Source organism: Methylobacterium nonmethylotrophicum, assembly GCF_004745635.1.
Lineage (GTDB): Bacteria > Pseudomonadota > Alphaproteobacteria > Rhizobiales > Beijerinckiaceae > Methylobacterium > Methylobacterium nonmethylotrophicum.
The window spans coordinates 55,810-112,459 of sequence record NZ_SRLB01000010.1 but is presented as its reverse complement, the minus strand read 5'-3'; the positions used below and the strand labels follow the sequence as shown (position 1 = coordinate 112,459).

General features: G+C 71.6%; 52 protein-coding genes (1 of these 52 cut by a window edge). 34 read left to right on the top strand and 18 right to left on the bottom strand.

The genetic code is table 11. The features are described 5' to 3' along the window. The 5 genes in view from EU555_RS15055 to EU555_RS15035 are tightly spaced (at most 5 nt apart) and all read left to right on the top strand, a layout consistent with a single transcriptional unit that may run on beyond the window. Positions 1–766, top strand: the 3' portion of a protein-coding gene (locus EU555_RS15055) for an acyl-CoA reductase (RefSeq protein ID WP_135415464.1). The gene continues 689 nt to the left of window position 1, outside the view; only the last 766 of its 1,455 coding nucleotides appear in the window; its start codon lies beyond the left edge, outside the window; it ends in the stop codon at positions 764–766. Further along, positions 756–1,553, top strand: a complete 798-nt coding sequence (locus tag EU555_RS15050) for an ABC transporter ATP-binding protein (protein WP_135415463.1) — start codon at positions 756–758, stop codon at positions 1,551–1,553. Before EU555_RS15055 ends, EU555_RS15050 begins: the two co-directional genes overlap by 11 nt. After that, on the top strand, positions 1,550–2,299 hold the full coding sequence (locus tag EU555_RS15045; RefSeq protein WP_135415462.1) for an ABC transporter permease: 750 nt from the start codon (positions 1,550–1,552) through the stop codon (positions 2,297–2,299). Before EU555_RS15050 ends, EU555_RS15045 begins: the two co-directional genes overlap by 4 nt. 5 nt (positions 2,300–2,304) lie before the next feature. Continuing rightward, positions 2,305–3,333: an ABC transporter substrate-binding protein gene (locus tag EU555_RS15040; protein ID WP_135415461.1), complete on the top strand. Its 1,029-nt coding sequence runs from the start codon at positions 2,305–2,307 to the stop codon at positions 3,331–3,333. After that, positions 3,330–4,097 (top strand): SDR family oxidoreductase, encoded by a 768-nt coding sequence (locus tag EU555_RS15035; protein ID WP_135415460.1) that lies wholly within the window; start codon positions 3,330–3,332, stop codon positions 4,095–4,097. The genes EU555_RS15040 and EU555_RS15035 overlap by 4 nt, the downstream gene beginning before the upstream one ends. A 307-nt stretch (positions 4,098–4,404) precedes the next feature. Here EU555_RS15035 and EU555_RS15030 read toward each other — a convergent pair whose 3' ends face one another. Continuing rightward, positions 4,405–4,992, bottom strand: a complete 588-nt coding sequence (locus EU555_RS15030) for a Uma2 family endonuclease (RefSeq protein WP_135415459.1) — start codon at positions 4,990–4,992, stop codon at positions 4,405–4,407. A gap of 203 nt (positions 4,993–5,195) precedes the next feature. On the opposite strand from EU555_RS15030, the gene EU555_RS15025 reads away from it, so the two are divergent. From EU555_RS15025 to soxZ, 7 genes are read left to right on the top strand one after another with little or no spacing between them, the layout of a single operon-like run. Further along, complete coding sequence (locus EU555_RS15025; protein WP_135415458.1) at positions 5,196–5,663, top strand: (2Fe-2S)-binding protein; 468 nt, start codon at positions 5,196–5,198, stop codon at positions 5,661–5,663. A gap of 12 nt (positions 5,664–5,675) precedes the next feature. Then, positions 5,676–7,871 (top strand): xanthine dehydrogenase family protein molybdopterin-binding subunit, encoded by a 2,196-nt coding sequence (locus EU555_RS15020; protein ID WP_135415457.1) that lies wholly within the window; start codon positions 5,676–5,678, stop codon positions 7,869–7,871. Continuing rightward, positions 7,868–8,137, top strand: coding sequence for a c-type cytochrome (locus EU555_RS15015; protein ID WP_135415456.1), 270 nt, complete (start codon positions 7,868–7,870; stop codon positions 8,135–8,137). Before EU555_RS15020 ends, EU555_RS15015 begins: the two co-directional genes overlap by 4 nt. Then, on the top strand, positions 8,134–9,390 hold the full coding sequence (locus tag EU555_RS15010; protein ID WP_135415455.1) for an NAD(P)/FAD-dependent oxidoreductase: 1,257 nt from the start codon (positions 8,134–8,136) through the stop codon (positions 9,388–9,390). The genes EU555_RS15015 and EU555_RS15010 overlap by 4 nt, the downstream gene beginning before the upstream one ends. 14 nt (positions 9,391–9,404) lie before the next feature. Continuing rightward, entirely contained in the window at positions 9,405–9,818 is a 414-nt protein-coding gene (gene soxX, locus EU555_RS15005) for a sulfur oxidation c-type cytochrome SoxX (RefSeq protein WP_245524314.1), read from the top strand. Next, on the top strand, positions 9,815–10,285 hold the full coding sequence (locus EU555_RS15000; RefSeq protein WP_135415454.1) for a SoxY-related AACIE arm protein: 471 nt from the start codon (positions 9,815–9,817) through the stop codon (positions 10,283–10,285). The genes soxX and EU555_RS15000 overlap by 4 nt, the downstream gene beginning before the upstream one ends. Before the next feature lie 2 nt (positions 10,286–10,287). Continuing rightward, a complete protein-coding gene (soxZ, locus tag EU555_RS14995; protein WP_135415453.1) occupies positions 10,288–10,608 on the top strand; it encodes a thiosulfate oxidation carrier complex protein SoxZ in 321 nt (106 codons plus the stop codon). Between the two features lie 463 nt (positions 10,609–11,071). Here soxZ and EU555_RS14990 read toward each other — a convergent pair whose 3' ends face one another. From EU555_RS14990 to EU555_RS14980, 3 genes are read right to left on the bottom strand one after another with little or no spacing between them, the layout of a single operon-like run. Beyond that, entirely contained in the window at positions 11,072–12,790 is a 1,719-nt protein-coding gene (locus EU555_RS14990; RefSeq protein WP_245524313.1) for an AMP-binding protein, read from the bottom strand. Between the two features lie 53 nt (positions 12,791–12,843). Continuing rightward, entirely contained in the window at positions 12,844–13,569 is a 726-nt protein-coding gene (locus tag EU555_RS14985; RefSeq protein WP_245524312.1) for a hypothetical protein, read from the bottom strand. Further along, a complete protein-coding gene (locus EU555_RS14980) occupies positions 13,566–15,077 on the bottom strand; it encodes a leucyl aminopeptidase (protein ID WP_135415452.1) in 1,512 nt (503 codons plus the stop codon). Before EU555_RS14980 ends, EU555_RS14985 begins: the two co-directional genes overlap by 4 nt. 230 nt (positions 15,078–15,307) lie before the next feature. Between EU555_RS14980 and lptF the strand changes: the two genes are divergently transcribed. The 3 genes from lptF to EU555_RS14965 are packed head-to-tail and all read left to right on the top strand — an operon-like array spanning position 15,308 to position 20,238. Next, complete coding sequence (gene lptF, locus EU555_RS14975; protein WP_135415451.1) at positions 15,308–16,480, top strand: LPS export ABC transporter permease LptF; 1,173 nt, start codon at positions 15,308–15,310, stop codon at positions 16,478–16,480. Between the two features lie 6 nt (positions 16,481–16,486). Continuing rightward, positions 16,487–17,575: an LPS export ABC transporter permease LptG gene (gene lptG / locus EU555_RS14970; RefSeq protein ID WP_135415450.1), complete on the top strand. Its 1,089-nt coding sequence runs from the start codon at positions 16,487–16,489 to the stop codon at positions 17,573–17,575. Then, on the top strand, positions 17,575–20,238 hold the full coding sequence (locus EU555_RS14965; RefSeq protein WP_245524311.1) for an LPS-assembly protein LptD: 2,664 nt from the start codon (positions 17,575–17,577) through the stop codon (positions 20,236–20,238). The genes lptG and EU555_RS14965 overlap by 1 nt, the downstream gene beginning before the upstream one ends. Positions 20,239–20,308: 70 nt before the next feature. Here the strand turns inward: EU555_RS14965 and glmU are convergent, their stop codons facing one another. Beyond that, on the bottom strand, positions 20,309–21,652 hold the full coding sequence (gene glmU / locus EU555_RS14960; RefSeq protein WP_135415448.1) for a bifunctional UDP-N-acetylglucosamine diphosphorylase/glucosamine-1-phosphate N-acetyltransferase GlmU: 1,344 nt from the start codon (positions 21,650–21,652) through the stop codon (positions 20,309–20,311). 194 nt (positions 21,653–21,846) lie between these two features. Here glmU and EU555_RS14955 point away from each other — a divergent pair, with 194 nt between their 5' ends. Both EU555_RS14955 and mdoH read left to right on the top strand, forming a co-directional pair. Further along, positions 21,847–23,430 carry an OpgD/OpgG family glucan biosynthesis protein gene (locus EU555_RS14955; protein WP_135415447.1) on the top strand — a complete coding sequence of 528 codons (1,584 nt, stop codon included), beginning with the start codon at positions 21,847–21,849 and terminating at the stop codon, positions 23,428–23,430. A gap of 113 nt (positions 23,431–23,543) precedes the next feature. Continuing rightward, a complete protein-coding gene (gene mdoH / locus EU555_RS14950) occupies positions 23,544–25,604 on the top strand; it encodes a glucans biosynthesis glucosyltransferase MdoH (protein ID WP_245524320.1) in 2,061 nt (686 codons plus the stop codon). A gap of 169 nt (positions 25,605–25,773) precedes the next feature. On the opposite strand, the gene EU555_RS14945 is transcribed toward mdoH, so the two are convergent. The 7 genes from EU555_RS14945 to EU555_RS14915 form a co-directional block, all read right to left on the bottom strand. Beyond that, positions 25,774–26,478 carry a class I SAM-dependent methyltransferase gene (locus EU555_RS14945; protein WP_135415445.1) on the bottom strand — a complete coding sequence of 235 codons (705 nt, stop codon included), beginning with the start codon at positions 26,476–26,478 and terminating at the stop codon, positions 25,774–25,776. Positions 26,479–26,910: 432 nt separating this feature from the next. Continuing rightward, positions 26,911–28,131, bottom strand: a complete 1,221-nt coding sequence (locus tag EU555_RS14940; protein WP_135415444.1) for a DUF2336 domain-containing protein — start codon at positions 28,129–28,131, stop codon at positions 26,911–26,913. Between the two features lie 22 nt (positions 28,132–28,153). Then, complete coding sequence (locus EU555_RS14935; protein ID WP_135415443.1) at positions 28,154–29,194, bottom strand: transglycosylase SLT domain-containing protein; 1,041 nt, start codon at positions 29,192–29,194, stop codon at positions 28,154–28,156. Positions 29,195–29,302: 108 nt separating this feature from the next. Beyond that, entirely contained in the window at positions 29,303–29,620 is a 318-nt protein-coding gene (locus tag EU555_RS14930) for a type II toxin-antitoxin system RelE/ParE family toxin (RefSeq protein ID WP_135415442.1), read from the bottom strand. Next, entirely contained in the window at positions 29,613–29,927 is a 315-nt protein-coding gene (locus tag EU555_RS14925) for a ribbon-helix-helix domain-containing protein (RefSeq protein ID WP_135415441.1), read from the bottom strand. Before EU555_RS14925 ends, EU555_RS14930 begins: the two co-directional genes overlap by 8 nt. 107 nt (positions 29,928–30,034) lie before the next feature. Next, complete coding sequence (locus EU555_RS14920) at positions 30,035–30,661, bottom strand: flavin reductase family protein (RefSeq protein WP_135415440.1); 627 nt, start codon at positions 30,659–30,661, stop codon at positions 30,035–30,037. Positions 30,662–30,800: 139 nt separating this feature from the next. Further along, positions 30,801–31,364, bottom strand: a complete 564-nt coding sequence (locus tag EU555_RS14915; RefSeq protein WP_135415439.1) for a nitroreductase family protein — start codon at positions 31,362–31,364, stop codon at positions 30,801–30,803. A gap of 135 nt (positions 31,365–31,499) precedes the next feature. Between EU555_RS14915 and EU555_RS14910 the strand changes: the two genes are divergently transcribed. The 5 genes from EU555_RS14910 (at position 31,500) to EU555_RS14890 (ending at position 37,775) form a co-directional block, all read left to right on the top strand. After that, entirely contained in the window at positions 31,500–33,965 is a 2,466-nt protein-coding gene (locus EU555_RS14910) for a YfhO family protein (protein WP_245524310.1), read from the top strand. Next, entirely contained in the window at positions 33,940–34,839 is a 900-nt protein-coding gene (locus EU555_RS14905) for a hypothetical protein (RefSeq protein ID WP_135415438.1), read from the top strand. The genes EU555_RS14910 and EU555_RS14905 overlap by 26 nt, the downstream gene beginning before the upstream one ends. Positions 34,840–35,044: 205 nt before the next feature. After that, positions 35,045–35,587, top strand: coding sequence for a TadE/TadG family type IV pilus assembly protein (locus tag EU555_RS14900; RefSeq protein WP_281041289.1), 543 nt, complete (start codon positions 35,045–35,047; stop codon positions 35,585–35,587). Then, complete coding sequence (locus EU555_RS14895) at positions 35,587–36,345, top strand: TadE/TadG family type IV pilus assembly protein (protein WP_135415436.1); 759 nt, start codon at positions 35,587–35,589, stop codon at positions 36,343–36,345. Before EU555_RS14900 ends, EU555_RS14895 begins: the two co-directional genes overlap by 1 nt. Next, entirely contained in the window at positions 36,330–37,775 is a 1,446-nt protein-coding gene (locus tag EU555_RS14890; RefSeq protein WP_135415435.1) for a pilus assembly protein TadG-related protein, read from the top strand. Before EU555_RS14895 ends, EU555_RS14890 begins: the two co-directional genes overlap by 16 nt. A 186-nt stretch (positions 37,776–37,961) precedes the next feature. Here the strand turns inward: EU555_RS14890 and thrS are convergent, their stop codons facing one another. From thrS to EU555_RS14870, 4 genes are all read right to left on the bottom strand, one after another. After that, positions 37,962–39,974, bottom strand: coding sequence for a threonine--tRNA ligase (gene thrS, locus EU555_RS14885; protein WP_135415434.1), 2,013 nt, complete (start codon positions 39,972–39,974; stop codon positions 37,962–37,964). A 225-nt stretch (positions 39,975–40,199) separates the two neighbouring features. After that, a complete protein-coding gene (locus tag EU555_RS14880) occupies positions 40,200–40,871 on the bottom strand; it encodes a hypothetical protein (protein WP_135415433.1) in 672 nt (223 codons plus the stop codon). Between the two features lie 241 nt (positions 40,872–41,112). Beyond that, positions 41,113–41,418: a membrane protein insertion efficiency factor YidD gene (yidD, locus tag EU555_RS14875; protein ID WP_135415432.1), complete on the bottom strand. Its 306-nt coding sequence runs from the start codon at positions 41,416–41,418 to the stop codon at positions 41,113–41,115. Further along, positions 41,415–41,861 carry an iron-sulfur cluster assembly scaffold protein gene (locus EU555_RS14870; protein WP_135415431.1) on the bottom strand — a complete coding sequence of 149 codons (447 nt, stop codon included), beginning with the start codon at positions 41,859–41,861 and terminating at the stop codon, positions 41,415–41,417. Before EU555_RS14870 ends, yidD begins: the two co-directional genes overlap by 4 nt. 251 nt (positions 41,862–42,112) lie before the next feature. Here EU555_RS14870 and folE point away from each other — a divergent pair, with 251 nt between their 5' ends. The 4 genes from folE (at position 42,113) to EU555_RS14850 (ending at position 45,047) form a co-directional block, all read left to right on the top strand. After that, entirely contained in the window at positions 42,113–42,772 is a 660-nt protein-coding gene (folE, locus tag EU555_RS14865) for a GTP cyclohydrolase I FolE (protein WP_135415430.1), read from the top strand. Next, on the top strand, positions 42,769–43,191 hold the full coding sequence (gene hisI, locus EU555_RS14860; protein ID WP_135415429.1) for a phosphoribosyl-AMP cyclohydrolase: 423 nt from the start codon (positions 42,769–42,771) through the stop codon (positions 43,189–43,191). The genes folE and hisI overlap by 4 nt, the downstream gene beginning before the upstream one ends. A 175-nt stretch (positions 43,192–43,366) precedes the next feature. Continuing rightward, positions 43,367–44,758, top strand: a complete 1,392-nt coding sequence (locus EU555_RS14855) for a CoA transferase (RefSeq protein ID WP_135415428.1) — start codon at positions 43,367–43,369, stop codon at positions 44,756–44,758. Between the two features lie 55 nt (positions 44,759–44,813). Then, positions 44,814–45,047 carry a hypothetical protein gene (locus tag EU555_RS14850; protein WP_135415427.1) on the top strand — a complete coding sequence of 78 codons (234 nt, stop codon included), beginning with the start codon at positions 44,814–44,816 and terminating at the stop codon, positions 45,045–45,047. A 149-nt stretch (positions 45,048–45,196) separates the two neighbouring features. Here EU555_RS14850 and EU555_RS14845 read toward each other — a convergent pair whose 3' ends face one another. After that, on the bottom strand, positions 45,197–46,195 hold the full coding sequence (locus tag EU555_RS14845) for a LacI family DNA-binding transcriptional regulator (protein WP_135415426.1): 999 nt from the start codon (positions 46,193–46,195) through the stop codon (positions 45,197–45,199). Positions 46,196–46,370: 175 nt separating this feature from the next. Between EU555_RS14845 and ptsP the strand changes: the two genes are divergently transcribed. The 5 genes from ptsP (at position 46,371) to EU555_RS14820 (ending at position 53,644) form a co-directional block, all read left to right on the top strand. Further along, positions 46,371–48,929 (top strand): phosphoenolpyruvate--protein phosphotransferase, encoded by a 2,559-nt coding sequence (gene ptsP / locus EU555_RS14840; protein WP_135415425.1) that lies wholly within the window; start codon positions 46,371–46,373, stop codon positions 48,927–48,929. Then, positions 48,926–49,867, top strand: coding sequence for a 1-phosphofructokinase (pfkB, locus tag EU555_RS14835; RefSeq protein WP_135415424.1), 942 nt, complete (start codon positions 48,926–48,928; stop codon positions 49,865–49,867). The genes ptsP and pfkB overlap by 4 nt, the downstream gene beginning before the upstream one ends. Before the next feature lie 87 nt (positions 49,868–49,954). Next, on the top strand, positions 49,955–51,673 hold the full coding sequence (locus EU555_RS14830; protein WP_135415423.1) for a fructose-specific PTS transporter subunit EIIC: 1,719 nt from the start codon (positions 49,955–49,957) through the stop codon (positions 51,671–51,673). Positions 51,674–51,752: 79 nt separating this feature from the next. After that, the gene (locus EU555_RS14825) at positions 51,753–52,556 is read left to right on the top strand and encodes a LuxR family transcriptional regulator (protein WP_245524309.1); all 804 of its coding nucleotides are present in this window, start codon (positions 51,753–51,755) and stop codon (positions 52,554–52,556) included. Positions 52,557–52,981: 425 nt separating this feature from the next. Then, positions 52,982–53,644 (top strand): acyl-homoserine-lactone synthase, encoded by a 663-nt coding sequence (locus EU555_RS14820; protein WP_167858553.1) that lies wholly within the window; start codon positions 52,982–52,984, stop codon positions 53,642–53,644. Positions 53,645–53,657: 13 nt separating this feature from the next. Here the strand turns inward: EU555_RS14820 and EU555_RS14815 are convergent, their stop codons facing one another. Continuing rightward, entirely contained in the window at positions 53,658–54,602 is a 945-nt protein-coding gene (locus EU555_RS14815) for a LysR family transcriptional regulator (RefSeq protein WP_135415421.1), read from the bottom strand. 122 nt (positions 54,603–54,724) lie between these two features. On the opposite strand from EU555_RS14815, the gene EU555_RS14810 reads away from it, so the two are divergent. The 3 genes from EU555_RS14810 to EU555_RS14800 are packed head-to-tail and all read left to right on the top strand — an operon-like array spanning position 54,725 to position 56,524. Beyond that, on the top strand, positions 54,725–55,333 hold the full coding sequence (locus tag EU555_RS14810) for a YceI family protein (RefSeq protein ID WP_135415420.1): 609 nt from the start codon (positions 54,725–54,727) through the stop codon (positions 55,331–55,333). A 22-nt stretch (positions 55,334–55,355) separates the two neighbouring features. Next, entirely contained in the window at positions 55,356–55,961 is a 606-nt protein-coding gene (locus EU555_RS14805) for a cytochrome b (protein ID WP_135415419.1), read from the top strand. Further along, positions 55,958–56,524 (top strand): YceI family protein, encoded by a 567-nt coding sequence (locus EU555_RS14800; RefSeq protein WP_135415418.1) that lies wholly within the window; start codon positions 55,958–55,960, stop codon positions 56,522–56,524. Before EU555_RS14805 ends, EU555_RS14800 begins: the two co-directional genes overlap by 4 nt. Positions 56,525–56,650: the final 126 nt, after the last annotated feature.

The window sequence follows — 56,650 nt, the reverse complement described above, 5'->3', positions numbered from 1 at the left end:
CGACTGCGTCATGGCCTATGGCGGCGACGAGACGCTCGCGGACTTGCGCGCCAAGGTGCCGGTCGGGACCCGGTTCCTGCCCCACGGCCACCGCATCGGCTTCGCGATGATCGCCCGCGAGGCCCTCGACAGCCGCCGCGCCGGCCCGCTCGCGCGGCTCGCCGCCCACGACGTCGTCCGCTACGAGCAGCAGGGCTGCTACGCGCCGCAGATGCTGTTCGTCGAGCGCAGCGGCGCCGTGGCGCCGCTTGAGTTCGCCCGGCACCTCGCGTACGAACTCGCCGCGATGGCGAGCCGCCACCCGCGCCGGCGGCTCGACCCGGCCGAGTCCGCCGGCATCGCCGCCTGGCGCAGCGCCCACGAGATGCGGGCCCTCGACGGGAGCGCCACGCTGCTCGGCGATCCGGCCGATCCGTGGAGCGTCGTCCACCTCGATTCCGCCGCGAGCCTGAGCCCGTCCGGCCTCAACCGCACCCTCGCCGTGGTGGCGGTCGACGACCTTGCCGAGGTGCCGGCCCTGGTGGCGCCCCACCGCGCCTTCCTGCAGACCGCCGGCATCGCCGCCGCCCCTGCGCGGCTGCTGCGCCTCGCGGACGACCTCGCGGCGGCCGGCGTCACCCGGATCGCCGCCATCGGCCGCATGACGGCGCCGGAGGCCGGCTGGCACCATGACGGCCGCTTCAGCCTGCTCGACCTCGTCACCCTGACGGAGATCGAGGCGAGCGCCGAGGCGGCGGCGGAAGGCTTCGCGCCCTATGCCGACTGACGCCATCCCGGCCGTCGCCGACGGCTTCCTCACCCTCGAGGGCGTGCGCTACCGCTTTCCCGGCGACCCGGCCGACACCGTCGCGGGGGTCGACTGGGCGGTTCCCCGCGGGGCGATCCACTGCCTCCTTGGCCGCAGCGGCTGCGGCAAGACGACGTTGCTCAAGCTCGCGGCCGGCCTGCTGGCGCCGGATGCGGGCGCCGTGCGGATCGCCGGGGCCATCCTGCACGGCCCGAGCCCTCGCGTCGGCTTCGTGTTCCAGGCCCCGACCCTGCTCGACTGGCTCTCCGCCCTCGACAACGTGCTGCTGCCGGTCTCGCTCAGGCGCCGGCCGACGGCCGCCGACCGCGCGGCGGCCCGCGACCTCCTGGCGGCGATGGGCCTCGGCGACCTGCTTGAGCGCCGGCCGGCCGCCCTGTCGGGCGGGCAGCAGAGCCGCGTCGCGCTCGCCCGCGCGCTCATCGGCGCGCCGGACCTGCTGCTCCTCGACGAGCCCTTCGCGGCCCTCGACGCGCTGACCCGCGAGGAGTTGCAGGACGACCTCCTGCGCCTCTGCGCCTCCCGCGGCACCGCCGCCCTGTTCGTCACCCACGACATCGCCGAGGCGGTCACCCTCGGCGACCGGGTCGGCGTGATGGCGGCCGGGCGGCTCGTGCACGAGGCCGCGGTCCCGCTGCCGCGGCCCCGGCCTGCCGGCATCCGCTACGAGCCCGTTTTCGGGGCCGCCTGCCGCGCGCTGCGCCAGATCATGGACGGCCCCGCCCCTTCCGTCGGGCGGGCGGCGTGAGGACGCGGCTGGCCTCCGCGCTGCTGCTGGCGGGCCTGCTCGCCGCCTGGGAGGCGTGGTGCCGCTCAGGCGCGGTCTCGCCCCTCGTCCTGCCGGCGCCCTCCGCGGTCGCCGACACGCTTTGGGGCGAGATCGCCACCGGCCGGCTCTGGCCGCACCTGCGGGTCACCGTCACCGAGATGGCGCTCGGGCTCCTTGCCGGCACAGTCCTCGGCCTCGGCGCCGGGATCCTGCTCGCCGAGTGGCCGGCCCTTCACCGGGTGCTGAGGCCCTACGTGCTGGCGAGCCAGCTGGTGCCGAAGCTGGCGCTCGGGCCCCTCCTCATCCTGTGGTTCGGCTTCGGCCTGACGCCCACCGTCGTGATCACCGCGCTGATCTGCTTCTTCCCGCTCTTGGAAAACACCCTCACCGGGCTGGAGCAGGTCGATCCGGGCAAGCGCGAGCTGTTCCGCATGCTCGGGGCGAGCCGGGGCCAGACCCTGCTGCGCCTGAAGCTGCCCTCGGCCCTGCCGGTGATCCTGGCGGGGTTCCGCGTCGCCATCGTGCTCGCCCTCGTGGGCGCGGTGGTGGGCGAGTTCGTCGGCGGGCGCCAGGGCCTCGGCGCCTCGATCATCGCCGCCCAGAGCGTGATGGATTCGAGCCTGATCGTGGCTTTGTTCGTCGTGATCACCGCCGTCGGCACCGTCGTCTACGAGGCCGCGCGGGGGCTCGAGACCCTGATCCTGCGCCGATACGCGAGAGGTTGATTGCCATGAACGTCCTGCGCCTCATGCGCGCCCTGCCGCTCCTCGCCCTCGCCTGGCTCGCCCAGCCCGCCGCGGCGCAGGCGCCCGACAAGGTGCATGTCCCCGACAAGGTGACGGTCGCCGGCTGGAGCCAGCCGATCAGCGAGATCACCAACCTGCTGGCCGAGCCGGACCACGGCCTGTTCAAGGCCCGCGGCATCGCCCTCGACTACGTGCCGGGCAATGGCGGCGGCTCTGCGATCCAGGCACTGCTCGCCGGCCAGGCCGATATCGCCTTCACGGATCCGGCCTCGTTCTACCTCGCCCTCGACAAGGGCGCGGATCTCGTGGCGATCTACAACATCTATCCCCAGAACGTGTTCAACGTCGTCTCGCCCAAGGCCCGCGGCATCCGCTCGGTGGCCGACCTCAAGGGCAGGCGCGTCGGCGTCTACAGCCTGGCGAGCGGCACGCGCCAGCACCTGCTCCTGCTGCTGGCCGCCGCGGGCCTCAAGGAATCCGACGTGACGGTCGAGGTCACCGGCCTCCTCAACTTCGCGCCCCTGATCCAGGGCCAGGTCGAGGCCACCGCGGCCACCGATACCGGGCTGCTCGTCGGCCGGGCGAAGGGCCTCGGCGAGGTCGACGTGATCGAGGTACGCGACCACCTGAACCTGCCGAGCGACATCTTCGTGGTGACGCGCAGCGCCTACGAGACGAGGAAGCCGCTGCTGACGCGCTTCCTCGCGGCCTACCGCGATTCCGCCGCCTGGATGATCGCCAGGCCCGACGAGGCGGCGCGGCTCGCGGTGACGCGGGCGATCAACGGGCGCGACGAGGCGATCAACCGCGAGGTCATCCGCCTGCGCAACCTCTCCAGCGTGTCGCCGACCACCGAGCGCGAGGGCCTCGGCCATTTCGATCCGGCCGTGCTGCAGCAGGGCGCCGACCTGTTTCGCTCGCTCGGCCTCATCACCCGCGCCCTCGACATCGGGCAGGTGGTGAAGACCGACCTGATCCCCCCCAAGGGTGCCCCGAAGGAGGGCAGGCCGTGAGGTTCCGCGACCGCGCCATCCTGGTCACGGGGGCAAGCCGCGGCATCGGCGCGGCCATCGCCACGGCCTTCGCGGCCGAGGGCGGCCTCGTCATCGTCAACTACCGCGAGAACGAAGCCGCCGCCGAGGCGGTGGCCGAGCGTTGCCGGTCCCTCGGCGGCCAGGCGCTCGCGGTCGCGGCCGACGTGACCGATCCGGCGGCGGTGGCCGCGCTCGCGGAGCGGATCGCCGAGGAGGTCGGCCGCCTCGACGCGATCGTCAACAACGCCTTCGCGCCCTACCGCTTCGACCCCGACCGCCGCACGCGCTTTCGCGACATGCCGTGGGAGGCCTACCAGCGCCAGTTCGACGGTGCGGTGCGGGCCGCCTACACGGTCGTCCAGGCGCTCCTCCCGCTCGTGACTCGGCGCAGCGGGGCCGCCATCGTCAACCTGGCGAGCGACCTCGTGGCGCGACCCAGCATCCCCTATCACGACTACACCACCGCCAAGGCGGCGCTGATCGGCTTCAGCCGCAACCTCGCGGCGGAACTCGGGCCGCTCGGCGTGCGGGTCAACTGCGTGGCGCCGGGCCTCGTCACCGCGACCGACGCGAGCCGGGACACGCCCGAGGAGGTCCGCGAGGCGCTGATCGCCCAGACCCCCCTGCGCCGCCTCGCGACGCCGGAGGACGTGGCCGGGCCGGTGCTCTTCCTCGCCGGCGAGGAGAGCCGCTTCGTCACCGGGCAGGTGCTGTACGTCGATGGCGGGCTGGTGATGGGGTGATACGAGTTCCGCCTGATCCGCTCGAATAAAGATAGAGCGCGTCTCCCCTCTCCCGTGTGGGAGAGGGGCCGGGGGATCGAAGATCCCGCACGGGCCTGCGGCCCGCGTGAGGGTGGCGACGGTTCAGTGTAGAGCGCTGAGCGTCGTGCTGGCAGCTCGACTGTCGGCGCTAGAATCGGAAGCGTGTCACCCTCACGCGGGATCTTCGATCCCCTACCCCTCTCCCAAACGGGAGAGGGGATCCCGAGCCATATTCGTGTCGGGATAGATCACGCGGAAAGCTTATGAGGGGCCCCGGACCCGTCCGTCAGCCGAGATCCGCGAGAGGGACCGCGACGCCGGCCAACGCCGCCGCCTGCGGCTGCAGGACCGCGTCCCGGGGCATTTCCACGACATCACGGTAGAGGCCGTCGATGGGCGCCCGATGAACCCAGGCCTCGCGCTCCTGCGCGTCGATCACCCAATATTCCCGCACGCCGTGCCGGGCGTAGAGCGCCGCCTTGCGGCCCCGGTCGTAGGCGAGGCTCGAGACCGCGACCTCGATCACCAGCAGGATCTCGGGGCCGGGGATCGTGCAGAACCCCTCCGGTGAGGCGCTGCGGGCGCTCAACGGAGCTAGGAGGAGATCCGGCTCCAGCAGCAGGCCCGGCTCGAGCTGGAGCGTGCTCTCGATGCCGAGGTAGATCGAATCCGGGAGGATCGGGGTGAGGCGCCGATTCAGCGCATTCTTCACGGCGTCATGCGCGAACCCCTTCGCCGCCATCTCGACCAGCTCACCGTCCAAGAGTTCGACCCGCTCGTCCTCGTGCAGGATCCCGGCGTCCAGCATCAGCCGCAGATCGCCGGCGGTGAAGCGGCGCGGAAGCGGGCTGTCGGGCGTGACGTGGATGGTCATCGCGGCTCGTGGGCTGGAACCGATGGGCAAGCCTATCAGGCAACGCGCAGGAAGGCACGCTCGCGCATCCGTCATCGCCGAGCGCCAAGCCGCGCCTTGAACTTGTTATCGTTTCAGGGTGGTATCCGCGCGACGGCGGCGCCCCCCGCGGCCGCCCAACCCATCACGGCGCCCGGCGCCGGCCAAACCCAGACGGAAACGCCATGATACGCCTGAACGTGAACGGGTCCGTGCGCGAGGTCGAGGCGGAGCCCGACACCCCGCTCCTGTGGGTGATCCGCGAGCAGGTCGGCCTCACCGGCACGAAGTACGGCTGCGGCATCGCCCAGTGCGGCGCCTGCACGGTCCATCTCGACGGGCAGGCCGTGCGGTCCTGCTCGCTGCCGGTCTCGAGCATCGAGCCGGGCCAGAAGATCGTCACCATCGAGGGCCTGAGCCCCGACCGCTCGCATCCGGTGCAGAAGGCCTGGGCCGAGCTCGACGTGCCGCAATGCGGCTTCTGCCAGTCCGGCATGATCATGGCGGCCGCCGCCCTGCTGGCGCAGAAGCCGAAGCCGAGCGAGGCCGAGATCCGCCAGGAGATCACCAACATCTGCCGCTGCGGCACCTACAACCGGGTGCTCGCCGGCATCAACCTCGCCGCCCAGGGCGGCGAGACCGGCCGCGGCTGACGGGAGGCCACCATGACCAGCACCGCCTCCCCCGCCCTCTCCCGCCGCTTCTTCCTGGCCGGCTCCGCCGCCGCGGCCGGCGGCCTCGCCCTCGGGTTCGACCTGTCGGGCGCGCCAGCGGCCGCTCAGGGCGCCGCTCCCGCCACGCCCGAGGTCAATGCCTGGGTGGTCGTGCGCCCGGACGAGACCGTGGTGATCCGCATCGCCCGCTCGGAGATGGGCCAGGGCACGCTCACCGGCCTCGCGCAGCTCGTGGCCGAGGAGCTCGGCTGCGACTGGAGCAAGGTCACGACCGAGTACCCGACGCCCGGCCAGAACCTCGCCCGCGGCCGGGTCTGGGGCGACTTCTCCACCGGCGGCAGCCGCGGCATCCGCGAGTCCTACGTCGCGGTGCGCCAGGGCGGGGCCGCCGCCCGCACCATGCTGGTCGCGGCCGCGGCCCAGGAATGGGGCGTCCCGGCCGGCGAGTGCCGTGTCGAGAAGGGCGTCATCAGCCATCCGTCCTCCGGCCGCTCCACCACCTTCGGCAAGGTGGCGGCCGCCGCCGGCCGCATGGAGCCGCCGAAGGACGTCGCCCTCAAGGACCCGAAGGACTGGATCATCGCCGGCAAGCCGGTGCAGCGCCTCGACACCGTCGAGAAGACCGACGGGTCGCAGGTCTACGGCATCGACCTGAAGCTGCCCGGCATGCTCAACGCCGCGATCCGCGACTGCCCGGTGGTCGGCGGCACGGTGAAGAGCGTCGACGCCTCGGCGGTGGAGAAGATGCCCGGCGTGCGCAAGGTGGTGCGGGTCGGCGACAGCGCGGTGGCGGTCGTCGCCGACACGTTCTGGCGCGCCAAGACCGCCGTGGACGCCCTGCCGGTCGTGTGGGACGAGGGCCCGAACGCCAAGGTGTCGAGCGAGACGATCGCCGCGATGCTGAAGGAAGGGCTCGACGCGCCCGACGCCTTCGTGGGCAACAAGGCGGGCGACGCGGCCGCCGCCCTCAAGGGCGCCGCCAAGGTGGTCGAGGCGACCTACGCCTATCCGTTCCAGAACCACGCCACGATGGAGCCGATGAACGCCACGGCGCGCTGGACGCCGGAGCGCTGCGAGGTCTGGACCCCGACCCAGAACGGCGAGGCGGCGCTCGCCGCCGCGGCCGAGGCCGCCGGCCTGTCGCCGCGGCAATGCGACGTGACCAAGATCCACCTCGGCGGCGGCTTCGGCCGGCGCGGCGCCACCCACGACTGGGTGCGCCAGGCGGTGCTGATCGCGCGCGAACTCCCCGGGACCCCGGTCAAGCTGATCTGGACCCGCGAGGAGGACATGACCCACGGCCGCTACCACCCGGTCACCCAGTGCCGGATGCGCGCGGCCCTCGACGAGAGCGGCAACCTCACCGGCCTGCACATGCGGATCTCCGGCCAGTCGATCCTGGCCGGCATCCTCCCGGGGCGGCTCGCGTCCGACGGCAAGGACCCGGTGACGTTCCAGGGCCTCAACCCCGGCGGGGCGGAGGCCGCGATCGGCTACACGATCCCGAACCTGCTCATCGACCACGCGATGCGCAACCCGCCGATCGTCCCGGGCTTCTGGCGCGGGGTGAACACCAACCCGAACGCGATCTACCTCGAGTGCTTCCTCGACGAGGTGGCGCACGCGGCCGGCCAGGACCCGCTGGCCTTCCGCCGCAAGCTGATGGCCAAGCACCCCAAGCACCTGGGCGTGCTCAACGCGGTCGCCGAGCGCATCGGCTGGGAGACCTCGAAGCCGCCGGCCGGCGTGCACCGGGGCATCGCCCAGATCATGGGCTTCGGCAGCTACGTCGCGGCCGCGGCCGAGGTCTCGGTCAGTGACGACGGCAAGATCAAGGTGCACCGCATCGTCGCCGCCACCGATCCGGGCGTCGCGATCAACCCGCAGCAGATCGAGGCGCAGGTCGCCGGCTCCTTCGTCTACGGGCTGTCGGCCGCGCTCTACGGCGAGTGCACGGTGAAGGACGGGCGCATCGAGCAGACCAACTTCGACTCCTACCCGGTCCTGCGCCTCGACGAGATGCCGGCGGTGGAGGCGATCCTGATGCCGTCGGGCGGCTTCATCGGCGGCGTCGGCGAGCCGACGATCGCGGTGGCCGCGCCCGCCGTCCTCAACGCGGTCTTCGCCGCCACCGGCAAGCGGGTGCGCCAGATTCCGGCGAGCCGCACGGACCTGAAGCGCGCGTGAGGCGGCTCGCCCTCCTGCTGCTGCTCGCGACCCCGGCGGCGGCGGCGCCGCCGCCGGGGGCCACGACCTGCTCGGGGTGCCACGGCGCCCCCGGTGGGGCGGTGCCGAGCCTTGCCGGCCACTCGGCCGAGGACATCGCGGCGGCGATGGCCGCCTTCCGGACCGGGGCGCGGCCCGCCACGGTGATGAACCGCATCGCCAAGGGTTTTTCCGACGAGGAGAGCCGGGCGATCGCCGCGTGGATTGCGCAAGGAGGCGGCCAATGACCGGGATCGGCCGCCGGGCGGTGCTGGCGGGCCTCGCCGCGACTTCGTTCGCGCGCCCCAGCCTCGCGCAGGGCGCGCGCGGGCGCGTCGTCGTGATCGGCGGCGGCTTCGGCGGCACCACCGCCGCGCGGGCGCTGCAGCGGGCCGGAATCGGCGTCACGCTCGTCGAGCCGGCGGAGACCTACCTCGCCTGCCCGTTCAGCAACGAGGTGATCGCCGGGATGCGCCCGCTCTCGGCCCAGGCCTTCGGGTATGACGGCGTGCGGGCAAGCGGCGTCACGATCGCCCGCACCCGCGCCGAGGCGGTCGACGGCGCGGCGCGCCAGGTGCGGCTCGCCGACGGCCAGGTGCTCGACTACGACCGGCTGATCCTCTCGCCCGGCATCGCGCTGCGCTTCGACGCCCTGCCGGGCTACGACGCGGCCGCCGCGCAAGCGATGCCGCATGCCTGGAAGGCCGGGGCCCAGACCGAGCTCCTGGCCCGCCAGCTCGCCGCGATGCCGGAGGGCGGCACCGTAGTGATGTCGGTGCCGGGCAACCCCTATCGCTGCCCGCCCGGGCCCTACGAGCGGGCGAGCCTGATCGCCTGGTTCCTCAAGACCCGCAAGCCCCGCGCCAAGCTGATCGTGCTCGACGCCAAGGACACGTTCTCCAAGCAGCGGCTGTTCGAATCCGCCTGGCGGGCGCTCTACCCCGACATCCTCGAATACGTGCCGCTCGCCGCCGGCGGCCAGGTCACGTCGGTCGATCCCGGCCAGATGAGCGTCGCCACCGACTTCTCGACCTACAAGGCCGACGTCGCCTGCATCATCCCGCCCCAGCGGGCGGCCCCGATCGCCACGGCGGCGGGAGTGACGGACCGCTCGGGCTGGTGCCCGATCGACCCGGTCACCTTCGAGTCGCGCCTGGTGCCGCGGATCCACGTGATCGGCGACGCGGCCATCGCCGGGGCGATGCCGAAATCCGCCTTCGCGGCCAATGCGCAGGCGAAGGTCTGCGCCGACGCGGTGGCCGATCTCCTGGCGGGGCGGACGCCGGTTGCGCCGAAGCTCGTCAACACCTGCTACAGCCTGGTCGCGCCCGGCTACGGCATCTCGGTCGCCGGGGTGTACCACCCGGACAAGGGCGTGCTCGCCGACGTCGAGGGCGCCGGCGGCACCAGCCCCCTCGACGCGCCCGACGACGTGCGCAAGCAGGAGGCGGTCTACGCCGAGGACTGGTACCGCACCATCACGGCCGCGGTGTTCGGGTGAGGCACGGGATCGCCGTGCTCCTCGCCCTGACGCAGATCGCGCTCGCTCCGGCGACGATCGTCGACGATGGAATCCCGGACCCGCTCGAGGGCCGTGTCGGGGATGCGGGCAGAGGCGCGGCGATCGCCCGCGACACCCGCAAGGGCCTGTGCCCGCTCTGCCATTCCGGCCTCGGCGGCTCGGCCCCGGCGGGCGATCTCGGGCCCGACCTCTCGGATGTCGGCGCGCGGCTCTCCGCCGGGCAGCTGCGCCTGCGCCTCGCCGACGGGCGCGCCTTGAATCCCGCCACCCTGATGCCCTCCTATTACCGGACCGACGGCACCCGGGTGGCGAGCGCCTGGCGCGGCCGGCCGGTGCTGGAGGCGGGCGAGATCGAGGACGTCATCGCCTACTTGGTCACCCTGAAGGGAGGGCGTTCGGCGCCATGACGGCACAGCTTCACCGCCGTACGATCCTCGCCGGGGGGGCCGGCCTCCTCGCGGTCGCCCTGGTGCGGCCCGGCGCCGCCGCGATCATCCGGCCGACCCGGGAGGCGACCGTCGAGGCGATCCGCCGCTTCACCGGCGGCGCGACGGTGCAGCCGGGCCGGATCCACCTCGACATGCCGCCGCTGGTCGAGAACGGCAACACGGTGCCGCTGGCCATCACCGTCGAGAGCCCGATGAGCGAGGCCGACCACGTCCGCCGCATCGCGGTGTTCAACGACAAGAATCCGCAGCCCCACGTGGTGACGCTGCATCTCGGCCCCCGGGCCGGCCGCGCCGCGGTCAATACCCGGATTCGCCTCGCCGATTCCCAGACCATCACCGCCATCGCGGAGATGCGCGACGGCAGCTTCTGGTCCGCGACCGCCGACGCGATCGTGACGCTGGCGGCCTGCGTGGAAGGATCGTGACGATGGCCCGCGCCCTCATCAACCTGCCGAAGACCGCCAAGGCCGGCGCGGTGATCGAGATCAAGACCCTGATCTCGCACCCGATGGAGACCGGCTACCGCCCGGGCCCCGACGGCCGCCTGATCCCGCGCAACATCATCACCGACTTCGTCTGCCTGTACGACGGCGAGGAGGTCTTTCGCGCCGAACTCTCTCCCGCGAGCGCCGCCAACCCGTACCTCACCTTCACGACGGTCGCGACGAAGACCGGGACCCTGACCTTCACCTGGACGGGGGACAACGGGTTCTCGCAGACGGAGGAGATGGGGATCACGGTGACGTAAAAGGTCGCCTGACGATCCCGATGACCGGATTAAGATGAGGTCCGCGAAAACCCTCCCCCTTCTGCGGGGGAGGGTGCCCCACGAGGTGGGGCGGGCGAGGGGAACCACGCTTCCGGAGAGTTCTGAGCCGTCGTGAAGACTGCGGGCTGGATCAGCGTCGCGCCGCCCCTCTCCCGGCTCACTGCGTTCGTCACCCTCCCCCGCAGAGGGCTATCGCATTCACACATCGCTGTCTGAAAGCTTCCCCCTTAAAAGATAGCGCGCCTCTCCTCCCCCTTGTGGGGAGGAGTTGGAGGTGGGGGTGGTGCAGAGGGCACCGCATAGCCATACGCGGCACCACCCCCACCCCTAACCCCTCCCCACAAGGGGGAGGGGAAAGTGCGCGCCTTCACAACGGGTTGGTCTTCGGAAGCGATGTGTGAATCTGCTAGCCCGCAGAGGGGGGAGGATTACGGCGCGGCGCTTATCCCACCGCCTCCCCCTCCTCCCGCAGCGCCCGCCTGAGCACCTTGCCGACATTCGTCTTCGGCAGGCTGTCGCGGAAGACGAAGCGGCGCGGCACCTTGTAGGCGGTCAGGCCTTCGCGTGCGTAAGCCCGGAGCGCCTCGGCCGTCAGGTCGGGGTCGCGGCGCACCACGTGGGCGACGACGCTCTCGCCGGTCTCCGCTGAGGGCTCGCCCACCACCGCCACCTCGAGCACGCCCGGATGGGCGGCGAGCACGTCCTCGACCTCGTTCGGGTAGACGTTGAAGCCGGAGACCAGGATCATGTCCTTCATCCGGTCGACGATGCGGACCTGCCCGTCGGGCTCGATCAGGGCGATGTCGCCGGTGCGGAAGAAGCCGTCCGGGGTCATCGCCCGGGCGGTCTCGTCCGGCCTGCCCCAGTAGCCGGCCATTACCTGGGGCCCGCGCACGCAGAGCTCGCCGGGCTGGCCCACCGGCAGGGTGGTGCCGGCCGCGTCGCGGATGCAGACCTCGGTCGAGGGGACTGGATAGCCGATCGTGCCCGACCAGTCGTGCAGGGTCGGCGGGTTGACGGCGACGACCGGCGCGGTCTCGGACAGGCCGTAGCCCTCGATGACCGGACGGCCGGTCACGGCCTTCCAGCGCCGGGCGACGGGGGCCTGCATCGCCATGCCGCCGGCGATGGCGTAGTCGAGCCGCGACCAGTCGACCTTGCCGATATCCGGGTGGTTGAGCAGGGCGTTGAACAGGGTGTTGACGCCCGACAGGTTGGTGAAGCGGTGCTTGCGCAGCAGGGCCACGAAGCCGCCGATGTCGCGCGGGTTCGGCACCAGCAGGCAGCAGGCGCCGAGCCGCAGCATGAAGAAGAAGCAGCAGGTCAGCGCGAAGATGTGGTAGAGCGGCAGGGCCGTCACCATCACCCGGCCCGGCCCCTCGTCGTCGCGCATGCCGAACCAGACCCGGCTCTGCTCGACATTGGCGGCGACGTTGCGGTGGGTGAGCATCGCCCCCTTCGACACGCCGGTGGTGCCGCCGGTATATTGCAGGAAGGCGAGGTCGTCGGGCCCGACCGCGACCGGGCGGAACGTGGCCTTGCGGCCGGCGGCGAGCATCGCCTTGAAGGCGATGCGGCGGGCCTCCGGCAGCGCGAAGGCCGGCACCGCCTTCTTGAGGTGGCGGGCCGCCAGCGTGATGACGGTTCCCTTCAGCCCGAGCCCGTCGCCGGCGCCCGCGACCACCACCCGTTCGAGGCCGGGCAGTTCCGGCAGCGCCTCGGCGACCGTGTGGCAGAAGTTCTCCAGGACGACCAGCACCCGGGCGCCGGCATCGCGCAGCTGGTGGGTCAGCTCGCGGGGGGTGTAGAGCGGGTTGACGTTGACGACCGTGGCGCCGGCGAGGAGCGCGCCGATCAGCGCGATGGGGAAGGCCGGCACGTTCGGCATCATGATGGCGACCCGGTCGCCCTTCGCGATGCCGTGCGCCTGGAGCCAGGCCGCCACCGCCTCGCCCTCGCGCTTCAGCGCCGCGAAGGTCAGGGAGGCCCCGAAACAGGTGATCGCCGGGCGGTCGGCGAAGCGCTGTGCGGCGGTCTCGATCAGCCCGACCAGGGTGCCGAGGCGCTCGGGGTGGATCTCCGCCGGGACACCGGCCGGATAGGCGGCGAGCCAGGGCCGCGGCGGGGTGTTCGGTTCCATCGCGCTCGACCCTTTGCCCATGACCTCAGCCCTCCCGGCGCCGAAGGCCTCCCCGGGCCCGGCTTTCCCTCCGGTTAGCGATTCCCCAGGGCCGTTTCAACCGAGCCGCGAGACCCGATGAGGCTCATGGCGGCATGGGGCAGGAACGCCGCGAGCGTGATGCCGAGGGCCAAGGCCGCCTGACCGCCCAGCGGCAGGCGCGGAAAGCCCGACAGGCCGAGGTCCCGCGCCGCCGCGAGCAGGCCAAGGGCCCAGGCGAGGGCGAGGAAGCGCAGGACGCACCGCGCGAGGGCCCGGCCCCAGCTGCCGCGCCGCGGCAGGCCGCGGGCGACGACGGCCGCGACGGCGAGTGCGCTGCCGAAGACCAGGGCCGCCATCAGGGCGCCGAGCCCGTGCGCCACCATCATCGGCTGGCCGGACAGGAAGGCGACGCCGCCGACCGAGAAGCCGGCCCGCAGCACGAGCCCGCCATAGGTCGGGTGCAGCGAGAGCGCCAGCACCAGGGCGATCCCGAGGAGCGCGCCGAGCCAGCCGCGCCAGTTCGGCGTGGCGAGCGGCAGGAAAGCCGCCCGCGCAGCCCCGTAGGCGATTGCGGCGAAGAACAGCGGGTAGCGGTCGGCGAAGAAGCCGTAGGACCATTGGCCGAACCCCGCCGCGTCGAGGCTGCGTTGCGTCGCGCCGGTGGCGGCGGCGAGCGCCACCGCGGCGAGCGCCGCCCCGAGGGGGAGCAGCGCGGAAAGGCGCCCGGTCCGGGACGCCGTCGGAGCGGCGCCCGGAAGGGCGCCGGTGATGGCGCTCACGCCTCGTAGTGGTCGCGCACGAGGCGGTCGAGGAGGCGCACGCCCCAGCCCGAGCCCCAGGAGCGGTTGACCTCGGTCGCCGGCGAGCCCATCCCGACGCCGGCGATGTCGAGGTGGATCCACGGCACGTCGTTGACGTAGCGCTTGAGGAACTGCGCCGCGGTGGCCGAGCCGCCGTGGCGCCCGCCGGTGTTCTTCATGTCGGCGAACTTCGACTCGATCAGCTTGTCGAAGCCCGGCGTCAGCGGCATGCGCCAGACCCGCTCGCCGGTGGCCTCGCCGGCGGCCGAGAGGCGCTGCGCCAGCTCGTCGTTGTTCGAGAACATGCCGGCGAATTCCTGGCCGAGCGCCACCAGGATCGCGCCCGTCAGGGTCGCGAGGTCGATCATGAACCGCGGCTTGTAGGTCTGCTGCACGTGCCAGAGCACGTCGGCGAGCACCAGCCGGCCTTCCGCGTCGGTGTTGATGATCTCGATCGTCTGGCCGGACATGGAGGTGACGATGTCGCCGGGGCGCTGGGCCTTGCCGTCGGGCATGTTCTCGACGAGGCCGATGGCGCCCAGCGCGTTCACCTTGGCCTTGCGGCTGGCGAGCGCGTGCATCAGGCCGACCACGCAGGCGGCGCCCGCCATGTCGCCCTTCATGTCCTCCATGCCGCCGCTCCCCTTGATGGAGATGCCGCCGGAATCGAAGCACACGCCCTTGCCGATGAAGGCCACCGGCGCCTCGGCCGGGTCCTCGCCGCCGTTCCAGCGCATGATGACGACCCTGGCCTCCTTGGCCGAGCCCTGCGCGACGGCGAGGAGCGCCCGCATGCCGAGCTTCCTCATGTCCTTCTCGTCGAGGATCTCGATCTCGACGCCGAGCTTCTCGAGCGCGGAGGCGCGGCGGGCGAATTCCTCCGGGTCGAGGACGTTCGGGGGCTCGTTGACGAGCTCGCGGGCGAGGATCACGCCCTCGGCGAGCCCTTCGGCGCCGCGCGCGGCCTTCTTCAGGCCCGCATTCTCCGGCACCAGCAGGGTCAGGCGCCCGCCCCCGCCGCTCTCCTCGCCCTCGGGCGACTTCTTGCTCTTGTAGCGGTCGAACTTGTAGGCGCGCAGGCGTGCGCCCAGCGAGAAGGCCGCGACCTCCTCCGCCCCCGGCGCCGTGCCGGGCCATTCCAGCACCACCGTGGCCTGGCGGCTGCCGGTCTTCCCGGCGGTGAAGCCGCCGAGGGTCGCCCAGTCGCGGGAGGCCGCCTCGTCGGAGCCGGTGCCGATCACCACCAGGCGCTCGGCCGAGAGGCCCGCCGGCGCCGTGAGCACGAGGGCGCTCGACGCCTTGCCCTTGAACCGCTCGACGCCCGCGGCGCGCGCGACGAGCTCGGCGGCGCCGGGCCCTGCGATCTCGGCGGCCCGCGGCGACAGGGCGAGGTCCTCGCCGACGAACAGCACGAGGTCGCCGCCGGGCTTCACGGGCGAACTGGTCGCGACGAGGGATTCGATCTCGATGCTGATGCCGTCCGCCATGGCGTTGCTTTCGTCCCGTCCGTTGGATCGCGCGTCTCTCGCGGCGCCGCGTCGGTCCTGTGTAGCGGCGGGATGCTGTCGAGCGCAACGCGAGCCGGGTGTGGCCGCCCAAGCGCGCCCGCCCGCAAAAGGCCGCACTTGCGGTGCTTGAGGGCAGCCGGTGCTTGTGCGGCCGGCGGGGGACGCCTAACCAGCATCGACGCGGAAGGGGGCCCGACCGCAGCCGGCCGATGAAACAGATCGAGCGCTACATCTTCCGCATCGCCCTCGGGGCCTTCCTGTCGTGCCTGATCGGCCTCACCGGCGTGATCTGGGTGACGCAGGCCCTGCGCGAGCTCGACCTGATCACCGCCAAGGGCCAGACCCTGCTGATCTTCTTCCTGATCACCGGCCTGTCGCTGCCCACCCTCATCACCGTGATCGCGCCCGTCGCGCTGTTCATCGCGGTGGTCTACGCGCTCAACAAGCTCAACGGCGATTCCGAGCTGATCGTGATGAGCGCCGCCGGGATGTCGCCGCGCCACCTGATGCGGCCGTTCCTGACGCTGGCGCTGGCGGTGAGCGCCGCGATCGGTTTCCTGACCATCCAGGTGATGCCCTCGAGCTTCCAGGAGCTGCGCGACGTGCTCACCCGCGTGCGCGGCGACTTCATCGCCAACGTGGTCAAGGAGGGGCAGTTCACCAGCCTCGACAGCGGCATCACCTTCCATTTCCGCGAGCGGGCGCCGAACGGGGCGCTGCTCGGCATCTTCATGCAGGATCGGCGCGAGGCCGGGCGCACGGTGGTCTACCTCGCCGAGCGCGGCCAGGCGGTCGACCTCGACGGCCAGACCTACCTGGTGCTCGAGAAGGGCAGCATCCACCGCCAGCAGCCGAACAGCCGCGACGCCTCGATCATCACCTTCCAGCGCTACGCCGTGGATCTCGCGGCCTTCACGCCGCCGGATGCCGACACGGTCTACAAGCCGCGCGAGCGCTCGACCGTGCAGCTGCTGTTTCCGAACCCGGACGAGACCTATTACAAGCTGACCAAGGGCCGCTTCCGGGCCGAGCTGCACGACCGGCTCTCCTCGTGGCTCTACCCCCTGGCGCTCGGGCTGATCGCCTTCGCGGCGCTCGGCGACCCCCGCACCACCCGCCAGGGACGCGGGCTGGCGGTCGCCGGGGCCATCGCGGCCGTGGTGGGCTTGCGCATCGCGGGCTTCGCCGCCTCGAGCGCGGCGGTGCGCAGCCAGGCCGCCGTGACGGCGATCTATGCCGCGCCGCTGATCGCCATCGCGCTCTCGCTCCTCGTCGCCTTCCAGGGCAACCGGGTGCGGGCCTTCAACGCCGCCCTCGCCATGCGGCTGCGCCGGCTCTCCGGCGCGCTCCCGGTCCGGGCTCTCCGGATGCGGGCGGGCTGAGCCGTCATGCTGATCGGCGCCACCCTCGGCCGCTACCTGGCGGCCCGCTTCCTGCGCATGATCCTGGGGGTCTTCCTCACGGTCTTCGCCCTCGTCTACACCCTCGACTTCGTCGAGCTGATGCGCCGGGCCGGCGACGCCGAGGGCGCCTCCGCCGCCGTGATGGCGCGCCTCGCGCTCTTCCGCACCCCGGCGGTGGCCGAGCAGGTCCTGCCTTTCGCGATCCTGTTCGGCGCCATGGCGGCGCTCCTCCAGCTCAGCCGCAAGCTCGAGCTGGTGGTGGCGCGGGCCGCCGGCATCTCGGCCTGGCAGTTCCTGCAGCCCGGCGCGCTGGTGGCGCTCGGCATCGGCGCCTTCACGGTCGGGGTCTACAACCCGGTCTCGGCCGAGCTGAAGCAGCGCTCGACCGAGATCGAGGCCAAGATCTTCGCCCGCTCGGCCAAGGCCGGCTCCGGCAAGGACCTGTGGATCCGCCAGCGCAGCATCGACGGCCAGGCGATCATCCGGGCCGAGACCGCGGTCGAGGGCACGACGACGCTCGCCGGCGTCGCGGTCTTCGCCTTCGACGATGCGGGCGCCTTCACCCGGCAGATGCAGGCGGCCCGCGCCACCCTGCACGACGGCTACTGGGAATTGCAGGACGTGCGCGTGCAGGGGATGGATGAGGAGCCGCAGAGCTACGACACCTACCTGATCGCCTCGACCCTCGATCCCTCCCAGGTGCGCCAGCGCTTCACCCCGCCGGAATCCGTGCCTTTCTGGCAACTGAACCAGACGATCGCCCGGACCGAGCGGGCGGGACTCGATGCCACGCGCTACCGCCTGCAATACGACGTGCTGATGGCCCGCCCGGTGCTGTTCCTGGCGATGGTGCTGGTGGCGGCATCGGTTTCATTAAGGTTCTTCCGCTTTGGTGGCATCGGCAAGATGGTGCTCGGCGGCGTCGCGGCGGGCTTCGTCCTGTACGTGGCGCGGCAGGTGATGGAGGGCCTCGGCGCCTCTGGATTGGTCGCGGCCCCGGTGGCGGCCTGGTTCCCGGCCGTGGTAGGGAGTCTCCTCGGAACGCTCGCGCTTCTGCACCTGGAGGACGGCTGATGCCCAACCTCCCGAGACGTGGCGCGGGCACAGCGGGTGCGGGGATGGGTCGAGTCGTGCGTAGGGCCGCGGGCGCCGCGGTCACGGGATCCCTGACGGTTCTGCTGGCCGCCGCCGTCACGGTGGGCGCGGGCGAGCCCGCGCGCGCGCAGGGCACCCTCAACGACCGCCTCGCGGCCGGCTCGGCCAAGAACGCGGCCAAGCAGGGCAGCGAGCGCCTGCTCGTCGAGGCGAAGGAGCTCGTCTACGACAACGACCGCAACACGGTCTCGGCGGTCGGCAACGCCGAGCTGCATTACGGCCCGCGCACCCTGCTGGCCGACCGCGTGCGCTACGACCGCAACACCGGCCGGGTCTTCGCCGAGGGCAATGTCCGCCTCACCGACGAGACCGGCGCGGTGGTCACCGGCGACCGGATGGAGCTGACCGACGACTTCAAGTCGGGCTTCATCGATTCGCTGCGCATCCAGCAGACCATCGAGCAGCGCGGCCGCCCGGCCCGGGTGCGGTTCTCCGCCCCGCGGGCGGAGCGCGTCGAGGGCGAGACCACCACCTTCGAGTACGGCACCTACACCGCCTGCGAGCCGTGCAAGGACCATCCGGAGCGGCCGCCGCTCTGGCAGGTGAAGTCGACCCGGATCATCCACAACAACGAGGAGCGCCGGATCTACTACGAGGATTCGACCCTCGAGGTGGCCGGGATCCCGATCGCCTACCTGCCCTACTTCTACTCGCCCGACCCGACGGTGCGGCGCGACACCGGCTTCCTGGCGCCGCACTTCGTGTCGTCGAACGTGCTCGGCTACGGCATCGGCACGCCGTTCTTCTGGAACATCGCACCGGATTACGACCTGACCGTCGAGCCGACCTTCCTGTCGAAGCAGGGCGTGCTGGGCCAGGCCGAGTGGCGCCAGCGCCTCGCCAACGGCTTCTACAACGTCCGGGTCAGCGGCATCTTCCAGTCCACCCCGAGCGCCTTCCTCCCCGGGCCGCTCGGCTCCGGCGACCGCGACTTCCGCGGCTCGATCGAATCGGCCGGCCACTTCTATCTCGGCCAGAACTGGCGCGCCGGCTGGGACGTCGTCGGCGTCACCGACAAGTGGTTCCTCGACAACTACCGCATCCGCAACCAGACGATCAGCACGGACTATTTCCGCGAGGCGGTGTCCACCGCCTACCTGATCGGCCAGGGTGATCGCTCGTGGTTCGAGGCGCGGGGCTACTACTTCAAGGGCCTGTCGACCTACGACTGGCAGAAGCAGCAGCCGATCGTCGCCCCGGTGATCGACTACGACAAGCGCCGCGACGGGCCCGACCCGCTCGGCGGCGAGGTGCGCTTCCAGGCCAATCTCACGCATCTGACCCGGGACGCGACCCAGTACACCCAGATCCCGCGCACCGGCACCTACCTGCTGAGCCCGAGCGTCAACGGCATCACCTTCCCGCTCTACAGCACCTGCTCGGTGTTCGAGCGCGGGCAGTGCCTGGTGAGTGGGCTCGCCGGCGACACCACCCGGGCGAGCGCCCAGGTGTCGTGGCGGCGCACCTTCACGGACGAGTTCGGCCAGCGCTGGCAGCCCTTCGCCTACCTGCGCGGCGACGCCTTCTTCGTGAACCCGAGCACGACCGGCTACCAGAACAACGAGGTCAGCAAGCTGTTCTCGCCCGATTCGGACTTCTCCGCCCGGGTGATGCCGGCGGTCGGGCTCGAGTACCGCTATCCCTTCGTGGCCGATTTCGGCCCGCTCGGCGTCCACACCGTCTCGCCGGTCGCCCAGGTGATCGTGCGGCCGAGCGAGAGCCGCATCGGCCGCCTGCCGAACGAGGACGCCCAGAGCCTCGTCTTCGACGACACCTCGCTGTTCGCGTGGGACAAGTTCTCAGGGTACGACCGGGTCGAGGGCGGCGTGCGCGCCAATCTCGGCGCCGAGTACTCGGTCACCGGCCGCAACGGCTTCTACATGAACGCGATGTTCGGCGAGTCGATCGCGCTCGCCGGCGTCAACTCGTTCCGCCGCGGCGACATCGCCAATGTGGGCCGCGATTCCGGCCTCGAGACCACCCGCTCGGACTTCGTCTCGCGCTTCCAGGTGTCGCCGAACCAGAACATCAGCTTCATCACCCGGGCCCGGTTCGACAACGCCACCTTCGCGCTCAAGCGCTTCGAGAGCGGCATCACCGCGAAGTTCGCGCCGTTCCTGCCGCTCGAGACCTCGCTGATCTACGCCCGCTACGAGGCGCAGCCCGAGCTCGGCTACGACCGCCGCCGCGAGGGCCTGCAGGCCGCCGCCCTCTACAACATCACGCCGAACTGGTTCGTGACCGGCTCGGTGCTGTTCGACCTCTCGCACTACCTGCAGGTGCGCGAGTTCTACGCCTCGGCGGCCCAGGCCTACTTCCTCAACCCGGTCGGCACGGCGCCGACCTACGACAAGGCCGACAAGTTCTACGTCTCGTCGTCGGGCCTCGGCTTCGGCTACCGCGACGAGTGCACCACGGTCTCGTTCAACTACCTGTCCTCGCCGATCGAGACTGCGGCGGGCCTGCGCGAGCGCAACCGGACCTTCCTGCTGCGGATCGAGCTGCGCACCCTCGGCGAGGCGAATTTCCGCCAGAACCTCAGCACCACCACGACGGCGGATGGCATCGCGACGGCCCGGTGACGGGCCGCAGGCGCGCCCCGAGCGGGGCGCGTTCCGGCCACGCCCCCGGGACGCGGCCTCGGGACCGGGCTCACCGCTTCGTCGGCTTGGCCCATCCGGTCTTGATCACCTGCCGGCCCCGGCCGATGGCGAGGGCGCCGGGCGGCACGTCGTCGGTGATCACCGAGCCCGAGCCCACGAAGGCGCCCGCCCCGATCGTCACCGGCGCCACCAGCGCCGCGTGCGAGCCCACGAAGGCGCCGGCCCCGATCTCGGTGCGGTGCTTGTTCGCGCCGTCGTAGTTGCAGGTGATGGTGCCGGCCCCGAGATTGGCGCCCGCCCCCACCTCGGCGTCGCCGACATAGGAGAGGTGGTTGACCTTGGCGCCGGCCCGGATCGCGGCGTTCTTCACCTCGACGAAGTTGCCGATGCGGGCGCCCTCCTCCAGCACCGTCCCGGGCCGCAGGCGGGCATAGGGCCCGATCTGAGCGCCGGCGGCGAGCCGCGCCTTCTCCAGGTGCGAGAAGGCGTGGATGGTGCAACGATCGCCGACGACGACGCCGGGGCCGAACACCACGTGGGGCTCGATCACGACGTCGCGGCCGAGCGCGGTGTCGTGGCTGAAGAACACCGTCTCGGGGGCGATCAGGGTGGCGCCCTCCAGCATCGCGCGCCGGCGCAGCCGCGCCTGCACCGCCGCCTCGGCGGCGGCGAGCTGCACCCGGTCGTTGACGCCCTGCGCCTCCGCCTCGGAGACCGGCACCACCGCGACCCGCTGCCCGTCCGCCACCGCGAGCGCCACGGCGTCCGGCAGGTAGTACTCGCCCGCCGCGTTGGCGTTGCCGATCCGCTCCAAGAGGCCGAGGGCGAGCGCGCCCGACAGCGCCATCAGGCCGGCATTGCACAGGGTGACGGTGCGCTCCGCCGCGCTCGCGTCCTTCTCCTCGCGGATCGCCGTCACCCGGCCGTCCGCGACCAGCACCCGTCCGTAGCCGGTGGGATCGGCTGCCTCGAAGGCCAGCACCGCGACGGCCGCGCCCTGGCTGAGCGGCGCGCGCAGGCGGGCATAGGTCTCGGGGGTGATCAGCGGCGTGTCGCCGAAGGCCACCACCACGTCGTCGGCGCCCGCAAGAAGCGCGCGCCGCGCCGCCAGCACCGCGTGGGCTGTGCCCAGGCGCTCGGCCTGCGGATAGGTCTCGGCACCCGGAAAACCCGCGACGACCCGGGCGACGTCGTCGCGGCCGGGCTCGACCACCACGGCGAGGCGCCCCGCCCCGGCCTCCCCGACCGCGGCGAGCACGTGGGCGAGCATCGGCCGGCCGGCGATCGGGTGGAGCACCTTCGGCAGGGCCGAGCGCATCCGCGTGCCCTTGCCGGCGGCGAGCACGACGGCGAGGAGGGAGCGGGCCCCGGCGGGGTTCGGCGTGGAGGTCATCGGCGGCCTGTCATACGCGGGAGGAGGGTCGTCCGTGGGCGTTGCAACCGTCTAGCCGATCGTCCCGGATCGGCAAGCGCGCCCGGCCCGCGACGCGACCCTGCCCCGGACGCGATTCTTAACCCCCGGTTCAGCCGGGATCGTGGTAAACGGCGGCGCCTTCCTTCGAATCCGGCGCGGTACACCTCCCCTTGATGACGAGAGCCCCGACAGACCCGCCCCACCGCGCAGCCATCGACCGACGCACGGTGCTGGCGCTTGCCGGCGGCCTCGCCGTGACCGGCACGGCGGGCGCGCAGCCGGCGGAGCCGGCGCCGCTGTCGGACGGGCAGCGCTTCGATCCGGGCCAGGTGGTCGAGCTCGCGCGCGCCCTGGCGAAGAAGCCGTTCACGGCGCCGGCGAACGACCTCCCCGAGCCGTTCAAGGATCTCACTTACGAGCAGTATATCGGCGTGAGAGCCCAGCCCCCCGCCCTGCTCTGGGCCGGCGAGGGCCGCGGCTTCGTGGTCGAGCCGCTGCACCGCGGCTTCGTGTTCACCACGCCGGTGGCGCTGCACGCGGTGGAGGACGGGGCGGTGCGCCGCATCGCCTATGATCGCACGCGCTTCAGCTTCGGCAAGCTGAAGGCCCCGGAGGAAGGGCGCGACCTCGGCTTCTCGGGCTTCCGGCTCTATGCCGGCTTCAACGGGGCGGCGCCGTCCGACTGCGCGATCTTCCAGGGCGCCTCGTTCTTCCGGGCCCTCGCCGCCGGGCAGAGCTACGGCGTCACCGCCCGCGCCCTGACGCTCAAGCCCGCCGAGGCCAAGGGCGAGGAGTTCCCGCTGTTCCGCGCCTTCTGGCTTGAGCGGCCGGGGGCCGGCACCGGGCAGATCGTGATCCACGCGCTCGTCGATTCCGAATCCGCCACCGCGGCCTTGCGCATGACCCTGCGCCCCGGCGAGGCCACCATCGTCGACGTCGAGGCGACGTTGTGCCCGCGCACCCCCCTCGAGCATGTCGGCATCGCCGGCATGACCGGCGCCTACCTGTTCGGGCCGACCGACCACCGCAACGTCGATGATGCCAGGCCCGCCGCCCACGAGGTCGACGGGTTGCAGATCCGAAACGGCTGGGGCGAGGCGCTCTGGCGCCCGGTGCAGAATCCCGAGACGCTGCAGATCTCCGCCTTCCTCGACCAGGACCCGAAGGGCTTCGGCCTGGTCCAGCGCGCCCGCGCCTATGCCGATTACCAGGACGACGTGCAGCGCTGGGAGAAGCGCCCGAGCCTGTGGGTCGAGCCGCTGGGCAGCTGGGGGCCGGGGGTGGCGCAGCACGGCTGGGGCGCCGGCGCCGTCCAGCTGATCGAGATCCCGAGCGAATCCGAGGTCAACGAGAACGTCCTGGCCTATTGGCGGCCCAAGGACCCGGTCGCCAAGGAGACCGCCTTCAGCTACCGCCAGTTCTGGTGCTGGGCGGTACCGGGCGCCCCGCCGCTCGCCGCCTGCTCGGGCACCCGGATCGGCAAGGGCAACGGGGGCAAGCGCCGGCTCTTCCTCGTCGACTTCGCCGGCGAGGCGCCGTTCGCGGATGGGGTCGACCCGAACGCGCTCCAGCTCGCCCTCAATACGGCGCCCGGCAGCATCACCCGCCAGCGCCTCTACGCCTATCCGGAGCGCAAGACCGTGCGGGCGGTGTTCGAGCTCGATCCCGGCAGCGACACCGCCTGCGAGCTGCGCCTGACCGTCAAGGCCGGCGACAAACCCGTCAGTGAGACATGGCTGTACCGGTGGACCCCGTGACCCTCGCCCAAGGCCCTGCCCAGGGCCTCGATCTCCACCGCCCCGACGCGCCGTCCGGTGCCGCGCCGGCCCTCGCGGTCGCGCCCGCGGTGCCGCCGGAGGCTCCCCTCGCCATGCCGGTGCAGGACTTGCGCCGGTGGTCGGAGGACCAGGAGCACAAGGTGCCCGGCCGTCGCGCGCCCTGGGGGGCCCGCGCCTTCGTGTTCGGCGGCGGGTTCCTGCTCACCGCCTACGGCGCGGTGCAGATGTACGAGGTCGTGTCGGTCGCCGGCTCCACGACCTGGCTGCAGTGGCTGCTCCTCGCGCTCTTCACCCTCAACTTCTCGTGGATCGCGCTGGCCTTCACCTCCGGCCTGCTCGGCTTCCTGGCGCTGCTGCGCCGGCGCCGACCGCAGGCTCAGCCCGGCCCCCTCGCCACCCGCACCGCCGTGGTGATGCCGGTCTACAACGAGGCCACCGCCCGCACCTTCGCGGCGGTCGAGGCGATCCGCGAGTCGATCGAGGCGACGGGCGAGGGCGCGGCCTTCGACTACTGGATCCTGTCCGACTCGACCCAGGCCGATGCCTGGATTGCCGAGGAGCGGGCCTATCTGGCGCTGCGCGCCCGCCTCGGCGAGGACGCGCGCCTCTACTACCGCCACCGCCAGAAGAACCACCACCGCAAGGCCGGCAACATCGCCGACTTCGTCACCCGCTGGGGCGGGCACTACGACCACATGCTGGTCCTCGACGCCGACAGCCTGATGAGCGGCGACTGCGTGGTGACGCTCGCCCGCGCCATGGAGGCGGACCCGGATTCCGGCATCATCCAGTCGCTGCCGCTCATCATCAACCGCAACACCCTGTTCGCCCGGGTGCAGCAATTCGCGGCCCGCATCTACGGACCCGTCATCGCCACCGGGCTGTCGCTGTGGTCGGGCCGCGACGGCAATTACTGGGGCCACAACGCGATCATCCGCACGCGTGCCTTTGCCGACCATTGCGGCCTGCCGGACCTCTCCGGCAAGCCGCCCTTCGGCGGCCATGTGCTCAGCCACGACTTCGTCGAGGCGGCCCTGATCCGCCGCGCCGGCTGGAGCGTGTACATGCTCCCCGATCTGCAGGGCTCCTACGAGGAGAGCCCGCCCTCGCTGATCGACATCGCGATCCGCGACCGGCGCTGGGCGCAGGGCAACCTGCAGCACAGCCGCATCATCGGCACGGCGGGCCTCAAGCTCGCCTCGCGCCAGCACTTCGCCACCGGCATCGCCGGCTACCTCGCATCGCCGCTCTGGGCGGCGCAGCTCGTGGTCGGCATCGCGCTCGCCCTCCAGACCGCGTACATCCGCCCCGAGTATTTCTCGACCGAGTTCCGCCTCTACCCGGTCTGGCCGCGCTTCGACCCGGTGCGCGCGCTGCAATTGTTCGGGATCACCATGGGGATCCTGCTCGCCCCGAAGCTGTTCGGGCTGATCCTCGGCCTCCTCGATGCCTCGGTGCGGCGGGCGAGCGGCGGGGGGGTGCGCCTCGTGCTCTCGGCGCTGATCGAGACCCTGCTCTCGGCGCTGATCGCCCCGATCGCCATGCTGGTCCAGTCCGGCTCGGTGATCCAGATCCTGCTCCGGCGCGACGCCGGCTGGAACCCGCAGCGCCGCGACGACGGCTCGATCCCGTGGTCGGACATCGTGCGCCGGCACCGCTGGCACACGATCCTCGGGCTGGTGGCCGGCGTGTCGGCCTTCGCCATCGCGACCTCGCTGTTCCTGTGGATGTCGCCGACGATCCTCGGCCTCGTCCTGGCGATTCCGATCTCGTGGGCGAGCGGGCAGCTGGGCCTGGGCCTCGCCCTCAAGCGGGCCGGCCTGCTGATGACGCCGGAGGAGCGCGAGCCCCCGGCGATCGCGACCGCCGCCAAAGCGATCGAGGCGCGCAACGCCGCCCTCGGCTACGACGACGCCGACGGGGTGCGGGCGCTCCACGCGGATCCCGACCTCCAGGCCGGCCACCTCGCCTTCCTGCCCCCTTCCGAGCCCCGCCCCCGCGGCGCGCCGCAAGCAGACCACGTCATGGCCCAGGCCAAGGTGGTCGAGGCCGAGACGATCGACGAGGCGGCGGCGTGGCTGAACGCCAAGGAGAAGATGGTGCTGCTGCACGACCGGGCGCTGCTGGATCGGCTCGGGCGCCTGGGCGGTTAGGCGTCCGCAGGGCGCCTGCACGACGGTGCCAGAAGATCGCACGCACCGGCCTTCGAACACCCTCGATGGCATCCCGGTGCTCGCCGAAGGCCGGACCCCGCGTTGACGACGGGGGTGTCCCATCGCGCGGGGAAACCCGCCCGACATCGGACAAGCCGGGCGCGGCGGCTCACCCCGCCGGCTTTTCCCACTCCATCATCATGAACCACGGCACCCGACGGTAAAGCGCGACCTTCGCCGGGTCGCCGCGATGCGGCACCGGCTCGTCGAAGTGGCGCAGGATGAGCCCCCGCCCCAGCAGCAGGGTCATGTAAAGCGACAGCGGCCGGTGCCAGTTGCGCACCCGGATGCCGCTCCACTCCGCCCACTCGGCCCGCTCCTCGAGGTAATCGTCGAGGCGGAAGCGGCGCACGCCGTCGGCATCCCTCAGCCAGGCGCCGGCACTCGCGAGGTTCGACAGGTTGGCGACCAGGAGCGTCCCGCCCGGCGCGAGCACCCGGGCCATCTCGGGGATCGCCGCGTGCGCATCCGGCATGTCGATCAGCGTCAGGTAGCTGACCACGAGGTCGAAGGCGCCGTCCGCGAAGGGCAAGGCCTCGGCCCGGCCGGGGAGATACGCGCCCTCCGGATCGCGGGCGCGGGCCTGGCGCAGCAGCGCGTCGGTGGGATCGATGCCGACCGTCCCGATCCCGAGATCCTGCAGCAGGCGGCAGAAGCGGCCCTCGCCGCAGCCGACATCGAGGGCCCGGCGAAAGCCGCGGCCGCGGATCCGCGCCAGCATCGGCGCATCGAGCACGCAGGCCCGGCCGAAATCGCCCTCCTCGCCGATCTCGGCGATCCAGGCGACGGCGGAGTCGTCCCAACCGTCGGTCATTCGGGTCGTCGGTTCCGTGCGAAGCGCCTCGATCGCGGTCTTAACCGTAAGCTCCCGGAAAGACGAGAGGCTCGCGCATCCGTGATGAATGGGGATCATGGCGCGCGAGATCGGACCTGACGCCATGATGCGCGCGGGCTTGCCCACGCCATACCGAGACCACGAAAGGTCACCCGGGGCTTAATCCCGGCGCAGCGAGAACGAAATTCCCTGCGGCGGACGCTTGTCCACTGGCCGCCCGGCATCGTATGCCGGGTGGGACACCCGAATCGGGAGGAATCGATGAGCGTCTCTGCGCATTTCGTCCGGCCGATCCACCCCCACGCCGTGATCGTCTCCCTGGCCGGCTACCTCGCGGCGGCCGTGATGTGCGCGGACCGGCGGGCGGCTGCGCGCTGAAGCGTCACGCGGCGAGGCGCAGCCGGTCCTGCATCAGGCTGCGAGGCGCAGCCGGTCCTGGCGATAGCTCTCCATCAGGGCGGCGGGGATCGCGTCCAGCACGGAATCGACGGTGGCCTCGTTCACGAGCGCGCGGGCGAGCACCCGTGCCTCGTCTCGGGCGGCCTCGGCGTCGAAGCGGTTGAGCAGGGCCACGATGGCGTGAGCCTCGCCGAAGGGCAGGCGCTCGCAGGCGGTCACGGCCCGCTCGATCATCCGCCGCGACAGGGCCGGGGCGCTCGTCTCGCGCAGGCCCGTACTCTCCTCGTGCCAGGCGGTCATCGCGGCTGCGAAGGCGGGTTCGAGGGCGGGCGGCAGGCCGGCCCGGCGGTAGAGCGCCGCCAGGCCGCTGCCGCGGCGATCGTGCAGGAGCCCCGCCACCCGTTCGGCCGGCAGCCCCGAGAGGTCGGTGAGCGCCGCCTCCGTGAAGGCCATCCGGCCCGACAGCATCGCCCGCAGGATCAGGCCGGGGGTGAGCTGGCCGGCCGCCCGCAGATAGGCGACGAGGCGGCGCAGGTCGGCCGCCTCCGAGCCCTCGGCGAAGCCCAGGGTGGCGCGCTCCCGCGCCTCCCGGGTCACCCGCTCGCTGCGCTCGGGCGAGAGCCAGCCACAGCCGCTCACGAAGGCCGACAGGGCGCTGGCGAGGCGGGCGGCGACCGCCTGGCGCACGTCGAGCGGCAGGTCGGGCCGGGCGAGCAGCGCCTCGCGCAAGCGGGCGTCGTCGCCGTGGCGCTCGACCATCCGCAGGAGGCTGCCGCGGGTGACCTCCGCGCCCGGATTGGCGGCCAGCGCCCGGAGCGCCGCCGCGCCGGCGATCTCGGCGAGGGCTCCGCACAGCATGGCCGAGAGGTGCGGCCTTCCCGCGATGGCGACGCGGCCCGATTCGTCCCCGACCGCGGCGCAGTCGACGAGGTCGGCATCCGACAGGACCGGCGAGCGCGCCAGCACGAGGCCGGCGATCTCCGGCTGGTCCTGGGCGAGCGCCACCACCAGGGTGCGGGGCGCGTCCGCCGCGTTGGCGCAGGCCTCGGCGAGCGCCCGCCGGACCAGGGGCGAGGGATCGTCGAGGAGCGCCGTGATGGCGGTCTTGGCCTCCCAGCGCGCTGCAGGGTCGAGGTCGCCGTAGAGGTAGGCCCGGGCCAGCGACGAGGCCGCCTCGGCACGCCGTCCGGCGGAGTCGTGCTGCGTCCAGAGCAGGAACTGGCGGATGATCATCGGCGCGGCTCCGGGATTCGGGTCAGGACTGGATCGGCGAGGGGCTGAGGGCGGCGCGGTTGCGGCCGCCGCCGTATTCCCGCGGGCGGGCCGGTGGCAGGGGCACGCCGCCCGGGAAGGCGTCCGGCAGGGTCGCCGGGGCTACGCTCCCGGAGTCGGTGCCCGCGGGCGGGGCGGGCGCGGCGGAAGCCAGGACCGGCCCCTCGTTCGAGCGCGGGAAGTAGCTCGGCGCCGCGGCCCCGCTGCCCCGGCCGCCCCACAGGCGGGCGACGCTGTCGGAGACGGGCCCGCGCCGGGCGTCGGTCTGGAAGAGCGAGCGCAGGCCGCTGCCGGCCTCGGGCGCATAGGCGGTCGGCTGGGCACCTTGTGTCGCCGCGGTGGCGGCCGGCGCCGGCGCGGCCGGGCTGGTGCCGAGCACCGCGTAGAGCTCGGAGGCGCTGCGCGCCCGCCCGGTGCGGTCGTAGAACAGGCCGCGGTTGCCGGCGGCGGCCTCCGGCAGGTCGGCGGCGGCGGACCGTCCGGGCGCGGTCTCGGCGGCACGGATCAGCGTCAGGGCGCCCCGCACGCCGAGGAGATGGGCGGCGTAGAGGTCGGCGCGGTTCGGCTCGCGGCCGAGCGCGTCCGAGAGGGCGTCGGCGTTGCGGCGGGTGAGCGCGCCGGCCATCGCGGAGGCGATCTCGGGGTCGCGGCGCAGGTCGAGGATCGCCTGGCGGGCGGCCGGATCGCTCACCGCGTAGCCGCCGGAGGAGCGGGCCGTGATCGCGTCGGCGTAGGAGCCGAGGCCGAGCGACGGCCCGTCCTGCTTCATCACCCCGAGCCAGGTCTGCTCGATGAACTGGAACAGGCCGGTGGCCGAGGAGGTGCCGGCCTTGGCGGAGGGGTTGAGGCTCGACTCGCGCTGCGCCGTCGAGAGCAGGTAGTCGAAGGCGGCGCCGGTCTTCTCCGCACCCTGCCGGATCGCCTCGATCACCGGGTTGCCGGAGGTCGTGCGGCTGGCATTGCCCTGGGGGGCGATTCCCTGGCTGGCGGGTCCCGGCGAAGGCGTGCTGGTGAACAGGAACATGGCGGCCCGGCGGAGCGGCGCCGCAAGACGCAGGCCTGCTCTCTCATGGGGCCGAGGATGCTGGCGTTATGGTAAAGGAACATTGAAGCGGATGGGGGCGGGGTCGTCTCAATCCTCGTCGCCGCGATAAAGCGCTTCGAAATCCCGGCCGCCATAGAACACGTTGGTGATCCGTACCCGGCCCGGCTCGACCCGATACGCGATCAAGGCAGTATGCTCGAACGGCACCGTACGCAGGCCAGGTTCGAGATCGTCCCTGGGGCGTCCGCCTTGCGGGGCGTCGCCGATGCGTTCGCAGCGGTCCTTGATCCGCTGCACAAACGCTCTGGTGGTTTTGAGATTGCGGCTGGCGCGCAGGACCACTCTGAAGATGTCGCGCAGATCGGCATTGGCCTCCGCACGGTAAGTGACCGGCAGCCTACGCACGCTTGTCTCCGGTCTTGACCGTGTTCTCGGCTTCAGCCTCTGCCTCGGCCTCGGCGAACAGCGCATCCAGGTTCGACTGCACCTCCTCACCGGTCAGATCGGGACGCGGATCGTCGAGCGAGCGGCGGATGCGGGCTCGGATGGCGTTCAGGCGCTCGGCATCCTCCTGACGCTGGCGCTGCCAGAGGCGCACCGCGTCGCGCAGCACTTCGCTGGTCGACGCGTACTCGCCTGCCGCGACGCTCTCGCGGACCGCCCGGAGCTGCTCCGACGTCATGGTGATGCTGATCTTTTCCGCGGCCTGCATGGCGGCTCCTGTCCGTGATCGGCCGGGACGGTAGCATAAAATCCCACCCCGGGCAGGAGCCTTGCCGGCGCGCCGCACAGTGCCTGCGCGGCGCAGGACGACCGCCCTCACCGCTTCGGCGTGTCCCCGCCCCCCGCCGGCCGACGCATCTCGAAGCGGTTCTCGGGCTCGACCGTGAAGTAGTCGAAGTAGCCGCCGCGCATGATCGGCCGCATCGCCCCGGTATCGACCCGGCCGTCCGGCGTCACGAAGCGGTCGTCGATGTACATCGACACCACTTGGCCGATCACCATGAAGTAGGCCGGCTCGCCGCCTTCCGCCGGCACGAGCGGGATGGTCTGCAGCCATCGGCATTCGAGGGCGGCGGGCGAGGCGGCCACCCGCGGCGGGCGCACCTTGCGGGACGGCGCCGTGGCGAGGCCCGCGAAGTCGAACTCGCTCTCGCCCCGGGGCAGCGGCGCCGAGGTCTGGTTCATCCCCTCCTTGAGGTCGAGGGTGGCGAGGCTGCAGACGAACTCGCCGCCCTCCTCCGCGAAGGCCAGCGCGTCCTTGCGGCCGAAGGAGGAGAACATCACCATCTCGGGGCTGTCCCCGACGCCGTTGAAGAACGAGTAGGGCGAGAGGTTGAGCTGGCCCGAGGCGCTGAGCGCGCTGACCCAGCCGATCGGGCGCGGTGCCACCAGCGCCTTGAACGGGTTGTGCCGCAGGGTGCGGGTCTCGGCGTCGTAATGCATCGGCGGCCCCAGGATTGTCCGGAAATAGGATGGGCGGGAAGCGGAGGCCCGGCGGGGCGGGCTCAGCCGCCATCGGTAGAGCGTCCCGGGGGCCCGGCGCCAGCCGGGACCGCTCGGGACCGCCCCGCGCGGGACGCCGTCAGTACCGCGTCACGATCTCGTCGAGCGACGGCCGCGGCCGGTCGGGCGGCACCTCGCCGGCACGGCCGACATGGACGAAGCCCGCCAGGCGCTCGGCCGGGTCGAGGCCGAGGGCGTCGAGCACCCGGCGGTCATAGGCCATCCACTCGGTGAGCCAGGCGGTGCGGAAGCCGAGGGCGTTGGCCGCGAGGACGAGGTTCATCGTCGCCGCGCCGGCCGAGAGCACCTGCTCCCAGTCGGGGATCTTCACGTGCGGGCCGGCCCGCGACACCACGGCGATCACCAGGGGCGCCAGCTTGAGGCGCCCGGCCTCGAGGGCGAGGCGCTTGTCGTCGGCCTCCGGGTGATCGGCCCGGTAGGCCTCGGCCACGACGCGTCCGATCCGCTCCCGGCCCTCGCCCTCGATCACGATGAAGCGCCAGGGCGCGAGCTTGCCGTGATCCGGCACCCGCGCGGCGGCGGTGAGGATGGTGTCCAGCTCCTCGGGGGAAGGGCCGGGGCCGCCGAGCTGAACCGGCGGCACCGAGCGGCGGGTGCAAAGGAGGTCGAGGATCGCGTTCATCTCGGCTTCAGTGGCTTGAGCTATAGCGGACGGGGCGGGAAGCGGGACGGCTGGCTGCCATCCTGGCGCCCCGATGCCCCCTTTAAGCACCATTCCGGCCCGGACGGCCACGGCCCGGGCGTGACGAGAAGGCCGATGCCGGCCCGGGCCGGTGCCGAGGACGCCATGACGACGCGCAATCCCGCCCCCCTCGCCTCACCCTGGACCCCGCGGGAGTTCTGGCTGGCGCTCGCCGCCGTGCTGCTGTTCTGGTCCGCCGCCGCCGCGGTCTGGCCGCTCGCCGGCGCCGTCGTGCCGTGGGATTCGAAGAACCACTTCTACCCGATGCTGCGCTACCTCGGCGCGGCGCTCGCCAACGGCGAATTGCCGCTCTGGAACCCCTACCACTTCGCCGGCCACCCGTCCGTCGCCGATCCGCAATCGCTCCTCTTCACCCCGACCATGCTGTTCTTCGCATGGCTCGACCCGTCCCCGTCGATGGAGCTGTTCGACGCGGTGGTATTCGCCCACCTGATCCCGGGCGCGGTCGCGATGCTCCTGCTCTTCCGCCGCCGCGGCTGGCACGCCGCCGGCGCGGTCGCGGCCGCGATGGTGTTCGTGCTCGGCGGCTCGGCCTCGGCCCGGCTGCAGCATACCGGCATGATCATCTCGTACGGCTTCGTCCCGCTCGCCTGGTGGCTGCTCGAGGAGGCGCTCGCCCGCCGCTCCTACGCCTTCGGCCTCGCCTTCGCGGTGGTGGCCGCCGTGATGACGGTGGGGCGCGACCAGGTGGCGTTCCTGAGCGGCTTGAGCCTGATCGGCGTCGCGCTCCACGCCGTGCTGACGGCGCCGGCGCCGCTTCTCTACCTGCGCGGGCGCCTCGGCGTGCTCGCCGTGATGGCGCTCGTCGGCGGCGCGCTGCTCGCCGTGCCCTCGCTCCTCACCATGCAGTTCCTGATGACCTCGACCCGGCCGTCCTTCGCCTACGGCGCGGCCATCATGGGCTCGCTGCCGCCCTCGAGCTTCGCCACCGCCCTGTTCGCCGACGTGTTCGGCTCGCTGCGCTGGACCTACGACTATTGGGGCCCGGACTGGAAGTCGATGGACGGCAACACCTGGACCGACCGGGCGGTGAACTACCTCTTCGCCGGCACCCTGCCGGCCCTGCTGATCCTCTGGCACGGCATCGCGGGCGGACGCCTCGCCGCCCGGGAGATCCGCTATCCCGTCATCGTGCTGGCCGCCGCCACGCTCTACGCCCTCGGGCGCTACACCCCGCTCTTCGCCCCGGTCTTCGACCACGTTCCCGGCGTCGACCTCTACCGCCGGCCCGCCGACGCCACCTTCGTGATCAACCTCGGCATCGCGCTCACCGCCGGCTACCTCGTCCACCGCTACCTGCGCGAGGGCGCGCCCCGGCTCGGGCGTCCCGCCGGGCTCCCGCGCCTCGCAGGCGCCGTCCGCCTCGCCCTGCCGGCCCTGGCACTCTCAGGCTTGGCCGGCATCCTGCTCGTGTCCTACCGCTACGCCGCCAGGGCCGATCACCTGCCCGACGCCGTGCGCGACGGCCTGATCGGCAGCGCCCTGGTGGCGGTCACCGCCGCCGTGATGCTGCGGGCGGACCCGCGCCGGCGGGCGCTCGCGACGGCCGGCCTCGTCGCCTTGCTCGGGGCCGAGCTCGTCTGGCGCAATGCCGGCAACTCCCTCAACGCCGAGCCGGCGGGCCGCTACGCGGTGTTCCAGCAATTGCCGCCGGAGCAGCTCCAGGGCCTGACGCTGCTCAGGTCCGAACTCGACGCCCGCCATGCCAAGGGCGAGCATCCCCGCGTCGAGATCCTGGGCCTCGGCGGCGCCTGGCAGAACGCCTCGATGGTGCTCGGGCTCGAGGACACGATCGGCTACAACCCCCTGCGGCTCGCCGATTACGAGCGCGCCGTCGGCCCCGGCGAGAACGCCGCCGACCCGAACCTGCGCCAGTTCCCGGGCCTGTTTCGCGGCTACCGCTCGCGGCTCGCGAGCCTGCTCGGCCTCGAATACCTCGTCCTCGACCGGCCGGCCGAGCGGCTGCCGCGGCACTTCCCGCAGCTGACCGGCGCCAAGCTCCTCTACGGCTCGGGCGAGATGTGGATCTACCGCCTCGACCCGGCCAAGCCCCGGGCCTACCTGGCGACCCGCCTCGTTCCGGTCGATTCCGAGAGCGTGCTGGGCCAGGACGAGCTGCCCGAGTTCGAGGGCAACGAGACGGCTCTGGTCGACCAGGACAGCGTGCCGAAGATCAAGGGCGCGTTCGGCCTCAAGGACCCGGCGGCGCCCGTGGTCGCCGCGAAGGGCCATGCGACGATCCTCGCCTATCGCCGCAATGTCGTCACCGTGGAGGTCGAGACGGACCGCGACAGCGTGCTGGTGCTGCACGACATCTTCTATCCGGGCTGGGAGGCCCGGGTGGACGGCGCCCGCCGTCCGATCCTGCGCGCCAACCTGCTCTTCCGCGGGGTCGAGGTGCCGGCCGGCAAGCACGTGGTCGAGTTCCGGTTCCGCCCGCTCTCGGTCGGAAACCTGATGGCGGCGGCGAGCGAACTCCTGGCGAGGGACGGCGATGAGGGCGAGACGGCGTTTCGGTGAGGCCCTGGCGCTCGTCGCGCTCTCGGGAAGCGCCGCCCTGGCGCAGGCCCCGGCGCTCCCGCCGAGCGTGGCCCCTCAAGGCGTGACGCAGGGGCCGCCCCCGGCACCGGCGCCCGCGGAGGTGAGCCTGTCCCTGCGGGCGGTCCTGACCAGCGAGGCCAAGCCCCTGCGCGGCGGCCTGACCTGGCGGATCTACGAGGACCGGCCGGAGGGCGGCAAGCCGGTGGTGCTCGCCCGCTCGGAGGAGGCGGCACCGACCTTCCGGCTGCCCCCGGGCACCTATCTCGCCAACGTCACCTACGGCTTCGTCAGCACCTCGAAGCGCGTGACCCTGAATTCCGGCCAGGCCAGCGACCTGCTCGTGGTCAATGCGGGGGCGCTCCGCCTCGGCGGCGCGGTCGGCGACGCCAGGATCGCGCCCGGCCAGCTCGCCTTCGCGGTCTTCGTGCCGATCGGCAACAACCCGGAGGGACGGCTCGTCCGCGACGGCGTCAAGGCCGGCGAGATCGTGCGCCTGCCCGAGGGCACCTACCATGTCGTCTCGACCTGGGGCGATTCGAACGCGATCCAGCGCGCCGACCTGAAGGTCGAGAACGGGCGCCTCACCGACGCGACCCTGAACCACCGCGCCGCCACCGTGACCCTGAAGCTCGTCGCCGCTCCGGGCACCGAGGCCTTTGCCGGCACGGCCTTCAGCGTGCTCACCCCGGGCGGCGACACCATCCGGGAGGCGATCGGCGCCTTCCCGCAGGTGACCCTGGCCGAGGGCGAGTACCAGCTCATCGCCCGCCACGACGGCAAGGTCTACACCCAGGACTTCAAGGTCGAGAGCGGCGTCGACCGCGACATCGAGGCGATCGCCAAGGATCCGTGACAGGCCCTGCAGCCGCAGGCGTGACGGGGCGCCGGCACGGCCGCGCCCGGCGACGCCGGTCGTCTCGTGCCGTGGATCGGCATAGGGCGCGATGTCGAAGCGTTAACCGTACATTCGCCCAAAGCTGACGCACAAAGCTCCCGGTTTCTATATTGCAATTATCTTTGCTTTAAGAGCTCAACCCTACGGTGCTGCCATGTGCAGCGTGCCGGCCCTCCTCCGCGACCGAAGCGGCTCGACGACCGTCGAGTTCGCCATCGTGGGCATGCTGTTCCTCACGACCCTGCTCTTCACCATGGTCGTGGCGCAGATCCTGTACTTCAACCAGAAGCTCGACTACGCCACCGGCCGGGCCGCGCGGGACATCGTCATCGGCAACGCCCAGTCGCAGTCGCCCCCGGCGAGCCGGGCGGCCTTCACGCAGGCGCTCTGCGGCTACCTGCCCGCCGCGATGTCCTGCGGCGACGTGATCGTCAACCTCTACGTCGTGCCGAAGGCGGCGCAGCCGAGCGGCTACTACACCTACGCCAAGTCCGACATGAGCGGGCTGGTGCTGCCGTCGCTAACGCCCGGGAGCGGCCAGTTCACCCTCGGCAACCGCGGCGACTACCAGTACCTGCAGGTGATCTATCCGGTCACCTTCCTGCCCGCCCTGCTGTCGGGCTGGCTCGGCGCCGGCGCGACCTACAACGGCAAGGCGGCCTACCTCCTGATGTCGACCGCCGCCTTCCGGGTCGAGCAGTTCTGATGGGTGCCGCTCCCGCCGACGGGCATCCCGCGCGCCGGAGGACCGGATCGGCGATCCGGCGCTTCCGGGCGGCCGAGGACGGCCTCGCGGCGGCGGAGCTCGCGCTGATCCTGCCCGTGCTCCTGACGATCATGCTCGGCGGCATCCAGCTCGTCGCCTACATCAACGCCGTGCGCAAGGTCGAGCTGGTGGTGCAGTCGATCAGCCAGATGATCTCGCAGACCTCGCCACCCGACGCGAGCACCTCCGTCGCGACCGTCAACGCCGCCGACCTGCATTTCAGCTACGACGCGGCCCTGGTCCTGTTCCCGTACCTGATGGACGACGCCAAACGCCAGGGCAAATCGTGGTGGCAGGACATCACGATCAACTACGCCAGCATCCAGTTCACCCAGGTCGCGACCACCTGCAGCGACGGCAGCGATCTCAGCGCGTGCTACGTCGCCAACGTGGTCTGGACCAGCACCGGGACCACCCAGCCGGCGAGCGGCGCCGCCTTCCGGCCCTGCGGCGTGCCGCAGGTGCCGGCGGCCAACAACGCGGCCCCGACCCGGTCCGCCCTGCCGCGGTCGGTCTACGGTCCGGCCTCGCTGATCGTGGTCGACGTGGTGTTCACCTTCACGCCGACCTTCGGCACCCAGATCCTCCAGCCGATCCGGATCGCGCGCTCGGCCTATGTCCAGCCGCGCTACGCCTCGCTGGTGAACTACGACACCACCAACAACGACGGAATCGCCACGAGATGTCCCGGTTTCTGAGTCGAGCCCGCCGGTTCGCCGCGGCGGCGGCGTCCCTCGCCCGCGCCCGCGGCGGCGGCATCAACATCCTGTTCGGGCTGAGCCTGGTGCCGATCGTCGGCCTCGTCGGGCTCGGGGTCGATTACGGCGTCGCGGTGACCAACCGGTCGCGGCTCGACCGCGCGGCGGACGCGGCGGCGCTGGCCGCCGTCGTCACCGCCAAGGCCTACGTGGCCGCCAACTCGTCGCAGAACGGCGTCCTCGCCGCCGCGCTCACGGCGGGCAAGACCCAGGCCGTCAATACCTTCAACGTCAATACCGGCACCGTCCCGCTGGCCACCGTGTCGCTGGCGACCCCGCAGGTCGTCGCCTCCGGCCAGACCATCACCGCGACGGTCACCTACACGGCGACGATCCAGAACAGCTTCAGCAAGCTGTTCCTCGTCCCCACCACGACGATGGGCAACACCGTCACCGCCTCGGCCGACCTGCCGAGCTACCTCGACTTCTACCTGATGGTCGACGTATCGGGCTCGATGGGCCTGCCCTCGACCGCGAGCGGCATGACCCAGCTCGCCAGCGTCAACAACGACATGTATTCGGATTACAAGCAGGGCTGCCAGTTCGCCTGTCATTTCCCGGGTTATGTCGGCTGGACCAAGGCGGCGGGCAAGATCCAGCTGCGGTCGGACGCGGTGAACAATGCCGTCTGCGCGCTGATCCAGCGCGCCTCGATCCCGAGCGTCCCGAACCAGTACCGGATCGGCATCTACCCGTTCATCAACCAGCTCGCGACGCTCGCCGGCCAGACCAGCGACGTGACCTCCCTGAAGACCTCCGCCCAGTGCGCCCTCGCCTGGCCGCTCGCCTTCACCAACCTCCTCGATACCGGCACGACGCAGCTCAACAGCTTCGGCGATCCCACCACCGGAACCGGCGCGGGCGGCACCCATTTCGAGGTCGCCCTGCCGCAGATGAAGACGATCGTCAGCCAGAACGGCTTCGGCGACGGCTCCACCAGCGCCGCCCGCAAGCCGTTCGTGTTCCTGATCACCGACGGGATGCAGAACGGCCAGCACTTCTTCGTGATGAGCAACGGGAAATACGCCTATCCGGGCAACCCGTCGCAATTTGCCGGCTACGGCAATGCCTGGTGGGACGGCTCACAGCCGGCCCAAATCGATTCCAACAACTGCACGGCGCTGAAGAATGCCGGCGCGACGATCTCTATCCTGTATATCCCCTACAACATCATCGATTTCGTCGACAAGGGCGGCGGCATCGCGTGGGAGAACAACCGTGTCAACGGGTTCAGCCCGACGCTGGCGACGCCCCTTCAGGCCTGCGCCTCGCCGGGCTACTTCCGCACCGCCAACACCCCGGCCGACATCACCGCGGCGCTCAACGCGATGTTCGACCAGGCTTTGCGCGTCGCCCGCCTCACGAAGTAGGTCGGGTGGCGGGCGCAGGCCGGCGCAAGGCCACCGTGACGGCTTGCGCGGATGGATTCTGGCTCGACGGGGTGAGCCTCGCGATGCGGGCGGGGCCGCTCGAGCCGCATTGAGCCTGTCGCGTCAACGCGCCGGCCCGTGCGAGCGAACCCTCCCCGCAGAGGGGGGAGGGTTCAGGCCAGTGCACTACGGCACCGGCTTTTCCCCATGGTGCCCATCGAGCGTCACGCCCTCGCTCGCCACGCTGTCCGCCACGGCCTGCGCCCGCCGCAGGTCCGGGAAGGTCGCCTCGGCCACCAGTTCGGCGAGCGCCTGGTCGAGCGGCAGGGTGCGGCTCTGCGGGCTGCCGAGGCGGCGGATCGAGACGGTGCGCTCCTCGCCCTCCTTGCGGCCGACCACCAGCATCACCGGCACCTTGGCGTGGGAGTGCTCGCGGACCTTGTAGTTGATCTTCTCGTTGCGAAGATCGGCCTCGGCCCGCAGGCCCGCCGCGTCGGCCGCCTTCAGGACCTCGCGGGCATACGGGTCGGCCTCGCCGGTGATCGTCGCGACCACGACCTGCAAGGGCGCGAGCCAGAGCGGGAAGTGGCCGGCGAAGTGCTCGATCAGGATGCCGGTGAAGCGCTCCATCGAGCCGCAGATCGCCCGGTGGACCATCACCGGGGTCTTCTTCTGCCCGTCGGCATCGACGAAGAAGGCGCCGAACCGCTCCGGCAGGTTGAAGTCGACCTGCGTCGTGCCGCACTGCCAGTCGCGGCCGATGGCGTCGCGCAGGACGTACTCGAATTTCGGCCCGTAGAAGGCGCCCTCCCCCGGGTTGATCGCCGTCCTGATCCGCCCGCCGGACTGCTCCTCGATCTGAGCCAGCACCCGGGTCATGACGTCCTCGGCGTGGTCCCACAGGGCGTCCGAGCCGACGCGCTTCTCCGGCCGCGTCGAGAGCTTCACCACGATCTCGTCGAAGCCGAAATCGGCGTAGGTCGAGAGGATCAGGTCGTTGATCTTCAGGCACTCGGCCGCGAGCTGGTCCTCGGTGCAGAAGACGTGGGCGTCGTCCTGCGTGAAGGCGCGCACCCGCATCAGCCCGTGCAGCGCGCCGGACGGCTCGTAGCGCGAGACCGAACCGAACTCGGCCAGCCGCAGCGGCAGGTCGCGATAGGACTTCAAGCCGTGCTTGAAGATCTGCACGTGACCGGGGCAGTTCATCGGCTTGATCGCGAAGACGCGCTCGTCCTCGGTCTTCGTGACGAACATGTTCTCCCGGTACCAGTCCCAGTGGCCCGAGGTCTCCCACAAGGCCTTGTCGAGGATCTGGGGGGCGTTCACCTCGGCATAGTCGCCCTTCAGGCGCCGGCGCATGTAGGCGATCAGGGACTGGAACAAGGTCCAGCCCTTCGGGTGCCAGAACACCACGCCCGGCCCCTCTTCCTGGAAGTGGAAGAGGTCCATCTCGCGGCCGAGCTTCCGGTGGTCGCGGCGCTCGGCCTCGGCCAGACGGTTGAGGTAGGCGTCGAGATCGGCTTGGTTCGCCCAGGCCGTGCCGTAGATCCGGCTCAGCATCGGCTTCGTCGAATCGCCCCGCCAATAGGCGCCCGCCACCTTCATCAGCTTGAAGGCGGTGCCGACCTTGCCCGTCGACGTCATGTGCGGGCCGCGGCACAGGTCGAACCACGCGCCCTGGCGGTAGAGGCGCAGGTCCTCGCCCGGCGGGATCGCGTCGACGAGCTCGACCTTGAAGGCCTCGCCCTTGTCCGCGAAGAGCCGGCGCACGTCGTCGCGGGCCCAGACCTCCTTGGTGAAGGGGGCGTCCCGCGCGATGATCTCGCGCATCCGCGCCTCGATCGCCGGAAAATCGTCCGGCGAGAACGGGGTCTCGCGGTGGAAGTCGTAGTAGAAGCCGTTCTCGATTACCGGGCCGATCGTGACCTGGGTCTCCGGCCACAGCGAATGCACCGCCTCCGCCAGCACGTGGGCGCAGTCGTGCCGGATCAGCTCGAGCGCCCGCGGGTCGGTGCGGTCGAGGAACTCGATGCGCGAGTCCTGGGCGATCGCGTCGTCGAGGTCGCGGACGGTGCCGTCGAGGGCCATCGCCACGGTGCGCTTGGCCAGCGACTTGGCGATGCCCTCGACGACGGCGCGGCCGGTCACGGCGCCGTCGTAGGACCGCGTGGCGCCATCGGGAAATGTCAGGATCGGCATGGGCTCGTAGACTCCTCGGGGCTCACTCCTGCGCACGGTGCAGGTAAGCCGGGTGGTGGACAGAATCCGGCGTGCGTCCCCACGCACCGAACCGGCGCCGTATAGCAGCCACGAGGCGATATGACAGGGGGTGACTCGGAGCAAAAACGCTCCGATTTATAAACTGCCGATTACTTTATATTTTTTTTATTTTATATAATAATATTCTGATAATTTCAATATTAATTATTTATTATTCGGGTGTTTATCATTGGAATTAGCCTTTATTTCGACATTTGCAGGCTCTGCGGTTTGGGAATTGTTCGCATCAACCCTGCGCACCAAACCATCCAACAAACTAGGTATGAGTCTTTCTGAGAATCCTGCCAAAAAACACCAGATGAACGTTTTTGCCCAATCATCTACTCTAATATTAAAATCAATCCAAGAGCTTTTCTCGTCTACTATATCGGGAAACAAATTACCTTTTACGAACCCACCCATAAAAAGTGCTATCATTAGGACTCCAAAAACGATTCCCAAAAAACATAATAAAGATATTTCCCTCAATCCTATAAAGACAAAATTAGCATTTAAAGTATTTCCATTTGCTTTTTCTCGATATATAGGATCATTTTTTGTTTGCCGCAGAAAAAAACTCACTATGGTACCCAAGCAACCTGCAGTCGCTGCAAGAGAAAAAATAGCACTCCATCCACTTGAAACTAAATAACGATAATCCGCATGTTGCTTGCAGTTCTCGCTCAAACAATTTGGAAATATATTAGTAGATTTTATGTACGCATAAAATAAAAAAGGAGAACTCAAAAATAAAATAAATAATATAGAAATGATCAAATGCCCGAGATTTACACCGACTATTCCTCTAAGCAGAGGTTGTTTCGCCTGATCTTCCAATTTCAACCCCCTCGTTATCAAATACCATCACGAATATGATTCTGACGGATTTGACAGATAGTCAATACAAATTATTTTGTTGCGCGAACAAATCTATGCATGACAAGCAAGGAAAAGGCTTTTTCATCTCAATAATATAAAATCACAGTAATTTTAAACAAGTATAAAGATCTTTAAAAATAAATGCAGCACCCAGCAAAATATAACTTGAAAAATATTGTTCAAAGAAGGGCGAAAAGATTTAGTCGCATGTTGGCGGCGGGGCGTTGACCCCGCGCCAGCGGCCATAGGCCCAGGGGCGGTGCCAGGCGGCTTGCGCCGGCAGCGCCTCCGGCACGAGGTCGATGCCGTGGGTGCCGAACGGGCCGCAGCGGCAGATCCGGGCGAATCCCATCCAGCCGCCGGCCCAGAGGCCGTGGCGCTGGATCGCCTCGTCGGCATAGGCCGAGCAGGACGGCCAGTGCCGGCACTGGCGCCCGACGAGGCCAGACAGGGTCAGCTGGTAGCCGCGGATGGCGAGATGCGCCGCGCGGCGGGCCGGGCTCACGCCGGCACCGCTTCGCCTTTCGCGGCGATCTGGTCGAGGGCGTCGACCACGGCGTCGAAGGTGAGCAGCGTCGAGGCGTGGCGCGCCTTGAAGTCCCGCACCGGCTCCAGCACGGCGAAATCGGCGAACTTACCCTGGGGCACCGGGCCGCCCTCCTTGAGCATCCGCCGCACCGTGTCGCGCAAGGCGCGCAGCTCCCCGGCGGTCGCCCCGACCACGTGGCGGGCCATCAGCGAGGAGGCGGCCTGGCCGAGCGCGCAGGCCTTCACGTCGTGGGCGAAGTCGGTGACGGTGTCGCCCTCGGTGACGAGGTCCACCGTCACGGTCGAGCCGCACAGCTTGGAGTGCTTGGACGCGCTCGCCTCCGGGCTCGGCAACCGGCCGAGGCGGGGGATGTCCGCCGCGAGGGCGAGGATGCGGGCATTGTAGATGTCGTCGAGCATGGCGTTCGTACTTTGGACGAGAGGGGCCGCGGGACGGACGAATCGGGCTTGACCGGACCGGTCGGACTTCGGTTTGACGGGTGGATGGACTGAGGACGCGGTGACCTGCTGCGCGCCCGGCGCATTGCGCGCCGGGGCCGGATTCCCGATATAGGCGCGGTTACCCGGCTCCGCGAGGCGCGGCCGGGTCGGGGCGCATCTCAAGTCCCGGCATGGCTGCCCACTGCGGCGGCCCGGATCTTGGAGGCGTGATGGACGCGGTGCTGAAGTCCTTGTCGGTACGGGCCCCGGAGGCGGCCGACAAGCGCAGCGACGCCCCCCGGCCGGAGCGCATCACCGAGCGCCCCACCCGCCAGGAGGCCGAGGCCGCCGTGCGCACCCTCCTGCGCTGGGCCGGCGACGATCCGGAGCGCGAGGGCCTGCGCGAGACGCCCCAGCGTGTGGCCAAGGCCTACGAGCAGATCTTCGGGGGCTACCGCCAGGATCCCGATGCCATCCTCGACCGCGTGTTCGAGGAGGTCGAGGGCTATTCCGACATCGTGCTGGTGCGCGACATCGCGTTCCACTCTCATTGCGAGCACCACATGGTGCCGTTCATGGGGAAGGCCCACATCGCCTACTACCCGAGGCGCGGCGTCGTCGGCCTGTCGAAGCTCGCCCGCGTCGTCGACGCCTTCGCGCGCCGGCTCCAGACCCAGGAGACGATGACGGCGCAGATCGCCGACACGATCGACTCGGTGCTCCACCCCCGTGGCGTCGCCGTGATGGTGGAGGCCGAGCACCTCTGCATGGCGATGCGCGGGGTGCAGAAATCCGGCGTCTCGACCATCACAACCCAGTTCACCGGCGTGTTCAAGCAGGACCCGACCGAGCAGGTCCGCTTCCTCACCCTGGTCCGCGACCGGCGATGAGCCCGCTCCCCACCTTCGCGGCTCCCGGCGACAAGCCTGCGCTGGAGGAGGGCGAGGCCTTCACGCCGCGCTTCGGCCCGGACGGTCTGATCACCGCGCTCGCGGTCGATGCCGAGTCCGGCGCGGTCCTGATGCTCGCCCACATGAACGCCGAGTCGCTGGCCCGCACCCTCGCCACCGGCGAGGTCTGGTACTGGTCACGCTCGCGGGGCGAGCTCTGGCACAAGGGCGCCACCAGCGGGCAGATCCAGACCCTCGTCGAGATGCGGGTCGATTGCGACCAGGACGCGCTCCTGCTGCGGGTGCGGGTCGGCGGCGATGGCGGCTGCTGCCATACCGGGCGGCGGGACTGCTTCTATCGCGGCGTCGCCTATGACGCGCAGAGCGGGGCGGTGCGGCTGGTCTCCCGCCCCTCGTAGCTCCGCGGATCGTCCCTCGCCTGCCCGGGGCTGTCCGGGCAACGGCGGGCCGGCCGGCTCCGTCCGCGCTCCGGTCCGACCCGCGCGCGTCAGGGGATCGCGCGTCAGGGGATCCGGCGCCGCGGTTCGTCCTGTATCCTCCTCCGACAATCCTTCGCGACAGGGGAGCCGAGCGATGACGGGCGAAGCGGGCAGCGAATCCTCCGGCGCGATCCTGACCGCGATCCGGCGCGCCTTCGACGCGGACGCCTCCTCTCCGGTGACCCAGACCGGGACTGGCGCCCTCCCGTCGATCTTCCCGGTCAGCGATCTCGCGGCCGCCTCCGTCGCGGCGGCGGGGCTGGCGCTGGCCGAGCTGGTCGAGGCCCGGTTCGGGAAGCGCCCAGGCGTCGCGGTCGACCGGCGCCTCGCCGGGCAATGGTTCGCCCGCTCCCTCGCGCCGCAAGGGTGGGAGCCGCCGCCGCCCTGGGACCCGGTGGCCGGCGACTATCCGGCGGCCGACGGGTGGATCCGGCTCCACACCAACGCCCCGCACCACCGCGACGCGGCCCTTCGCGTGCTCGGCGCCGCGCCGGAGCGGGCGGCGGTGGCGGCCGCCGTGGCGCACTGGCGGGCGGACGAGCTCGAGGGCGCCGTCGTGGCGGCGGGCGGCTGCGCCGCCACGATGCGCTCAAGCGACAGCTGGGCCGCCCACCCGCAGGGAGCGGCGGTGGGGCGCGAGCCGCTGGTCGCGTGGGAGCCCGGGCCGGACGACCGCGCGGCCGGGCCGGACGGCCTTGCGGCGGCGCGGCCGGAGCGCCCGCTCGCGGGCTTGCGCGTCCTCGACCTGACCCGGGTGCTGGCCGGCCCCGTCGCGACCCGCTTCCTCGCCGGATACGGCGCCGCGGTGCTGCGCCTCGACCCGCCGGGCTGGGACGAGCCGGGCGTCGTGCCGGAGATGACGCTCGGCAAGGCCTGCGCCCGGCTCGACCTCAAGGATCCGGCCGGGCGGGCGCGCGTCGAGGACCTGCTCGCCGGGGCGGACGTGCTGGTCCACGGCTACCGGTCCGACGCGCTGGCGCGCCTCGGGCTCGACGCCGGGGCCCGGGCCCGCCTGCGGCCGGGCCTGATCGACGTCAGCCTCGACGCCTATGGCTGGACCGGGCCGTGGCGGGAGCGCCGCGGCTTCGACAGCCTGGTGCAGATGAGCTCCGGCATCGCCGAGGCCGGGATGCGCCGGGCCGGGGCCGACCGGCCGGTGCCCCTGCCTGTCCAGGCTCTCGACCACGCCACCGGCTACCTGATGGCGGCGGCGGTTCTGCACGGCCTGACGCGGCGCCTCGCCACCGGCCGCGGCCTCGCCGCCCGGGCCTCCCTCGCCCGCACCGCCGCGCTTCTGATCTCCGCCCCGCCCGCCGCGCCCGAACCCGCCCCGGCAGCCCTCGCCCGGGCGGATTTCGCCGACGCGCCGGAGTCGACCGCCTGGGGCCCGGCCCTGCGCCTGCGCCCGCCCCTCACGGTCGACGGCGCGCCGATGCACTGGGACCGCCCCGCCGGCCCCCTCGGCGCGGCCGAGCCGTCCTGGTGAGGAACAGGGCCAGCGACCCGGAGTTGCCCCGGCTCATCCGCGACAGGAGGAGCCCATGGCCGGCGAGAAGCCCCACGGCGACAAGACCCACGCGCAGAACCTCCGGCTGATCGAGGGCAAGGACGGTCCCAACGTCCCGGCCGGCGGCGGCGCCCGCATCCGCACCAGCGCCGACCCGACCCGGCCGCCCTCGACCCACCAGGAGAGCCGCGACCACAACAAGCACAACAATCCAGGCCAGGACGGCCATCGGCCGCAGAAGCACAGCCCGGCGGAGGAGAAGCCGTAGGGGAAGCGGTCCGCGTTCCGCTCGATCTGTTCGAATCGGGATGGAGCTGTCTCCCCTCTCCCACACCTTGCAGCGATACCAGGCTTGCCTGGTATCGCCTTGAGAGGCGATCCCGCGCATTCCTCCTGCGTGACAGATCAGGCGGAATTCTACGAGCCTGATGATGTCCGTCGCTCCGTCGACCCCCGGGCGATCAGGCGCCCGCTCAGCACCACCTTGCGCACCGGCTGGTCCGGAGTCTTCAGCCGGTCGAACAGCAGCCCCATCGCGTGGGCGCCGATCTCGGCGACGGGCTGCTCGATCACCGTCAGGCCGGGCTCGACCAGCTCGGTCCAGGGCTCGTTGTCGAAGCCCGCGAGGGCGATCCCGCCCGGCCAGGCGATCCCCGCCGCCCGGGCTGCCCGCACCGCTCCCATCAGGATCAGGCCGTTCGAGAGAACGAGCGCCTCGGGCCGCCCGGGCTCGGCGAGCCAGCGGGCCACCTCCCCTTGCGCCCGCTCGGCCTCCGGCAGCACGGTGCGGACCTGCGGCGCGAGGCCGTGGCGGCGCATTGCCGCGAAATAGCCCTCGCGGCGCTCCTCGGCGGTCGAGCTCGTCGAGCCGAACAGGCCGCCGATGCGGGAGAAACCCTGCTCCACCAGATGGTCGACCAGGGCGGCGCCGGCCGCCGCGTTGTCGAGCACCACCCCGTCATGGCCGCCCGGCGGGCCGGTGCGGTCGATCAGCACCAGCGGGAAGGCGAAGTCGGACGGCCGCAGCCGCTCGGCGGTGCGGCGGGTCGGCGCGAACACGACCCCGGTGACCCGCTCTTCCTGCATCAGGCGCAGGTACAGGGCCTCGCGCTCGGGGTCCTCGCCGGTGTTGCACAGGATCAGCCGCATCCCGGCCCGGTAGGCCGCGTCCTCGACGGCGCGGCTCACCGCGGTGAAGAACGGGTTGCGGATGTCGGCGACGATGAGCCCGATCGTCTGCGTCGCCTGCGACCGCAGGCGGCGAGCCGAGAGGTTCGGCCGGTAGCCGGTCGCCCGCACCGCCGCCTCGACCTGCTCGCGCAGCGCGTCGCTGACCGGACCCTTGCCCAGGGCCCGCGACACGGTCGCGGTGGAAACGCCCGCCGCGCGGGCGACGTCTCGGATGCCGACGGCCATCGCCTCGAAAACGTTTTCAGACTCGTTACACCGGTTGTGACAGCCGGCCGCCGCGTCCGCAAGTCCTTACACGCGGAATTCGAGCGGACCCGTCGCCCGGCCCGTTGACAGGGTCTGTGAAAACGTTTTCATAAGCACCAACGAAAACCGAACGCTTTCCGGGAGGAAGCTCGCCATGCTCGCGCCGACCCCCTCGCTGACGCCGCGCGTCCTAATCCGCACCGCCGCCGCCCCTGCGACCAAGGAGGCCGCGATCCGCGAGGCGGCCCAGCTCCTCGTGGCCGCCGGCTGCATCGACCCGGCCTACGAGGGCAGCATGCTGCGCCGGGAGGCGGTGGCGAACACCTATCTGGGCCACGGCGTGGTGATCCCGCACGGCATGGTCGACGACCGGCACCTGGTGCGTGAGAGCGGGCTCGCCGTGCTGCAGGTGCCGGGCGGCGTCGCCTGGCACGACGGGCAGGACGCCCACCTGGTCGTGGCGATCGCCGCCCAGTCCGACACCCACATCACGGTCCTGCGCCGCCTCACCCGCCTGATCCAGGACGAGGCGCGGCTGGCGCGGCTGCGCACCACGCTCGACGCCGGCGAGATCGCGGCGGCGCTCGCCGAGGACGCGGCCGCGCCGGGAGCCGCCGGCCCGGCGGCGGATCTCCCTCAGAGCTTGACCTGGGTGGTCGACTATCCGACCGGCCTCCACGCCCGGCCGGCCTCGGCCTGGGTCGAGGCGGCCCGCGCCAGCCCGGCCCGGATCCAGGTCCGTCACGGCGCCGAGGTGGCGGATGCCAAGAACCTGATCGCCCTGCTCCAGCTCGGCTTGCGCGCCGGCGACGAGGCGGTGATCTCGGCCGAGGGCGAGGACGCGCCGGCGGCTCTGGCCCGCCTCAAGGCCACGGTCACGGGCCTCTCCGCCGGCGAGAAGGCGGCGGCCGAGCGTGCCGCCGAGGCCGCCGCGAAAGCCGCCGCCCCGGTCGCCGGCTGGAACCCCGCCGGCGCGCCCCAGGTCATCCCCGGCATCGGCGCGAGCCCGGGCCTCGCCATCGGGCGGGTCCACGTGCTCGGGCCCACCGAGGTCGCGGTGCCGGACGAGCCCGAGCCGCTGACCCAGGGCGGCGACCGCCTGCACGCGGCGCTGGAGGCCACGGCGGCGCAGCTCAAGGCGCTCGCCGACGATACCGGCCGGCGCCTCGGCCAGGCCGATGCCGGGATCTTCAAGGCGCAAGCCGACCTCATCGCCGACACCGACCTGATCACGCTGGCCTGCCAGCTGATGGTCGAGGGCCACGGCGTCGCCTTCGCGTGGCACCAGGCGGTGGAGCGGATGGCCGGCCAGCTCTCGGCCCTCGGCAACCCGGTGCTCGCGGCCCGTGCCGCCGACCTGCGCGACGTCGGCCGCCGGGTGCTGGCGCAGATCGACCCTGCCCTGCAGGCGGGCCACGCCCTGCCGGACGAGCCCTGCATCCTCGTCGCCCCCGACCTCGCGCCCTCCGACACGGCGGGGCTCGATCCCGCCCGGGTGCTGGGGCTCGCCACCGCGCAGGGCGGTCCGACCTCCCACACGGCGATCCTCGCCCGGACCCTCGGCATCCCCTCGGTGGTCGCGGCCGGGCCCGGCCTGATGGCGCTTCAGGCGGGCGCGACCGCCATCCTCGACGGCACGACCGGCCGCCTCTACGTCGACCCGAACGAGGCCGACCTCGCCTCGGCGGCCGCCTGGCGCGAATCGCTACGGGCCACGCAGGAAGCGGAGGCCCGCGAGCGCGGCCTGCCGGCCCGCACCCGGGACGGGCACGCGCTCGCCATCGGCGCCAACGTCAACACGCCCGACCAGGTGCCCTTCGCCCTGTCGCAGGGCGCCGAGGGCGTCGGCCTGATGCGCACCGAGTTCCTGTTCCTCGAGCGCGGCGACACGCCGGACGAGGACGACCAGTACGCCACCTACCGGGCGATGCTGGAAGCCCTCGACGGCCGCCCCCTGATCGTGCGCGCCCTCGACATCGGCGGCGACAAGCAGGTGCCCCACCTGGCCCTGCCGAAGGAGGAGAACCCCTTCCTCGGCGTGCGCGGCGCCCGGCTTCTCCTGCGCCGGCCCGACCTGATGGAGCCGCAGCTGCGCGCGCTCTACCGCGCCGCGAAGGATTGCGTCCCGGCGGGCGCCCCGAAGGGTAAGGACGCGCCGCTCTCGATCATGTTCCCGATGATCACCTCGGTGCCGGAGGTGCTGGACCTGCGCCGGGCCTGCGACCGGATCCGGGCGGAGATCGGGGCGCCGGAGGTGCCCCTCGGCATCATGATCGAGGTGCCGGCCGCGGCGATCCAGGCCGACGCGCTCAGCCCCCATTGCGACTTCTTCTCGATCGGCACCAACGACCTGACGCAATACGCGCTCGCCATCGACCGCCAGAACACCGACCTGGCGCCCGAGGCCGATTCGCTCCACCCGGCGGTCCTGCGCCTGGTGCGGATGACCTGCGAGGGGGCGGCCCGGCACGGCCGCTTCGTCGGGGTCTGCGGCGGCATCGCGGGCGATCCGTTCGGGGCCGGGCTGCTCGCGGGGCTCGGCGTGCACGAGCTCTCGATGACCCCCCGCGACCTGCCGGCCGTGAAGGCGCGCCTGCGCGCCGCATCCCTCGCCGCGCTGCGGGCGCTCGCCGAGGAGGCCTGCGCACAGGCCGACGCCGCCGGCGTGCGCGCCCTCGACACGACGGCTCTCGCAGAGGAGGCCCGCCCGTGACCCGCGTCCTCACCCTCACCCTCAACCCGGCGATCGACCGGACCGTGATCCTCGACCGGCTCGCGCCCGGGCAGGTCCACCGCGCCCGCGCGGTGCGGGACGATGCCGGCGGCAAGGGCGTCAACGTCGCGAGCTGCCTCGCCGATTGGGGCGTGCCGGTCGCCGCCGCCGGGGTGCTCGGCGCCGGCAACGCCGCCGCCTTCGAGGCGCTGTTCTCCGCCAAGGGGATCGAGGATCGCTGCGTCTGGGTCCCGGGCGAGACCCGCACCAATCTGAAGCTCGTCGATCCTGCCGGCACCACCGACGTGAACCTGCCGGGGCTCGCCCTCGATTCCGCGACCCTGCGCTCGGTGCGGGCGGTGCTGCTCGAGGCCGCCGGGCCCGACACCCTCGCGGTGCTGGCCGGCAGCCTGCCCGCTGGCGCCGCGCCCGGCCTCTACGCCGAGCTGGTCGCGGCGCTGAAGGCCAAGCAGGCCCGGGTGCTCCTCGACGCCTCCGGCCCGCCGCTGGCGGCGGCCCTCTCGGCCAGGGTCCTGCCCGACATCGTCAAGCCGAACCGGCACGAGCTGGAGGAATGGGCCGGCAAGCCGCTTCCCGCCCTCGGCGACGTGGTGAAGGCCGCCCGCGGCCTCGCTCGCCGCGGCATCCCGCTGGTGGTGATCTCCCTCGGGGCGGAAGGCGCGGTGTTCGTGCGCGGAGCGGACGCCCTCCACGCGGTGGCGCCGACGATGGATGTGGCGAGCACCGTCGGGGCGGGCGACGCCCTGGTGGCCGGGCTGGTGGCGGGGCTCTGCGCCGACCTGAGCCTTCCCGAGACCGCGCGCCTCGCGCTCGCCTTCGCGGCCGGGAAGCTGACCCGCAGCGGCGCCCACCTGCCCGGGCGCGGCCAGGTCGAGGCGATCGCGGCGGGGATCGAGGTATGCGCGCTGCCGGTATGACCCAGGCGGCGACCATCCCGCCCGTGCCATGTCCGATCACGCCGAACACACCGCTCGATCTAGCATAACCCTCAGGAGGAACACCCCATGACCCACCTGGTGGCCGTCGTCGGAGGCGGCGATCTCAGCACCCACGCGGTGCTGGCGGCCGAGGCCCTGCGCCGGGCGGCGGGGCGGCGCAACCAGCGGCTCGACGTCGAATTGCGCAGCCGCGGCACGACAGGGGCGCCGCTGAGCGAGGGCGCGATCCAGGACGCCGATGCGGTGCTCCTCGTCGGCACCGGCGATCTCGGCGCGGGCCGCTTCGGACGCCTGCGCCGCGCCGAGGCGGCGATCGAGGACGTGCTCACCGACGTCAACGGGGTGATCGACCGGGCGCTCGCCGGCACCGATGCAGGCGCCGCGCCCGCGGGCCCCGGGACGACCGGTCCCACGCGCATCGTCGCCATCACCTCCTGCCCGACCGGCATCGCCCACACCTTCATGGCGGCGGAAGGCATCCAGGCGGCGGCGCAGGCGCTGGGCCACCACGTCCGGGTCGAGACGCAAGGGTCGGTCGGCGCCCGCGACGCCCTGACGCCTGAAGAAATCGCGGCGGCCGACATCGTGCTCATCGCCGCCGATACCGGCGTCGACCGGGCGCGCTTCGCCGGCAAGAGGGTCTACGCCACCACCACCAAGGCGGCGATCCGCGACGGCAAGGGCCTGATCGCCACCGCCCTCAAGGACGCCGAGCGGCAGGGCGCGCAGGCCGCCGATGCCGGCCCCGCCCGCCCGGCCGCGGCCGAGACGAAGGCCGGCGCCTACAAGCACCTGATGACCGGCGTGTCGTTCATGCTGCCCTTCGTGGTGGCGGGCGGCCTCCTCATCGCGCTCGCCTTCGCGTTCGGCGGCATCGACGCGATGGCGCCGGAGAACAAGGGCAGCCTCGGCTTCGCGCTCGGCGAGATCGGCGCCAAGGCGGCCTTCGCGCTGATCGTGCCGGCGCTCGCCGGCTACATCGCCTATTCCATCGCCGACCGGCCCGGCATCGCGCCCGGCATGATCGGCGGCATGCTGGCGGCGAACCTCAATGCGGGCTTCCTCGGCGGCATCGCGGCGGGCTTCATCGCCGGCTACACCGTCTCCTTCCTCAGCCGCCCGATCCGCCTGCCGAAGAATCTCGAGGGCTTGAAGCCCGTCCTGATCCTGCCGCTGATCGGCACCCTCGTGACCGGCCTTCTGATGGTCTACGTCGTCGGCGTGCCGGTGGCGGCGCTGCTCGCGGCGCTCACCGGCTGGCTCAAGGGCATGCAGGGGGCGAGCGCGCTGCTCTTGGGCCTGATCCTCGGCGCCATGATGGCGGTCGACATGGGCGGGCCGATCAACAAGGCGGCCTACGCCTCTTCCGCCGCCCTGATCGCGTCGGGCATCTACGCCCCGATGGCCGCCGTGATGCTGGCCGGCATGACCCCGCCGCTCGGCATCGCGCTCGCCACCCGGCTCTTCCCCGGCCGCTTCAGCGCGCAGGAGCGCGAGGCCGGCAGCGCCGCGGCGGTGCTCGGCGCCGCCTTCATCACGGAAGGGGCGATCCCCTTCGCGGCCGCCGACCCGCTCCGGGTGATCCCCGCTTTGGTGGCGGGCTCGGCGGTGGCCGGCGCCCTGTCGATGACCCTGGGCGTCGCCCTGCGGGTGCCCCATGGCGGCCTGTTCGTGCTGCCGATCCCGAACGCCATCACGCCGGTGCTCGGCGCCGTGGCGGCCCTGATGGTCGGCACCCTGATCACCGCCGTGCTGGTGGGCGTGCTCAAGACGCGGGCGGCCTGAGCGGCGCGGCCAGGCGGTGGCAGGTTGCGCCCCCGGCGATCCGGCCCGGATCGCCGGGGGTCGCGTTTCATGGTAAGGATTGTCCGCCGGCAGCGTCGCGGAGATCGGCCGGACGAGGGGTGCGAACGGGCTGCGCGGCGAGATGGCGGTGATCGGGCAGGTCACCCTGGACCTGGTCCAGGCGGTGAAGGCGGCGCGCAGCGCGGCCGAGATCGTGGCGGTGCTGACCCGCGCCGGCGGGATCTTCGGCTACGAGCGCTTCGCGATCGCGGGCGTGCCGCAGAGCGCGGGCGAGAACCTGCCGGACCGGCTGCTGCTGATGCACTGGCCGGAGGAATGGGCCGCCCGCTACGTCGAGCGGCGCTACGTCCAGCACGATCCGGTGATGGCGCAGGTGCGCCGCACGACGAGCCCCTTCCTGTGGTCGGACGTGGCGTTCGACCGCGATGCGCCCTTGGCCCGGCAGATCATGGGGGAGGCGCCGGCCTTCGGCCTTGGCAACGGCCTCTGCGTGCCGATCCACGACATCGACGGCACCGAGGCCGCCGCCTCGTTCGGCGCCCCGCGGATCGACCTCTCGGACGAGGCCAGGGCCGGGCTGCACCTCCTGGCGATCTACGCCCACCTCGCCTCGCGCAACCTTGCCCCGGCGAGCCCGGCCCGGGCGCCGGGACGTCCGGGGGGCGCCGCGCGCTGCACGCCGCGCGAGATCGAGTGCATCAAGTGGGCCGCCGCCGGCAAGACCGGCTGGGAGACCTCCGAGATCCTGTCGCTGTCGCAGCGGACGGTGGAGGATTACCTGCGCAACGCTGCCCGCAAGCTCGGCGCCGTCAACCGCGTGCAGCTCGTCGCCCAGGCGATGCGCGAAGGCCTGATCGACTGAGCCCGCGCCCCCGACGGGTCGCGGAGTCCGCGGCAGCGACCGGCGACCCGAGCCGATTGTTCCCGGGCGAGGTCCGGCCCGCCGCGCCGGGCCGGAAAAGGCGCGCGCCCGAGATGTTCGGCGCCACCGCCCGCGCGTGACGCAGCGGAGAGGGCACAGGGACCGGCGCCTCGTCTCGCGCTCACCACGGGCTCCTTCACCCTCGTCTCGGGGCCCGGGCCGCGATGATCACCTCAAGTTGCCCTCGCGCGGATGGCCGACGCGTCGAACGCGCGCTCCCACCGCACCTTAACATTTCACAAGACAATGTTAGACGATCCAACATCATTGCGCCGGCCTATCTCGTGTGTCGTACCGTAAATTTACGGTCTATCTCATTCTAGGTTCAGAGAGCATGAATGGCTCCAAAGAAGGGAGCCCTGGTCTTGATCACGATCATCGATCGCGAAAATTATCACGACAACGCGGAGCTTCTCGACCGGATATACTGCTTCCGCCACCGTCTCTTCGTCGAGACGATGCGGTGGGAGGCGTGCCGGAAGCCGGACGGGCGCGAGAAGGATCAGTTCGACGGGCCGGATTGCATCCACGTCGCCGGGCTCGACGACGGCGAGATCGTGTCCTACTCGCGCCTGCTGCCGACGACCCGGCCGCATCTGCAGAGCCATGTCTACCCGCAGCTCCTCCAGGGCGCGACCGCGCCGAGCGGCCCCCGGGTGTTCGAGTGGACGCGCTGCGGCGCCGCCCCGTGGCGGCGCGCCTCCGCCACCGCGAAGGACCCGCTCGCCGGGCGCCAGTTCGTGGCGGTGGCCGAGCTGACCGGGGTGCTGGGCATCGAGGGCTACCTGATCCAGGCCCACCCGATCATGATCACCCATCTGGCGACGCTGGGCTGGGACACCGAGCCGCTGGCCCTGCCGATGCTCTATGACGGCCACCCCCTGGTGGCGTTCTACGCCCGCTGGACCCCCGCCACCGCCGACACCACCCGGGCGGTGTTCGGGATCGAGGGCACGGCCTACGACGTGAAGCGGGGGTTCGGGCCGGAGCGCCGGGAGGATGGCCGCCCCGTGCTGCGGGCTTCGTGATCGGCGCCCCCCGTCAGGGCGCCGGCCCCGCCTCCTCCCGCATCGCCGCGAGGCCGAGGCGGACGTGATCGCGAAACAGCCGCACCCGGGCGGGCAATTCGCGGCCGGCGAGGCTGACGGCGCGCAGGACGCCGCCGCGGCTCGCCCAGTCCGGCAGCACCGGCACCAGGGCGCCCTCCTTGAGCGCCCGGGCCGCCACCAGGCTCGGGATGTGCCCGATGCCCCCGCCCGCCCGGGTCAGCCGCAGCACCGTCGCGTAGTCGGTGGCGCGGATCGCCGGCCGGGCGGTGACGAGGCCTTCGCGCCCGTTCCCGTCCTGGAGCCGCACCGGCGCGGCGCCGAGCCGTTCGCGCGACAGGATCAGGTCGTGCCGCGCGAGGTCGTCGAGGGTCGCGGGCGCCTCCCGCGCCGCGAGATAGGCCGGCGCCGCGTAGAGGCCGATCATCAGGCTGGTGAGCACCGGCGCGCGGTAGCTGCCGTCCTGGCCCTCGCCGCTGCCGAGGCGCAGCGCCAGGTCGATGCGGTTGGCCGCCAGGTCGAGCCGCGTGTCGGTGATCAGGAGGTCGATCGAGATCTGCGGGTAGCGGGTCCGGAAGCTCGCGACGAGGTCGGGCATGACCTCGATGCCGAAATCGATCGAGGTGGTGACCCGCAGGTGGCCCCGCGGCAGGGTGCGGGCGTCCCGGGCGGTCTCCAGCGCCCCGTCGAGGAGGGCGAGGCTCTCCTGGGCCTTGGCGTGGAAGGCCAGTCCCTCCACCGTCGGCGAGACCGCCCGCGGCGTGCGGGCGAGCAGGGTGACGCCGAGTTCCCGCTCCAGCCGCGAGATACGGCGGCTGATGCTGCCCTTGGTCTCGCCCAGGACTTCCGCTGCCTGGGTCACGGTTCCGTGATCAACGACGGCGCAGAACGCCCTTACGTCAGAGAGCGCACCGCGGAAGGTTTCCGAACCAGCAACCATGTGTCCCGGTTTAGCTGTCTTACGCCCGCGACGGAACCGGCTTAAGCGAAGGGCCGCACGAAGGGTGCGGCGCGGACGACCTGATCGCAGGCCCGCCGGCCCTCACGACACGGAGTGTTCTCGTGAAGCTGTCCGTCCTCGCCCTCGGCCTCGCCGCCGGTCTCGCCCTGGCCGCCCCGGCCCGTGCACAGGCGACCCGCGACCCCGCCCAGATCCAGGCGGGCACCTACGTGGTCGATCCCGGCCACACCCAGGCCCTGTTCACCGTCAACCATTTCGGCTTCTCGCCCTATACGGGCATCTTCTCGGACATCTCCGGCACCCTGGAGCTGCAGCCGGCGAAGCCCGCCGAGAGCCGCCTGAAGATCACCGTGCCGATCAAGTCGCTCTACACGCCGAGCCAGCACATGCTCGACTCGCTGAAGAGCGACAAGTTCCTCGACGTCGCCCAGTTCCCGGAGATGACCTTCACCTCCACCAAGGTCGTGCCGGAGGGCAAGGACAAGGCCAAGGTCACCGGCGACCTGACCCTGCACGGCGTGACGAAGCCCGTGACCCTCGAGGTGACGCTGGTCGGCGCCGGCGCCAACCCGATGAACAAGAAGGCCACCGTCGGCTTCGAGGCCAAGGGCACGCTCAAGCGGTCGGAATTCGGCGTGAAGGCCTTCGTCCCGGCCGTCAGCGACGAGGTCCAGCTGACCCTCCACGGCGCCTTCGAGCGCAAGGACTAACTGGCCGCGGGAGATCGGAGCCATGCGCACGGTCGCGGCGTCGCGCCGCTACACAATCGTGGCGATCGTGCTGCACTGGCTGATCGCCCTCGGCATCCTGGCCCTGCTGGCCTTGGGCCTCGCGATGACGCGGGGCCCGCTCTCGCCGATGGACCGCTTCGCGTTCTACCAGTGGCACAAGTCCATCGGCCTGACGGTGCTGGTGCTGATGGCGCTGCGCCTGGCCTGGCGCCTGTTCAACCCTCCCCCGCCCCTGCCCGAGGCGATGCCCACGGCCGAGCGGCGGGCGGCGGGGGCGGCGCATCTCGCGCTCTACGGCCTGCTTCTCGCCATGCCGCTCGTCGGCTGGGCGATGGTCTCGGCCTCGCCCTACAACATCCCGACGGTGCTCTACGGGGCGATCCCGTGGCCGCACCTGCCGGTCCTGCCCGAATTGCCGAACAAGGCGGCGGTCGAGGGCGCGCTGAAGCTCGTCCACAGCTACGGGGCCTGGCTGCTGATCGCCCTCCTGCTCCTGCATGTCGGCGCGGCCCTGCGCCACCACCTCGTGCTGCGCGACGACACCCTGTGGCGGATGCTCCCCCTGGTGCCGCGCGCGCGCGCCAAACCCGAGGTTCCCTCGCGATGACCCCCTTTCGCCTCGCCCTCGCCCTCGGCCTGTTCGCCGCTCCCATGACGGCCCGGGCGGCCGACTGGACCGTCGACCCGGCCAAGAGCCGCATCGGCTTCTCGGGCACCCAGGTCGGCGTCCCCTTCAAGGGCCGCTTCACCCGCTACGACGCGCAGATCAGCTTCGATCCGCAGAAGCCCGAGGCCGGCAAGGCCGTGGTGCTGATCGACCTGACCAGCGCCGAGACCGGCGACAGGCAGCGCGACGAGGCCCTGCCGCAATCCGACTGGTTCGACGCGGGCAAGGCCAAGCAGGCCCGGTTCGAGGCGACCCGCTTCGTCCCGAAGGGCGGCGACGCCTACGACGCGGTCGGCACGCTGACGATCCGCGGGATGCGCAAGGACGTCACCCTGCCCTTCAAGCTCACGGTCTCGGGCGGCACCGCCCGCGCGGTGGGTCATCTCGACCTCGTGCGTACCGATTACGGCGTCGGCCAGGGCTCCTGGGCCAACGGCTCGATGGTCGCCCTCGAGGTCGGCGTCGACATCGACGTGACGGCGACGACGAAGTCGGGCGGGTAGTCCGTCCCGCGCGGCCGGCCGAACCCAGGCCCGTCGACCGGCCCCGCTGCGCATCATCCCGGGGTCGCGAGGCCGGCTCCCGCTTGACCCCGGGGCCCCGGAGGCGGATGACCGCGCCCCGTTCCC

What these genes read in the sequence shown, in the direction of transcription:
- EU555_RS15050 (WP_135415463.1), top strand. Translation starts at nt 756, where the DNA reads ATGCCGACTGACGCCATCCCGGCCGTCGCCGACGGCTTCCTCACCCTC.
- EU555_RS15040 (WP_135415461.1), top strand. Translation starts at nt 2,305, where the DNA reads ATGAACGTCCTGCGCCTCATGCGCGCCCTGCCGCTCCTCGCCCTCGCC.
- EU555_RS15030 (WP_135415459.1), bottom strand. Translation starts at nt 4,992, where the DNA reads ATGACCATCCACGTCACGCCCGACAGCCCGCTTCCGCGCCGCTTCACC.
- EU555_RS15025 (WP_135415458.1), top strand. Translation starts at nt 5,196, where the DNA reads ATGATACGCCTGAACGTGAACGGGTCCGTGCGCGAGGTCGAGGCGGAG.
- EU555_RS15020 (WP_135415457.1), top strand. Translation starts at nt 5,676, where the DNA reads ATGACCAGCACCGCCTCCCCCGCCCTCTCCCGCCGCTTCTTCCTGGCC.
- EU555_RS15010 (WP_135415455.1), top strand. Translation starts at nt 8,134, where the DNA reads ATGACCGGGATCGGCCGCCGGGCGGTGCTGGCGGGCCTCGCCGCGACT.
- EU555_RS15000 (WP_135415454.1), top strand. Translation starts at nt 9,815, where the DNA reads ATGACGGCACAGCTTCACCGCCGTACGATCCTCGCCGGGGGGGCCGGC.
- soxZ (WP_135415453.1), top strand. Translation starts at nt 10,288, where the DNA reads ATGGCCCGCGCCCTCATCAACCTGCCGAAGACCGCCAAGGCCGGCGCG.
- EU555_RS14990 (WP_245524313.1), bottom strand. Translation starts at nt 12,790, where the DNA reads ATGGGCAAAGGGTCGAGCGCGATGGAACCGAACACCCCGCCGCGGCCC.
- EU555_RS14980 (WP_135415452.1), bottom strand. Translation starts at nt 15,077, where the DNA reads ATGGCGGACGGCATCAGCATCGAGATCGAATCCCTCGTCGCGACCAGT.
- lptF (WP_135415451.1), top strand. Translation starts at nt 15,308, where the DNA reads ATGAAACAGATCGAGCGCTACATCTTCCGCATCGCCCTCGGGGCCTTC.
- lptG (WP_135415450.1), top strand. Translation starts at nt 16,487, where the DNA reads ATGCTGATCGGCGCCACCCTCGGCCGCTACCTGGCGGCCCGCTTCCTG.
- EU555_RS14965 (WP_245524311.1), top strand. Translation starts at nt 17,575, where the DNA reads ATGCCCAACCTCCCGAGACGTGGCGCGGGCACAGCGGGTGCGGGGATG.
- glmU (WP_135415448.1), bottom strand. Translation starts at nt 21,652, where the DNA reads ATGACCTCCACGCCGAACCCCGCCGGGGCCCGCTCCCTCCTCGCCGTC.
- EU555_RS14955 (WP_135415447.1), top strand. Translation starts at nt 21,847, where the DNA reads ATGACGAGAGCCCCGACAGACCCGCCCCACCGCGCAGCCATCGACCGA.
- mdoH (WP_245524320.1), top strand. Translation starts at nt 23,544, where the DNA reads ATGCCGGTGCAGGACTTGCGCCGGTGGTCGGAGGACCAGGAGCACAAG.
- EU555_RS14945 (WP_135415445.1), bottom strand. Translation starts at nt 26,478, where the DNA reads ATGACCGACGGTTGGGACGACTCCGCCGTCGCCTGGATCGCCGAGATC.
- EU555_RS14940 (WP_135415444.1), bottom strand. Translation starts at nt 28,131, where the DNA reads ATGATCATCCGCCAGTTCCTGCTCTGGACGCAGCACGACTCCGCCGGA.
- EU555_RS14935 (WP_135415443.1), bottom strand. Translation starts at nt 29,194, where the DNA reads ATGTTCCTGTTCACCAGCACGCCTTCGCCGGGACCCGCCAGCCAGGGA.
- EU555_RS14925 (WP_135415441.1), bottom strand. Translation starts at nt 29,927, where the DNA reads ATGCAGGCCGCGGAAAAGATCAGCATCACCATGACGTCGGAGCAGCTC.
- EU555_RS14920 (WP_135415440.1), bottom strand. Translation starts at nt 30,661, where the DNA reads ATGCATTACGACGCCGAGACCCGCACCCTGCGGCACAACCCGTTCAAG.
- EU555_RS14915 (WP_135415439.1), bottom strand. Translation starts at nt 31,364, where the DNA reads ATGAACGCGATCCTCGACCTCCTTTGCACCCGCCGCTCGGTGCCGCCG.
- EU555_RS14910 (WP_245524310.1), top strand. Translation starts at nt 31,500, where the DNA reads ATGCCGGCCCGGGCCGGTGCCGAGGACGCCATGACGACGCGCAATCCC.
- EU555_RS14905 (WP_135415438.1), top strand. Translation starts at nt 33,940, where the DNA reads ATGAGGGCGAGACGGCGTTTCGGTGAGGCCCTGGCGCTCGTCGCGCTC.
- EU555_RS14895 (WP_135415436.1), top strand. Translation starts at nt 35,587, where the DNA reads ATGGGTGCCGCTCCCGCCGACGGGCATCCCGCGCGCCGGAGGACCGGA.
- EU555_RS14890 (WP_135415435.1), top strand. Translation starts at nt 36,330, where the DNA reads ATGTCCCGGTTTCTGAGTCGAGCCCGCCGGTTCGCCGCGGCGGCGGCG.
- thrS (WP_135415434.1), bottom strand. Translation starts at nt 39,974, where the DNA reads ATGCCGATCCTGACATTTCCCGATGGCGCCACGCGGTCCTACGACGGC.
- EU555_RS14870 (WP_135415431.1), bottom strand. Translation starts at nt 41,861, where the DNA reads ATGCTCGACGACATCTACAATGCCCGCATCCTCGCCCTCGCGGCGGAC.
- folE (WP_135415430.1), top strand. Translation starts at nt 42,113, where the DNA reads ATGGACGCGGTGCTGAAGTCCTTGTCGGTACGGGCCCCGGAGGCGGCC.
- hisI (WP_135415429.1), top strand. Translation starts at nt 42,769, where the DNA reads ATGAGCCCGCTCCCCACCTTCGCGGCTCCCGGCGACAAGCCTGCGCTG.
- EU555_RS14855 (WP_135415428.1), top strand. Translation starts at nt 43,367, where the DNA reads ATGACGGGCGAAGCGGGCAGCGAATCCTCCGGCGCGATCCTGACCGCG.
- EU555_RS14850 (WP_135415427.1), top strand. Translation starts at nt 44,814, where the DNA reads ATGGCCGGCGAGAAGCCCCACGGCGACAAGACCCACGCGCAGAACCTC.
- EU555_RS14845 (WP_135415426.1), bottom strand. Translation starts at nt 46,195, where the DNA reads ATGGCCGTCGGCATCCGAGACGTCGCCCGCGCGGCGGGCGTTTCCACC.
- ptsP (WP_135415425.1), top strand. Translation starts at nt 46,371, where the DNA reads ATGCTCGCGCCGACCCCCTCGCTGACGCCGCGCGTCCTAATCCGCACC.
- EU555_RS14830 (WP_135415423.1), top strand. Translation starts at nt 49,955, where the DNA reads ATGACCCACCTGGTGGCCGTCGTCGGAGGCGGCGATCTCAGCACCCAC.
- EU555_RS14815 (WP_135415421.1), bottom strand. Translation starts at nt 54,602, where the DNA reads ATGGTTGCTGGTTCGGAAACCTTCCGCGGTGCGCTCTCTGACGTAAGG.
- EU555_RS14805 (WP_135415419.1), top strand. Translation starts at nt 55,356, where the DNA reads ATGCGCACGGTCGCGGCGTCGCGCCGCTACACAATCGTGGCGATCGTG.
- EU555_RS14800 (WP_135415418.1), top strand. Translation starts at nt 55,958, where the DNA reads ATGACCCCCTTTCGCCTCGCCCTCGCCCTCGGCCTGTTCGCCGCTCCC.